Origin of the sequence: Lentzea sp. NPDC020367 (assembly GCF_044387305.1) — a bacterium.
Taxonomy (GTDB): Bacteria; Actinomycetota; Actinomycetes; order Mycobacteriales; family Pseudonocardiaceae; genus Lentzea.
This window is the reverse complement of sequence record NZ_JBIRVV010000021.1, coordinates 55,440-107,405: the sequence shown is the minus strand read 5'-3', so window position 1 is coordinate 107,405 and position 51,966 is coordinate 55,440. Positions and strand designations below refer to the sequence as shown.

Genomic DNA, 51,966 nt, shown 5'->3' with positions numbered 1-51,966 from the left:
GGGGGGGGGGCGGGCGGGGGGGGGGGGGGGGGCCCGGGGTGGGCCGCTCCACCCCCCCCGGCGGGTGGGGGGTGGGGGGGGGGGCCCCCGGCGGCCCCCCCACCGCATTACCGGAGATCCGGTCAGTTCTGGCTCGAGGTCCAGGAGCAGAGCGTGCAGAGGGAGTTGTCCTCCATCAGCAGCGCGTCGTCCTCGAAGCCCATGGTCAGCAGGTCGGTCGCGTCGACGATCTTCTCCATCGGAAAGCACCTCCGTGTAGTGGTTCTCGGTGTTTCAGGCCCCGTTGCGGCCTGGCCCAAAATCTGCCCTCCACCAGCGAAAACCTCATCCGTGGCGGCCACCACCATTCGGAAACCGCAGCTCGGCGGCACCGCGGGGAGGGTTGCGACCGACATGCGCTCAAGCGATTCGCGAGCGGCATGGGTGAGCATGCGTAATGGCCCATGCGCAGCGGCGGGCCAATGGTGGTGTTCTACACCCATGACCCGCCGGTAGTGCCCTGGCACGCTTCGTCTCATGGAGATCGCCTGCCGCGTCACACCCGCTCCCACGGACGTGTTCGCGCACGTCGTGGAGCCTTGGGTGGCCGCGGCGAGCGCCCGTCTGCACGCCGCACTCGCCGCACTGCCCGAGACCGCCGTCGACCCGTCCGCACTGGTCGCCTCGTGCGCTCAGCTCCTCACCAGCCGGCTCACCCGCCTCGCGGCGCCGGTTCTCGTGCACGAGCTGGGGCAGGCCGACGGCCTCAAGGGCGCGGACGAGCACGAGCGGTTCCAGGACTTCCTCACCCGTGCCCACGTCGAGCACTACCCGGTGCTCGTCCGGGAGCTGGACGGCGAACGCGACACCGCGGTCGAGGTCGTCACCGAGCTCGCCACGCGCTACGCGGCCGACCAGGACCGTCTGACCGGCACGCTGCTCGACACGAAGTCCGCGCTCGTCGCCGCCCGTCCCGGCGGAGATCGGCACCGGGGCGGACGGGCGACGACGGTCCTGGAACTCGCGGACGGGCAGCGGCTGGTCTACAAGCCGCGCGGCGTCGACGCCCACCTCGCGCTGGCGCACGTGGTCGAGCTGGTGAACGACCTGGTCGACCTCGGTCTCGCGACCGTCAGGGCGGTGCCGGGTGACGGTTACGGCTGGACCGAGCACGTCGAGCCGGCCCCGCTGCCCCGCGACGACGCCACGACGTACTTCCTGCGGCTCGGCGGCCTGCTCGCGGTGCTGCACCTGCTGCGCGCCACGGACATGCACCACCAGAACGTGATCACCCGCGCCGACCAGCCGTTGCTGATCGACGTGGAGACCCTCTTCCAGGCCCAGCTTCCCGGCGAACGGCCCGATCCCGCAGTCGTCGCGCTCGGCCGTTCGGTCGCGCGCACCGGTCTGCTGCCCGCCGTAGCCGGACGGCACGGGCTCGTCGACATCTCCGGCGTCGGCGGCGACGCCGGCCAGGAGACCTCCAGCGCCACAACGGAATGGCTCGACGCCGGCACCGACCGGATGCGCGCCGTGCTCAGGCCGGAGTTCGTGATCGGCGCCGCGAACCGCCCGACGTGGCAGGGCCGGCCCGTCGAGGCCGCCGACCACGCGGACGCCGTGCTGTCCGGGTTCCGGCAGACCTACGACGCGATCTCCTTGCACAGCGCGGAGTTCGCCGCCCTGCTCGCCGGGTGCGCCTCGGTGCCGGTGCGGATCGTGCCCCGGCCGACGGCCCAGTACGCCGGTCTCCTCGCCGCCGCCCGCGCACCGGAGTTCCTGCGCGACGCCGACGTCCGGCTCGCCGCGTTCACCACGGCCTGCGCCACGGACTTCCTGCCCGGCCTGGCCGAACTCGAGGCGGCCGAGCTCGACACGGGCGACGTCCCGCTGTTCACGACCCGCGCGGACGGCCACGACCTGGTGTCCGCCAAGGGAAAGCTTGCCGGCGTGCTCGCCACGTCCGGGCTGGAGGACGCGCTCGCGTGCCTGTCCGCGTTCGACGAGTTCGACCGCGACGACCAGGAATGGGTGATCGCCGCGTCACTGGCCACCCGCCGCGTCGCGGTCACCGGAGCAGGGCCGGGCAAGGTGCGGCAGCACGCCGTCGGCACGGACGAGGTGCTGTCGGCGGCCTGCACGATCGCCGACCGGATCGTCACGACCAGCTACGGCACCGAGCGGATCAACTGGATCGGTCTCGAACCCGTGGGCGACACGCGGTGGCTGGTGCTGCCGATGGGCGCCGGACTCGCGCACGGCTACACGGGAGTGGCGCTGTTCCTGGCCCAGCTCGGCCGGATCAGCGAGGTCTGCCGCTACACCGACGTCGCCCGCCGTGCACTCGCGACGGTGCCGGACCTGCTGGCCGGGCTCAGGGGCAACGACGACCTCATCGCCGCGGTCGGTTCCGGCGGCCTGACCGGGTTCGCCGGAATCGGTTACGGGCTCGCCAGAATCGCCACGCTGCTGGACGACGACGAGGTCGCTCGCTGGGCCCGCACGACCGTTCGGCTGGCAAGTGCCGCGGCGGAGTTCGAACCGGAACACGGCCTGGCGGCGGCGATGCGGGCGCTGGACGCGGAAATCGGCTGCTCCGACGCACGTGAGCTGGCCGAGCGGTACCCGGACGGACCGGCCGGACCCGACCGGTGGTGCCAGCACGATGCTTCCAAATGGACGGACGACGACTTGTCCTTGTGCCACGGGGAACTCGGCCATGCGGACGTGTCGGTCGGCGGCTGGTCCGCCGCGACCCGGCACCGCCGTACGGGCGAAGTGCTGGCGACGTTGCGCCGCGACGGTCCCCGCTGCGTCACCCCGGACCGCGTGCCCACCCCCGGACTCCTCACCGGACTCGCCGGACTCGGGATCGGCCTGCTGCGCCTGGGATTCCCGGAGCGGACGCCGTCGGTCCTGCGCTTCGAGCCGGGCAACTGATCTTCCCCGTTCACCGGGGTCGTGCAAGAAACCGTTACTCACCAACAGGAGAAGCAATGAGACTCTCGGAGACCCACGACCAGTCCGCCTCGGCTCGGGCCACCACCAGGAAGATCGGCCTGCGGATCGCCGCGCTGACGGGCGTCGTCCTCTCCGCAGGCGTCATCGCCGCAGGTCCGAGCGCCGCGGCGCCGACCAGCGCCGACGTCGTGCTCGACTCGGTCGTGTCCGTCAACGGCGGTGGGAACGGTTCCACGTGTTGCCGTCCGGAAAACTGACGCCCGATTTCTGACCGTATGTCACCGTTTCGTGGCAGGTCGTGATCTCATGTGCGAGTGGCATTACGTGCACCAGTCGTCGTCGGTCGAGACCATGAGCTGGGACTGATCAGGACGACGTTGGCGAAAGTCGCTGCGGGGAGGGGTCAGGTCGTATTCCTGACCGGTGAAGCCGGGATCGGCAAGTCCCGGCTCGCCACCGCCGCGACCGACCTCGCCTACCAGAGCGGAATGAGCATCATGCGCGGCCGGGGCAGCGCCATGAGCCGCACGATCCCGTTCCGCTGTCTGAGCGAGGCGTTGCTGTCGCTGCAGCGCCTGGGCACCACCGTCGACATCGACGAGCTGGGCCCCTACCGTCCGGCACTCGCCCGGCTCAACCCCGACTGGGGTTCTGCGTCTGACGACGCGTCGAGCAGCTCGCTGATCGTGCTCGCCGAGGGCGTGCTGCGGCTGACCGAACTCGTGGGCCGTGAGGGCGGATGTGCCGTCGTCATCGACGATCTGCAGTACGCCGACCCCGATACGTTGGCAGTGCTCGAATACGTCATCGACAACATCTCGCACCAGCCGACGTTGCTGCTCGCGACCATGCGCGACGACGACAGCGCGGCGCTGGAGTTCGCCCGCGCCACCAGCAAACGCGACTCCGCCACGCTCATCGAGCTCCGGCGTTTCAAGCACGAGCAGGTTTCCGTGCTCGCGGGCGCGTGCCTGGAGGGTGCTTTGCCCGCGCCCGCACTGGATCTGCTGTGGGCGGGCAGCGGCGGGCTGCCGCTGTTCGTGGAGGAACTGCTCGACGAGATCGTCTCGGACGGACACCTCGTGCGGACCGGGGACGTCTGGAGCATGGGCGAGGCCGGTGTGCCGCCGTCCGCGTTGGTGCACAGCGTGGCGGGCCGGTTCGGCCGGCTGAACGACCAGGCGCGCGAGTTCGTGTCGGTCGCGGCCGTGATCGGGCTCAGGTTCCCGCTCACCGTCGTCCGCGAGGTCACCGGTCTCGACTACCGGACGTTGCTGCGCCACCTGCAGAGCGAACCCGTGGCGCACCTCATCGGCCCCGACGACCACACCCCCGACTGGTACCTCTTCACGCACGCGCTGGTCGCCGACGCGGTGCTGACCCTGATCCCCGAGGACGTCCAGGCGTCCCTGGCCCGGCGTGCGGCCGACGCCGTCGAGAAGCGCTACCCCGGCGTGCCCGGCGACTGGTGCCACCTCTGCGCGACTCTCCGTGAGGCGGCCGGCCAGACCGCCGCCGCCGGTGCGCTCTACGCGGAGGCCGGACGGCGAGCACTGGCCCAGGGCGCCGCGCAGTCGGCCGTCACGTTGCTGGAACGCTCGCTCGAGCTCGTCGAGGACCCCGTCCAGCGCTTCGAGGCGCTCGAAGCCCAACTCCTGGCACTCACCGAGGCCGGCCAGGTCGACCGCGCGCTGGCCATGAGCTTCGACAGCTCGGGCCTCGACCGCCCGCACCGCGCCCGCCTGCACACGCAGCTCGCGTGGGCGGCGAACCTGGCCGGCCGCACGTCCGACGGCCTGGCCCAGGTGGAGATCGCGAGGGCGTTGCTGGGCGACGCCCCACCTGAGGAGTGCGCGCCCGTGGACGTCGTGGCCGCGCACCTGGAACTGGACCGCTCCGAGCCGGGCAGCCTCGAACGCGCAGAGGAGACCGCGCTGCGTGCCGCGACCGTGGCCGAACGCGTCCCGCTCCCCGTCGTCGCCTGCCAGGCGTGGCAACTCCTCGGGGCCCTGACCCGCCGCCGCGACCCGGCCCGCGCCACGGCGTACCTGGAACGCAGCCGCGCCTTCGCCATCGCGCACGACCTGCCCATCTGGGAGATCCACGCTCTGGTGAGGCTGGGCCTGGACGACGCCCTGCGCTCTGGCGACCTCGGCCGCCTCGAACAGGCCCGCGACCTGGCGTCCCGGATCGGCGCGGTGATCGCCCGCTACCAGTCCGAGGTCAACATCGGCCTGCAACTGGTCCTACGCGCCGACTTCGCGGCGGCCTCCCTTGTCGTCGACGACGTCTCTTCCGCCGCGAAACGCCTGGGCCTGCAGGAGATCAGCCAGTTCATGGCGGTCCTGCGAGCCGTCCTGGCCGGCCACCGCGGCGACCGGACGACGTTGACCGAGGCCTGGTCGGTGCTGTCCGAACCGGGCGGCGAACAACACACCGCCCGACTGCACGGCCTGGCGGCAACGTTCTGCTCGCTCCTCGAAGAGGACAGACCGAGGGCGCGAGCCGACCTCGCTCTGGCTCTGGCCGCCGAACGCACCACCCCGACCACCTACCACCTGACCGGCCGCCTGGGCCTCTCCCTGTTGCTCAGGGCCGTGGACGGCGACCTGACCCGCGCCGAGTACGACTCCGTCGTAGCCGATCCCGCCGCCGGCCTCCGCTGGGACCACCACTTCGCACTGCTGGCCTCCGCCGTCCTGGCAGGAGCCGAAGGTGACAAGGACGCTGCACTGGCCCAGGTCCAGGAGAGCGGCGACGTAGGCCACCCCTACCCGATGGCCCGCCACCTGGGCCTGCGCCTGGTGGCCGAGGCCGCGGTCCGCGACGGCTGGGGCGACCCGGAGACCTGGCTGCGCAGCGCAGAACACCACTTCCACGACGCCGGCATCGCCGCCGTGGCCGGAGCCTGCCGCGCCCAGCTGCGCCTGATGGGCGTGCGGGTGACGCAGCGCCGGTCCGGGGTCGACGAGGTGCCGGACGAGCTGCGGCTGGCCGGGGTGACCGTGCGCGAGTACGAGGTGCTGCGGCTGCTCGGGGTGCGGCTGGCCAACAACGAGATCGCGGCGCAGTTGCACCTGTCGCGGCGGACCGTGGAGAAGCACGTGTCGAGCCTGCTGACCAAGACGGGGCTGACCAACAGGCACGCGCTGGGGAAGCTCGCCACCGAGCAGCCGGACTAGCGCGCGGCGAGGTCCATCCGGAGGTACTCCTTGATGCGCAGTGCCTTGGGTGGCCGTTTCACCTCATCGGCGAGTGCCGCGAACGCCTCCGCCTCACCGACCACCCGTGGCGCGGTCAGTTCGAGCTCCTCGCCGTCGACCGTCAGCCGCGCACGGCCGGCCGCCATGACGTTGCGGACCCAGTCCGAGTTCGATCCGTAGACCAGGACGACCAGGTAGCCGCCGTCGACCGGGTGCGCCTCCATCGGGGTGCGGTAGGGCATTCCCGAGCTGCGGCCCACATGCGTGAGCACCGCCCACTTGCCGCTCTTGATCGCGCGCGGGTTGAACACGCGTTTGTTGATGTGGCCCCACCATCTGGGCATCGGCATGTCGGACTCCTCTCCTCGTCCCAAGACGCCGTTCGCGGGCGATCTGTTGAAGTAGCGTGCGCGCGTGGAGATCACTGACGACCGGGACTTCCCCGCCGCACTGGCCGCGCTGAGCGGCATCGACTTCCCCTGGGAGTACGACGAGAAGGCCGACGAGCCCTCGCCCGGCAACATGGACTACGAGCCCTACCAGGAGTTCGACTCCGCCGAGGAGACGACCGACTGGATCAGGTCGTGGACCGGCAACAAGGAACTGGACGGCGACGCGTTCCGGCCGTTCGGGCAGGACGGCACCGGCGGGCTGGCCGTGCTGTGGCTGGTGCGGGAGGGGCCGCTGACCGCTCAGCCGGTGATGTTCTTCGGGTCGGAGGGCGAGGTCGGGCCCGTGGCGACGAGCCTGGGCGAGTTCCTGTGGTTGCTCGCGGGCGGCGTGGGACCGCACGAAGCCGTCGAGTTCGGGTCGGACACCGGTGTGCCGCACGCCGAACTGCGTGCCGTCGCGGAGAAGTACTCCGGGATCGAGCCGCGCACGCCCGCCGAGGTGCTGGCCGCGGCGCGGGCCGAGTTCCCCGACTTCGCGGAGACCGTGCAGTCCTGGTGCCGTTAGGGACGGGCAGGGGAACCGGTCCTCGTTCCGGTTCCCCGATGGTCTATACCACTTTGTGAACGCAGGTTACGCTCGGCGAACCCTGTTGTGCCGCAAGGTAAACAGGACCTCGTCCCCCGGAGGTCTGCCCTGTGAGAAAGCTCCTCGCGGCCGCACTACTGATCAGTGCCGCCGTCATCCCCACCGGTACGGCCGCCGCGGCCGACCCGATCTACAAGGACCCGACGCAGCCGATTCCGGCGCGGGTCGCCGACCTGCTCGGCCGCATGTCGCTCGACGAGAAGGTCGGGCAGATGACGCAGGCCGAGCGCAACGCGGTCAGCAACGCCGACCTGACGAACTTCCGGATCGGGTCGCTGCTGTCCGGTGGCGGTTCCGCGCCGTCGCCGAACAACGCCACGTCGTGGGCCAACATGTACGACAACTTCCAGCGCGCGGCGATCGCCACGCCGCTGGGCATTCCCATGATCTACGGCGTGGACGCCGTGCACGGCCACAACAACGTCGTCGGCGCCACGATCTTCCCGCACAACATCGGCCTGGGCGCGACGCGCGACCCGGCGCTGGCGCAGCGGATCGGGCGCGCCACGGCCGAGGAGGTGTCGGGCACCGGCATCGACTGGGACTTCGCGCCGTGCCTGTGCGTCGCGCGCAACGACCGCTGGGGCCGCACCTACGAGTCGTTCGGTGAGACGCCCCAGGACGCCACGTCGATGACGACGATGATCACCGGCCTGCAGGGCTCGAAGCTGTCGGACTCCGGCTCGGTGCTCGCCACGGCCAAGCACTACATCGGCGACGGCGGCACCACCAACGGCACCGACCAGGGCAACACGCAGGTCAGCGAGGCCGAGCTGCGCGCGACGCACCTGCCGCCGTTCCGCGAGGCCATCGCCAAGGGCGTCGGTTCGGTGATGATCACCTACAGCAGCTGGAACGGCGTGAAGCTGCACGGCCACAAGTACCTGATCACCGACGTGCTGAAGAACGAGCTCGGCTTCAGCGGCCTCGTCGTGTCGGACTGGAACGCGATCGACCAGATCGACGGCCAGGCTGGCTTCACCGCCGCGGAGGTGCGCGACTCGATCAACGCGGGCCTCGACATGATCATGGTGCCGACCGCGTGGCGTCAGTTCATCACCTACCTCAAGCAGGAGGTGCAGGCGGGCCGCGTGCCGATGTCGCGCATCGACGACGCCAACCGCCGCATCCTCACCAAGAAGTTCGAGCTCGGCCTGTTCGAGAAGCCGCTGACCGACCGCACCTACACGCCGACCGTCGGCAACGCCGCGCACCGCGCACTGGCTCGTGAGGCCGTGCGCAAGTCGCAGGTGCTGCTGAAGAACCAGAACGGCGTGCTGCCGCTGCCCAAGACCGCGTCGAAGATCTTCGTGGCGGGCAAGAGCGCGGACAACATCGGCTACCAGAGCGGTGGCTGGACGATCTCCTGGCAGGGCGGCAGCGGCGCGGTGACGCCGGGAACCACTGTGCTGCAAGGCATCCGCTCGGCCGTGTCTACCTCGACCACGGTGACGTACAACCGCAACGGCACCGGCATCGACGGCACCTACCAGGCCGCGATCGCCGTCGTCGGCGAGACCCCGTACACCGAGGGCGCAGGCGACCGGCCCGGAAGCCTGGGTCTTGACGCCGAGGACATCGCGACGCTGAACACGTTGCGCGCCACCGGTGTCCCGGTCGTGGTGGTGCTCGTCTCCGGCCGCCCGCTGGACATCGCGGCCCAGCTGCCGCAGTGGCACTCGCTGGTCGCCGCCTGGCTGCCGGGCACCGAGGGCAACGGCGTCGCGGACGTCCTGTTCGGCGACTACAAGCCGACCGGCACGCTGCCGTTCACGTGGATGCAGAGCGCCTCGCAGCAGCCGATCAACGTCGGCGACGGCAAGGCACCGCTGTTCCCGTACGGCTTCGGCGCCCAGTTCCCGGCCACGCAGAACGCCTACGCGTTGATCGGGGCCTCGTACTACGACGAGCAGAGCGGCACGCAGGTCGAGCGGTGCACCGACTCGGGCTGCGGGCAGAACGTCGGCTACCTGACGCCGGGCGACTACGTGGCCTACGCGGACGTCGACTTCGGCGCCACTCCCCCGACCTCGGTGACCACGCGGCTCGCGTCCGGCTCCACGGCGAACGGCACCCTGCAGTACCGCCTGGACAGCCCGACCGGCCCGCTGGTCGCGACCGTCTCGGCGGCGGGCACGGGTGGCTGGCAGACGTGGGCGAGCCGCACGGCCACAGCGTCCGGCGCGACCGGGGTGCACCGGTTGTACCTGGTGGCGACCGGCGGCACGGGTGGTGACCTGGCGAACGTGAACTGGTTCCAGTTCGCCCGCTAGGCGATGTGGCTGAGCGGCCCGTCCAGACCGGACGGGCCGCTCAGCTCTACCGCTGCTCCTTGTACAGCCATTCGCACCCCTCCTGCACCCCCGCGGTCGGCGATTCGCTCCAGGTCACCCGATACCCGCCCCACCACAGGTTCGCGCCGACCTCGAACTCGTTCGGCGGCGGAACCGAGGCGGCGCCGTAGGCCACGAGGAACGCGTGCACGCTTTGGTACTGGGCCCACTGGTCGGAGTGAATCCTCTCGTGCTCCTCGAACCGCGGGAACCCGGACTCCAGGTGCTGGGCCGGCATCGGCCACGCGGTCTTGCGGATGTCCGCACGCTTGATCGCCTCGCACCTGAGCTGGGTCTCGAGGACACCGCGGCTGCGGTTGTAGAGCAGGTAGTCCCCGACCGTCATCGGGTTGTCGGGGCTGAAGAATCCGCGCGCGTCGTAGCAGACCCGCTGGTACCTGGTGTAGCCGCAGTCCTTGCCCGCGGTGAGCTCCCTGGCCCTCGCGTTGGACCCGTTGGCCTCGTTCGCCGGGCGCCAGGTCGCCGTCCCGGCCGTCTGCGCGATGGCCCACGGCACCGAGGTGCGGCCGCTCGTGCCGGCCGCGTTCGTGGCCCGCACCTGGAACTCGTAGACCTCCTGCCACGCCAGCCCGGTCACGGTGATCGACGTCTGCGGCAACGGGTACGGCAGTGTCGTCCACTCCTCGTACCAGGGCTGCTGCGGTGTCGTGGGCGGGCCCGCCTGCCGGTAGGAGACCCAGTACCAGGCGTTCGGGGTCGAACTCGGGCTCCACGAGAGGTTGATCTGGCCCGCGGCGGAACCCTTGCTCGCGCTCACACCCCACGGCGCGGCGGGGAACGGCGGCATCGGGGTCGCCTCGACGGTGTTGGTCGAGGCGCTGGTACCGCTCATGTTCGTGGCGCGCACGCGGAACTGGTAGCCGACCGCGTTCGTCAGCCACATGCTCTGGTGGGAACAGCAGTTCGCGGGCAACTGCCGCCACGACGACGCGCTCGTCTCCTTGGTCTCCACCACATAACCGACCCACGGGGTGGGGCTGGCCTGCCAGGCGATGTTCACCGTGCCGTCACCGACGGACTGGACGACCAGGCCGCTGGGCGCGGACGGGAACGGCGGCATCGGCCTCGCCCGCTGGGCGGCCGTGGGAGGACCGTCACCGGCGATGTTCGTGGCGCGCACCCGGTACTCGTAGGTGTGGCCGTTGGTCAGGTACGTGTGCACCCACGACGTGGCGGGGCTGAGCGTCTGCGCGGAACGGAACTGCTGGCCCGCCGTGACATCGCGGTACTCGACGACGTACCAGGCCCCTGACACCGCCGCCCAGTTCAGCGTCACCTTCCCGTCGCCCGCGGCCGCCGTCAGCCACGCGGGCGCGGCGGGAGCGGGTGGCAGCGGGCGCACCTGAACCGAGTTGGACCAGGGGCCTTCGCCGTGTTCGTTGGACGCGGACACGACGTACTCGTAGGTGTCTCCGTTGATCAGGAACGCATCCGCGAACGAGGTCTCCTGGATCGGGAGGGGGAACTTGGTGAAGCCCTCCCCCGCGCTGACGTTCCTGCGGTGCACGAAGTAGTAGGCGCCCGCCTGCACGGAGTTCCACGTCAGCGTCGCCCTGCCGTCACCGGGCGCGACCGAGAGCGACGGGGCGGCCGGGGTGCCGCCGTGCGCGGTGATCTGGATCGGCGCGGACTGCGGACCCTCACCTCCAGCGTTCGCGGCGGCGACCCTGAACTCGTAGACGTGGCCGTTGATCAGCGGATCGGCCACCGCCTGGGTCGCGCTCAACGGCAGACCCCAGCGGAAGAAGGCCTGGCCGGCGGTGACGTCGCGCTGGTAGACGAAGTAGCCGATGTTCTGGCCGACGCTGTTCCAGTGCAGGAACGCACTGCCGTTCGGGCGGGCTAGAGCGCTCAGACCCGTGGGTGCGACGGAGGGTGCTTGGACCCGCGACGTCGCACGGGCCGGGGCGGAGAACGCGGACTCCTTGCCCGCGAAGGCGGAGGTCACCTTGAACTCGTAGACGCTCAGGTGGTCGAGCCAGGCCGCGGTCGCCGTCGTACCGGACGTCACCGGGTAGGGCCACTTCGTGAACTCGTTCTGCCCCTTGGTGACGTCGCGCTGGTACACGAAGTACCAGAGCTGGTCGCGCGGCGCCGTCCACTTGAGACCGATCGTGCCGTCGGCGGCCGCGGTCGCGATCAGATCGGCCGGCGGCGGCGGGGCGGCCACGTCGGCGACCACCTGCACGGCGTTGGAGAAGGCCGCGCTGTCACCGGCCTGGTTCGTCGCGGCCACCTTGAACTCGTAGGTGTGACCGGGCACGAGGTAGCCGGCGGTCGCGGTGTCGCTGTCTGCGACCGGCAGGTCCCAGCGGTAGAACTCGGTGTCGCCCTCGGTCACGTCGCGCTGGAGGATCCACGTCCAGGTGTTCGGCGGCCTGGTCCAGCTGAGCTTCACCGTGCCGTCGCCGTTGCTGACCGCGGTCAGGCCGGTGGGCGCGGGTGGCGCGGCCATCCGCGAGGTGGCCTGGACCGGCGCCGACTGCGCACCCTCGCCGCCGCGGTTGGTGGCGGCGACCTTGAACTCGTAGGTGTGCGTGTGCGTCAGGTAGTCCGCGTCGATCGTGGTGTCGCCTGCGATCGGCAACGGCCACTTCGTGAACGCGTTCGCGGGATTGTCGGAGATGTCGCGCTGGTAGACCCAGTACCAGACGCCGGGCGCGGGCGCGTCCCAGCTCAGGCTGATCTTGCCGTCGGACCGGGGCGTGGCGCGGAGGTTGGCCGGCACACCGGGTTTGGCGTAGCGGGCGGTCGCGCGCACGGCCGTGCTCGGCGCGCTGGCCTGACCGGAACGGTTCGTCACCACCACGTACTCGTAGACGTGGTCGTGTTCGAGGTCGACGTCCGTGACTGCGGGCGTGCCGGAGTCCGGGAAGTACACCGGCGCGCCGGTGCCGGGACCGTTCGTCACGTCCGTGCGGAACACCTGGTACCACAGCAGACCCGGGCTGGTGCTGCGATCCCACGTCAGCGCGACACCGCCCGAGTCGTTCGCCGCGGCACGCAGGTTCGCCGGAGGCTCGGGCGCTTTGACCCTCACCGTGAGGCTGAGAGTGGCCGACGTCGGGCCTTCGCCGTTCGCGTTCTGAGCGGTGACACGGAACTCGTAGGTGTGACCGTCACGCAGGAACGGCACCGCGGCGGTCGTCCCGGTGTACGCCTTGGGGTGGCGGGAGAAGAACTCCTGGCCGTTCGTGACGTCCCGCTGGTACACCCGGTAGCTCGCACCGGACACCGGCTGCCAGGACAGCGTGGCTCCCCCGTCGTTGTCGTCCCGCACCCCGAGCCCTCCCGGCGCACCGGGCAGTCCGGACGGGTCCGGCGCCGGCGGTGGCCACGTCACGTCGACGAACCGGGGCCGGTAGATCCGGACGTCCGCCTTGGTGTCGGCGGCGTCCAGGCTGTTGACGTTGTAGGAGACGACCAGTGTGCCGTTCTGACCGAGCTGTGGATGAACGGTCGCGTCGTAGACGATGACCGGCCTGCCGTCGGCGCCCGCCTCCGGTGCCTCGTACAGCGGGCGGGGGTTGCCGAACGGGCCGGTCGGCGCGGAAGCCGTGTACGCCACCAGGGTCGGGTTGAACGTCAGGTTGCCGTCGATCGTCATCAGCACGTACTCGGCGCCCACCTTCGTGACCGAGAACGCCGTGCCGGTGCCCGTCAACAGCCGCGCGGAGTCCGCCTCGCGGGCCGACCACGCCGAGCCGGTCCAGAACTCCCAGGTGCCGTCGAGGCCGTTGGTGCGGGCCAGGTGCAGACGCTTGGGTTCGTCGCCGTTGGACTCCGAACCGTAGACGTAGGTGCGGCCGCCCTCGGTGAAGACGTCCTGGCCCCATGCGATCTTGTCACCCAGTGGGAGGGTGCGTACGCCCGTGAGGCTCAGGGACGGCAGGCTGAAGGTGGCCAGTGCGGTGCCCTTCAGCTTCAGGTCCAGCACACCGCCGCCGGTCGACTCGATCTGCATGTAGAGCACCTTGAGGGTGTTGCCCTCGACGATGCCGTCCGCGACCCAGTGCGACAGCGACGAGCCCGCGATCTCGACCAGTGAGGACGGTGCCGCGGGCGTGCCGCCGTGCAGTGTCGGGCCGAGCTGTCCGTTCTGCTCGACGACGATCGTGTTGTGGACCATCGGCGAGTTCGCCGGGCGGCTGCCGTCGGCGTTCACCGTGCCGAGGAAGGTGTCCGAGAACAGCCACGCGGTGCGCCCGTCGGGCAGTGGCACGGACGCGGTGCGGTCGCCGCCGGTCCAATGGCCGCCCTGGTTGCCGTACGTGTTCCACTTGGCGTTCAGCGCCGCGTTCGGCACCGTCGTCGGTGGTGGCGCCGCGGTCGCGACGGACACCACCGCCGGAACCAGCCCGGCCATCAACACCATCACGAACACAGCACGATGAACTCGCAGCATCTCACGCCCCCAGTTGGCAGATCCGCGCAGTGAGTGGGGATGCTACGGCTCCCGGAGTCGGCGCACACGGAGCCGTTCGGCCCATCATCCCCAGGTGGGAGCCCCGTTCAGCTCACGCCCCCACGCACACGAACCCGTTGGGCCGGTCCAGTTCCTCCTGCGCCTCGGCGAGCGCCTGGGCCGGCGAACGGCCCTCGCGCAACCGGCGGTGCACCCCGAGCATCAGGTCCTTGGTCTCGGCGTCCGGCACCGGCACGACCGGGGCGATCAGCTGCGCGGTCCCGCGTTCGAGGAACGTGGCGGCGAGGCCGAGGAGTTCGTTGCCGGACACGACGACCGAGCGGCCGGCGTCGCACGCGGCCATGATCACGGTGTCCGGTACCTGTTCCAGGCGCTGGACGTCGTAGACCACGAGTGGGCCGTCGTGCAGGGACAGCGCGGAGAACAACGGGTTGTCCGGGTTCAGGCGGCCGTGCGCGGCCAGGTGCACGGTGCTGGCCGTGGCCAGCGCTTTCAGGACGTCGTCGACCGTCGCGTTCGACGGGCTCGCGACGGCGTGGAGGTCCGCGACGGCCTGCGCTTCCTCCTCGGCGCCGGGGAGTCCTGGGCCACTGGCCACGGCGAACGTGCGCGGCCGAACGGGCCGGGCCGCCGCGCTGCGCCACGACGTCGCCGAAGGTGCGACGACGACCGGTTTTCCACGGCACGACGGCAAAGTCGACCACGGGACGTTGTGCAGCAGACCCGTCGGCACGACCACCAGCGGCCTGTCGCAGCGCGGCAGCAGCAGTGAGTCCAATGTGGACGTCGTGGTGCGCAGCAGCCGCAGGATCCCCGGGCTCGGGCGGCGGGCCAGGTGCCGCAACGCGAACGGCACGCGTTCGAGCAGATCGGCGACCTCGCGCAGCGGGCCCACGACACGCAGGTCCAGGCGCCGGTCGGTGAGGGTCAACGCGAGCAGGTCGCCGTCGGCCTCGACGTACTGGACGAGCACCCGGCCGCCGAGATCCAGGTCGGCGGGGCGCACCGGTTCGGACGGGCCGGGGCCGGTCGCGCGGAGCAGGCGGCTGCGGTTCTTGATCCGGCGTTCCAGTTCCACCTGGCGGTGGGCGAACTTCGTGGCGCGCAACGACTGCAGCAGCGCCGCGAGTTCGGGATCGTCCGGCGGACGGACCGGTCGGTGCAGGAAGCGGCTCGCGCGGCCGCGTTCCGCCCACTCGAAGACGTCGGCGAGGTCGCCGGACCTCAGTGCCACGCGCAGGCCCAGTTCGGCCAGATCCGCGCGGTGAGTGGCCGAGTGGGCGCGGAGATCGCCGGCACCGAGGGCCGCGTGGTTCTCGTCGAGGACGCGCAGGCCTCGTCTGGCGGCGGCCACCGCGCGTTGCGGGCTGGTGCGTTCGTGCAGCAGGGCTTCGGCGTACCAGCCACGCGCCCGCAACGTCGCCGGGCCCCGTGCCCGCGCCTGGCTCGCGGTGGTCAGGTGCGCGACCACGCGAGCCGGTTGTCTTCGGCGCCCGGCGACCACGGCGAGGTCGATGTGCGCCTGCACGGCGAGCCTGCCGTGCAGGGCGGTCACCATCGCGTCGGGATCGCTGATCCGGCACGGCTTTCCGGCGCTCAGCGTGGCGCGCAGCACCGTCGCCCGCGCGAAGGCGGCGTGCTGGTCGCGGCCCTGGCGGACGAACTGCGCGAGCGCCGCGCGACCGTGCCGGCCGGCAGCGTCCCAATCTCGGCCGAGCAACGCCGCGTCGGCCAGCAGCAACAACGTCTCGGGGACCATCAGCCGCCGTCCCTCGGCACGGAACGCCGCGACCGCTTGCGAAGCGTGCTCCCGCGCTTCGCCGGCCAGCCCGACCGACAGCAGCAACTCGGCGCGGTCGAACAGGACGGGCGCGAGCCGGCCGCCGTGCCGGGTGATGATCTCCTCGGCCCGGTCGAAGTGCGCGAGCGCGGCCGGGACGTCACCACGGCGGCTCTCCACGAAGCCCAGGTTCTCGGCGATGATCCCGACCACGAGGTCACGGCCGAGGTCGCGCGCCAGCCGTTCGGCCTCCAGCAGGTCCTTCACGGCGTGAGCGAAGTTCAGGCGCTCGGCCTGCACGATGCCGCGGTTGACGAGGTTCCGTTGCACGGCAAGCTTCTCGCCGCCCCGGCGCAGTGCGCGGTCGGCCGCCTGGTAGTCGGCGAAGGCGTCGTCGAGCCTGCCGAGGTGGTAGAGGATCACGGCGCGCTGGCTCCGAGCGCGCGCACCCAGCAGAGGAACGGCCAAGTCCACCTCACGCAGCGCGGCCGTGGGTCTTCCCTGTTGCACGAGCGCGAACGCGAGCTTCATCCGGCTCTCGGCCGCCGCCCTGCCCGTCCCCAGCCGCACCGCGCGGCGCAGGTGCGTGACCGCCTCACCGACCTGGCCGGTCTGACCCAGCGCGTGGCCCCACGCCTGCTCGGCCAGCGCGAGGGCGGGTACTTCGGCGCGGGCATTCCCCACGACCTGTGCTGCCAGCGGGATCGCCCTGATCGGGTCCACGTCGGCGAGCCGCATCGCTTCGCGCGCCGCGCGCAACACCGATCCCGCCAGCATGATGACCAATGTGCACGGCGACGACGTACTCCGCCAGGTATCACGGCGAGGCGTTCCGGCATCGGTTCACCGGAGACCCCTATCGGAGGCTGAGATGAACCCCGAACAGGACAACACGACCGCCGTCCTCGACGAGCTCGTCGTCGACACCCACCACCTCGGCGCCGTGCGGCGCGTGCTCGGCGAACTGCGCATCGAGGACGCCGTCAAAGACGCCATACCCGAGTTCGACCTGACACTGCTCACCCTGAAACACGGGGACACGCAGGACCCGGTCACCGATCTCGACCCGGTGCTCACCGAGGTGCGCGCACGGATCGCGGGACGCAGCGGCGGCTGGACACCGGTGATCGGCAAGAACCGGAAGATGGGCAGCGTCTTCGGTGCCTACCCGCAGACCAAGAGCCAGGCGTTCTGGAACCCGATGGCCGCCGACCACGTCGGTCCGTGGCTCGAGGGCGACGCGGGCCGGGGCGTGCGCGTCGGCATGGTGGACACCAAGATCTACAAGCACGCCCAGCTCACGGACTCCGTCCTCGCCGCAGAGGACGACTGGTTCACCAAAGATCGGCTGGGAACCAGCTACTTCGAGGAGGGCCACGGTGCCTTCGTCGCCGGGCTGATCCTCAAGAAGGCACCCGGCGCCACGGTCGTCGCGCGCGCCGCGCTGCGTCCCGACGGCAAGGCCGAGGCGTGGGAGGTGGTCAAGAAGCTCGCGACGTTCCTCGCGGACAAGCCGGAGGACCGCGTCCACCTGATCGTGATGGCCAACGGCTGCCGCACGCACGACGGTCAGCCACCGCTGATCCTCGAACGGGCCGTCGAACGGCTCAGCCCGCACATCACCATCGTCGCGGCGGCCGGCAACCACGGGGGCTTTCTGGGCATGACCTCGTCCACGCTGATCACCCGCAACTCCGCGACGTGGCCCGCCGCGCTGCCCGGTGTCATCGCCGCCGGCGTGCCCGTCTCGTCCGACCCGGACCCGACCACGCACTACAGCCCTGATCTGCCGTGGGTGACGCACATCGTTCAGCCGGAAGAGGGCGACACGTTCACGAGCACCTATCTCGACTCCGCGACGGTGACGATGCTCAAGGGGGACCCCGCCAAAGACCTCACCACGGGGTACGCGACGTGGCGAGGCACGTCCTGCGCCGCCGCGTACCTCGGCGGCCTCATCGCCGCGCGGATGCCCGAGTCCGGCATGGACACCGCTCAGGCGCTGGCCTGCGTGGCCGCCGGCCCCCTGGTCGACGACTTCGTCTGGCCGCGCGACACCGAGACCGCACACCAGTAGAGGAACCCGAGACCCAGCCAGACGTAGGTGTTGCCGACGAGGTGCTGCCACCACGTCCACTCCAGTTCACGGTCGCCCGCGGTCGGCAGCAGCCAGTGCGGGCCGACCGCGAACACCGCCACGACCGCGATCCTCACCCAGCCGTGCAGCAACAGCAGTGCGGGCGCGATCCACACCCAGTGGTGTGACCAGGACACCGGCGAGATGAGCAGACCCGCTGCCGCGACGGCGACGAGGGCCGTGAGGTCGTCGCGCAGTCGCGGCAGCAACCAGACGGTCAGGGCGAGCACCGCCAGGATCGCGGCGAACCACGTCGGCTCGGGCGCGCCGAGCCGGAACAGCAGGCCGCGCAACGACTGGTTCGCGCTGTAGGAGAGGCCGCCGACGCGTTCCGGGTCGAGCATCGCGTGGAACCAGAACTGCTTCGACTGGCCCGGCGAGAGCACCCAGGCGAGCAGACCGCACGCCGCGAACGTCGCCACGGCGGTCAGCGCGGGCCGCCATCGCCTGCGGGCCAGGAAGAACAGCACGAAGATCGCCGGCGTCAGCTTGATCGCGGCGGCGAGCCCGACGAGCAGACCGCGCGGCCACGGCGTGCGCGGCAGCAGGCAGTCGGCGGCGACCAGGCCGATCAGGATCATGTTGACCTGGCCGAGGTCCAGGCCGCCGCGCAACGGTTCGAGCAGCAGCCCCAGCGCGGCCAGGCCCAAGCCCGTCCGCAGACTCGGCGCCGCCACGACACACGCGGCGGTGAAGAGCGCGATGCCCGCCGCGGTGAACAGCACGGCGTTGAGCGGCAACGGAAAGATGGTGAGGCCGCTGAACAGCAGCGCCGCGAACGGCGGGTAGGTGAACGGCAGATCTCTGGGGGCCTGGAATTCCGCGCTGTAGAGATCCGTGCCCGCCTGCCACGCCTCGCCGCCCGCGAGGTACACCCGCAGGTCCAGCAGACCGGAACCAAAACTCCGCACGAGCACCCACGCGAGCAGCCCGGCGACCACGACGGCCCAGATCCGCCGGCCACGAGCCCACCGCACCTGATCCAGCACAGTTCAGAACCCTTCGTCCGCAACGAAATCCGTTGTGGACGAGCCTGCTGGCGGAGCGGGTGCCTCAGGATCGGCCGCGAAGCCGCAAGATCATGGCCGTCGGGACAGCCACTGACCGAAGACTGGCCATCCGGCCATGGTCAGCTGGCCACCACGTGCGCGCGGAACGCCCACGCGACGATCTCGACGCGGTTGCGCGCACCGACCTTCGTCTGCACGGACGCCAGATACGCCTTGACCGACGACACGGAGACCTTCATCGCGGCGGCGATCTCGTTGTTGCTCAGGCCCTGGGCGACGCGCCGCACGACGTCGAGCTCGCGTTCGTTCAGCACGCCCGCGTCGGCGCTCGCGACCGGCGGCACCGACCGTCGCAACACCCGCAGCACGACCTGGGGCGACACGAGCACGTCGCCGCGCGCCGCCGACCTGACCGCCTCTGCCAGCAGTCCAGGGCTCGCGTCCTTGGTGAGGAACCCGCACGCGCCGAGGTCCAGCGCCTTGTTCAGCACCTCGTCGCTGTCGAACGTCGTCACGACCACGACACGGGTGTGCAGCGCGAGCTGCCGCGTCACCTCCAGCCCGTCGAGGCCGGGCATCCGCACGTCCACCAGGCACACCCGCGGCTCCAGCTCACGAGCGCGCTGGACGGCGCTGATCCCGTCCGCCACGTCCGCGACCACGGTGATGTCGGGCTGCGCCTCCAGGATCAGCCGGAACCCGGCCCGCACCATGTCCTGGTCCTCGGCGATGAGCACGGAGATCACGCGCGCACCTCGCGCGGCAGCTCGGCGGTGACCAGCCAGCCCTCCCCGGTGGAACCCGCGAAGAACCGCCCGCCGAGCTCCTGCACCCGTTCCCGCATGCCCACCAGCCCGAACCCGCCCGACTGCGCCGGTCTCACCGTTCCGTTGTCCACAACGGACAGCAGCACGGCCTCCTCGGTGAGCCGCACCTCCACCTCCACGCTCGTGGCGTCGAAGGCGTGCTTGCGGACGTTGGTCAACGCCTCCTGCACCAGCCGCAGCACCGACCGCCCCAGCTCCGGCCGCACGTCCTCGGCCAGCTCGATGGTCGTGCGCACCGGCAGTCCCGACCGCTCCGCGAGCCGGTGCAGGTCGGCGGTGAGATCGCTGGTCGCGGTCGCGGCTCCGTTGTCCCGCAACGTCCTGACCATCGCGCTCATCGCCCCCAACGCCTCCGTGCCGCCCTCGACGATGCCGGGCAGCATCGCGCAGGCCTTGTCCTTGTCCTGCACGGCCACCACGAGCGCGGCCTGCGCCTGCACCAGCATGCCCGTGACGTGGTGCGCCACCACGTCGTGCAACTCCCGTGCCATGTCCAGGCGTTCGTCGCGCCGCGCCTGGTCCTCGGCCGCCGCCGTCAGCGCCGCCCGCGATCGTTCCCGCATCCGCAACAGGAGCCCGGCGGCGACGGTGACGATCATCAGCATCAGCATCAGCTGAACGGCGTCCGCGCGGGAGAACGAGATGTGGGGACGGTAGAAAGCGGCGTGTTCGAGGACGAGCACGAGCGCCACGATCGACGGTATGGCCACGAGCAGACGTGTCCGCCACGCGTGCACGAACACGAGGACGAGCACGACCGCCGTCTCGACGATCGTGTACGACGGGTCGTCGAACCGCGTCTGGCCGACGCCGGGGCCGCTGATCAGGTGCAGTGCCCGGTCGAAACCGATGATCCGGCCGGTGGCTCCGAACACGGCGGCGCACACGACGACGGTGGCGATGATCATCGGCCGGCTGCGTTGTTCCCCCACGCCCGCGATCGTACGAGCAGGGCCTGTCACCTGCCTCGACCTTCCAGCCGAGGCAGGTGGCCAAGTGGTCAGGCCGAGCCGATGGCCTCGTCCAGGATGCCCAGGCCCATCGCCAGCTCCTCCTCCGACGCCGTGAGCGCGGGCGCGATCCGGAAAACCCCGCCCATCCCCGGGATCTGCACGATGTTCATGTGCAACCCCAGTTCCAGGCACTTCTGCGTGATCGGTGCCGACAGCGACTCGTCCGCGATCTCCAGCCCGACCAGCAGCCCGCGCCCGCGCACGTCCGACACGAGCGAGTGGCGCGAGGCGATGTCGTCGAGCCCGTTGCGCAGGAACGCCCCGAGCTTCGCGGCCCGCTCGTCCAGCCGTTCCTCGATCAGCACGTCCAGCACGGTGTTGCCCACGGCGGCGACCAGCGGGTCGGAGACGTGGGTGGTGAAGAACAGGTAGTCGCGGGCGTGCGCCTCCGCCTCGATCTCCGCCGAGGTGATCACGGCGGCCAGCGGCAGCCCGGCGCCGAGGGTTTTCGACAACGTCAGGATGTCCGGCACCACGCCGTCGCGCTCGAACGCGTACCAGTTGCCCGTGCGGCACAGCCCGGTCTGCGCCTCGTCCATGATCAGCAGCATCCCGCGCTCACGGCACTTCGCGGACAACGCGGCGAAGTAGCCCGGTGGCGGTTCGAGGATCCCGCCCGAGCTCAGGATCGGCTCGACGATGCACGCCGCCAGCGAGCCCACGGACTGCGCGTCGATCAGGTCGAACGCCAGGTCGAGCTGCGCCTGCCAGTCGCCGGACGGCGCCGGGATCGCGAAGTTGCCGGGCGTGGCGGGGCCGTAGCCCTTGCGGCCCGCGCTGTAGGTCGCGGCGGCCGCGGCGGCGGTCATGCCGTGCCACGAGCGGGCGAACGCCACCACCTCGTGCTTGCCGGTGACGAGCTTGGCCATGCGCAGCGCGGCCTCGTTCGACTCGGCGCCGGTGGTGAGCAGCTGCACCTTGGACAACGACTCCGGCAGCGTGTCGGAGAGTCTGCGGGCCAGGTCGACCACCGGGCGGCTGAGCATGCCGCTGAACAGGTGGTCGAGGTTCGCGATCTGCCGCTGCACGGTCTCGACGATGCGCGGGTGTGAGTGGCCGAGGATCGCGCTCATCTGCCCGGACGTGAAGTCCAGGATCCGGCGGCCGTCCTCGGTGAACAGGAAACTCCCCGACGCGCTGTCGATGATCTCGCGCGTGAACGTGCCGCCGTAGCGGACGAGGTGGCGGTCGACGTCGTCCCAGAAGGTGTCCATGGGAGAAAACGCTACGAGCGGGTGAGCATCAGGTCCATCTCACAATTCCACGCTCGCTGTTCGGAAATACTGCACAGCATGACGCTGAACCCGTGGCGCCTGCGCCTGCTCAGCCAGCTCGACGCGCTGGGCACCGTGCGGGCCGTGGCGCAGGCCGCGAACCTGAGTGCCTCGAGCGTGTCGCAGCAGCTCGCGGTGCTCGAGAGCGAGACGCGCACCCAGCTGATCGAACGGACCGGGCGGCGCGTCCGGCTCACGTCGGCCGGGCACATCCTGGCGAGGCGGGCGCGGTCGATCCTCGACCAGATGGACGCCGTCGAGGCCGAGCTCAGAGGCCTGAGCCAGGAGCCGTCGGGTCTCATCCGGCTGGGCGCGTTCCAGAGCTCGATCCACACCCTGGCCGTGCCCGCGATCCAACGGCTCGACCACCCTCACCTCGACGTCGAGATCGTCGAGCTGGAACCGCACGCCAGCATGCCCGCGCTGCTCGCCGGCGAGGTCGACGTGATCATCACGACCACCGACTTCGTGGAGTTGCCCGTGCCGAGGGACATCGACGTGGTGCCACTCGGCGAGGACCCGATCGTGCTGGTCACACCACCGAACCATCCCGCGGCGGACATCTCGGCGTGCAAGGACGAACCGTGGACGTTCGACATCCCGGGCTCGTACATGGCGAAGCTCGCGACGCGGCTGTGCCGGCAGGCGGGGTTCGAGCCGAGGGTGGTCGGGCGGTTCAGCAACTACATGCTCACGCTCAAGCACGTCGAGGCCGGGCTGGCGGTCGCGGTGCTGCCCGCACTGGCCGTCGACCGGCGGTTCGACGTGGTCACCAGGGAGCTGCCGGTGACGAGAAGGATCACCGCCGCCGTGCGCCGCGACTCGCGCGCCGCGATCACCGTGGTGCTCGACGCCCTGCATACTCGGTCGCAGTCGGACGAGAGGTGATCATGAGCAAGCGCGTCACGATCAACGACGTCGCGCGGGTCGCCGGGGTCTCGCGCCAGACGGTGTCGCGGGCGCTCAACGACAAGGGCGAGATCGACGCCGGCACCAAGCAGCGCGTTCTCGACGCGGCGCGGGAGCTGGGCTATCGGCCGAGCCGGTTCGCCCGCGGCCTGGTGCGGCAGGACAGCACCACGATCGGCCTGGTCATCCCCGACCTGCTCAACCCGTTCTTCACCGAGGTCGCGGCCGGGGCGCTGGAGGCGGCGCGGGCCCGCGGCTGGCACGTGATCGTCTACGACACGGCCGACAGCATCACCGAGGAGCGCGGCACGCTCGAAGTCGTCGTGGCGCAGGTGGACGCCGTGGTCGGCTACTTCAGCCTGGACGAGGCCGAACTCGACCGGCACCTCGGCGGCATGCCCGCGGTCCTGATAGGCCGTGACCACCGCTCGCCGCGCTTCAGTTCGATCCGCATCGACGGCGAGAAGGGCGTGCACGAGGCCGTCGACCACCTCGTCGCCGCAGGTCACCGCAGGATCGGCATGCTCGACCACGCCGGACGCGCCGAACCGAGCTTGCGCCGTGACTGGTTCACCGACGCGATGGACGAGCACGGGCTGCACGCTCCCGTCGTCGGCAACGCCGTGCAGTCGGCCGACGGTGGCGCGGAGGCGTTGAACGAACTGCTCGAGCAGCATCCCGACCTCACCGCGGTGTTCACCTACAACGACATCATCGCCATGGGCGCGCTCAAGGCCGCCCGCAGGCTCGGCAAGGCGGTGCCCGGCGACCTCGCGGTGATCGGCTTCGACGGGCTGCAGCTCGGCACGGTCGTCGATCCGGCGCTCACGAGCGTCGCGCTCGACACCCGCCGGATCGGCGCGCTCGCGATAGCGCAGGCCGGGCGGCTGGTCGCGGGCGAACCGTCGTTGCCCGACGAAGAACTGCTGGTCAGCGCCGTTCTGTTAGTGCGCGAATCTGCCTGACCCTTGACAGGGTCACCCGTTCAGCTCATCATTCGCGGCAATCCGTGAACGCTCACGGGAGCGTTCACGGGCTCTCCGGAGGGTCCCCGATGACGTTGACTCGACGCAGGTTCCTGACCGGCGCGGCCGCACTCGGCGCCACCGCACTGGGCGCGACCGCCTGCACCAGCCCGACCACGGCCAACCCAGGCAAGATCACGCTCTGGTACTCCACGAACGGCCTGTCGGAGAAGGTGCTCGGCGAGGCCGTGCGGCGATTCCCCGCCCAGAACCTCACGCCGTCCAAGGTGAGCGGCGAACTGAACCGGCGGCTGCTCGCCGCGCTGTCCGGCGAGGCCTACCTGCCGGACATCACGATGCTCGGCGACGGCATCTCCACCTACTTCTCCGCCACGGACAGGTTCGCCGACCTCAACGCGCTCGGCGCGAAGCAGGACGAGGCGCACTACCTGCCGTGGAAGTGGCAGGCGGGCCGCAGCCCCGACGGGTTCCAGCTCGGTTTCCCGATCGACACCGGCCCGGCCGCGCTCTACTACCGGCACGACCTGTTCGCCGAGGCCGGCCTGCCGAGCGAACCGGACGCGGTGGCCGCCGCACTGTCCACTTGGGACGACTACTTCGAGTTCGCGAAGCGGGTCAAGGAGAAGCTGCCCGGCCGGTACCTGATCACCGACACGAAGATGGTGTTCACGTACTCACTCGCGCAGGAGAAGCAGAAGTACCTCGACCGGCAGAACCGCTACCTCGAGGACCAGTCGCAGGTGCGGCGGGCCTGGGACCGCGCGGTCAAGGCGTTCCAGCAGGGACTGACCGCGGGCTACGCGGGTTCGGCCACCGGTGAGGGCGTCGACCGGCGCGCGGCCTGGACCAACGGCAAGGAGGTCGCGTTCGTCAACGCCTCCTGGATCACCGGCAACCTCAAGCAGTCCGCGCCGGGCACGTCCGGCCAGTGGCACGTCTGCCAGGCGCCCGGCGGTCCCGGCAACCAGGGCGGGTCGTTCCTCGCGATCACGAGGTACTGCCCCGATCCGCAGGGCGCCTACGAGGTCGTGAAGTGGCTGATGTCGCCGGAGAACCAGGCGACGACCTACCTGGAACTCGGCCTCTTCCCGTCCAGCCCGGCCGTCTACTCCGACCCGAAGGTGCTGGCGGCCGAGGAGTTCTTCGGCGGACAGGCCACGATCCAGGTGTTCGGCGAGATCGCGGAGAAGGTCCAGCCCGTCTACTTCTCGCCGTGGGACATCACGATCTCCGACACCTACACCGACGAGCTGACCAACGTCGAGAGCGCCGGCAAGGACCCGGAACAGGCCTGGCAGGACGCCAGGACGGCGGTCGAACGGCTGCTGCGCCGGCAGGGGGTGCTCGCGTGAACCGCAGGTGGAAGTACCTCCCGCAGTACCTGGCCATCGCGCCGTTCTTCGTGCTGTTCGCGATCTTCGGCGTCTACCCCGTCGGGTACTCGCTGTGGCTGTCGTTGCAGCGCTGGAACGGCGTCAGCGAGATGAAGTTCGTCGGGCTGGAGAACTTCGCGTTCCTGCTCACCGACACCGCGTTCTGGGACGCGATCGGCAACACCCTGATCATCTGGGTGATGTCGACGATCCCGATGCTGGTGCTGTCGATGCTCGTCGCTTTGGGGCTCAACTCCTCGGTGCGCCACAAGGGTTTCCTGCGAGTGGCCTACTTCCTGCCCAACGTCACGTCGATCGTGGCGATGTCGCTGGTGTTCGGCTCGTTCTTCTCCAGCGAGTTCGGTGTCCTGAACTGGTTCCTGGGCCTGATCGGCGTGGACCCGGTGCAGTGGCTCACCGATCCCTGGGCGATCCGGACCGCCATCTCGGTGATGATCATCTGGCGCTGGACGGGCTACAACGCGATCATCCTGCTGGCCGGCCTGCAGGCACTCCCCCAGGACGTCTACGAGGCCGCGAAGCTCGACGGCGCCGGCCCGGTGCAGACGTTCTTCCGCGTCACGCTTCCGTTGCTGCGCCCGGTGATCCTGTTCTCCGTCGTGATGTCGGCGATCGGCGGCCTGCAGATCTTCACCGAGTCGCAGATCCTGCTCGGCGACCGCGGCGGACCCGAGGGCGCGGGCATGACGATGGTCCTCTACTTCTACAACACCGCGTTCGCGGACAACGACTTCGGCTACGGCGCCGCCATCGCGTGGGGCATCTTCGTGGTCGTGGTGCTGTTCTCGATCCTCAACTGGCGGCTCGTGCAGCGCCCGGCCCGCGTGAACGGAGGCGACAAGTGAACCGGACGAAACCCGGCACCCTCCTCACCTACGGCGCGTTGGTGGTCGGTGCGCTGATCACGCTGTTCCCCTACTACCAGCTCGCGGTGATGGCCTCGAACACCACCGCGGACATCTACTCGTCGCCGCCGAAGTTCTGGTTCGGCGGGCATCTCGCCGAGAACATCGGCGAGGTGTTCGCGAAGGTCGACTTCTTCGGGTCGGTGCTCAACACGCTGGTCGTGGCGATCGCGATCACGGTGCTGGTGCTGTTCTTCGACTCGCTGGCGGCCTTCACGTTCGCCAAGTACGACTTCCCCGGTAGCAACGTCCTCTTCGGAATCCTGCTGGCGACGTTCGTGGTGCCGACGCAGCTCTCGGCGATCCCGCAGTTCGACCTGATGGCGAAGTTCGGGCTCGTCGGCAGCCTGAACGCGCTGATCATCCCGGCGGCGGCCAACGCGTTCGGCATCTTCTGGATGCGCCAGTACGCCCGCGGCGCCATCGCGGACGAGTTGCTGGAGGCCGCTCGGGTCGACGGCGCGGGCTTCTTCCGCACCTACCTGTCGGTCGGCCTCCCGGTGCTGCGGCCCGCGCTGGCGTTCCTCGGCATCTTCACGTTCGTCAACGCGTGGAACGACTACCTGTGGCCGCTGGTCGTGCTGATCGACTCGAACCACGTGACGCTCCAGGTGGCGCTGGCGCAGCTCAACGGCCTGTACCTGCAGGACTACGCCGTCGTGATGGCCGGGACGCTGGTGGCGATCGTGCCGCTGGTGATCGTGTTCCTGATCGGCGCGCGCCACTTCATCCGCAACATCGCCGCCGGCGCAGTGAAGGGCTGAAACACTTGTCCTACCTCGAGGAAATGGGTCCCGGCACCGGTTCTCTGCCGCCGCGTGCGTTCTTCACCTCGGACGCGGCCTCGTTGTCGCTGGACGGGACCTGGAGCTTCCGTCTCGACGAAGGCGACTGGGGCACCATCACCGTGCCAGGGCACTGGCAACTGCAGGGGCACGGGTCGCCCGCGTACACGAACGTGCGCTACCCGTTCCCGGTCGAGCCGCCGTTCGTGCCCTCCGACAACCCCACCGGCGACTACCGGCTGACTTTCGACCTGCCGACGGACTGGCCGGACGAACCGGCGGCGCTGCGCTTCGACGGCATCGACTCGTGCGGACTGGTCTGCCTCAACGACGTCGAACTGGGGGTCACCCGCGGCAGCAGGTTGCCCTCGGAGTTCGAAGTGGGGCACCTGCTCCGCCCTTCCGGGAACGTGCTGACCGTGCGCGTGCACCAGTGGTCGGCCGGCAGCTACCTCGAAGACCAGGACATGTGGTGGATGTCCGGGATCTTCCGTTCGGTCGCGCTGCTGTCGCGGCCACGCGGTGGTGTCGCCGACTACGAGATCCACGCCGCGTACGACCACGTCACCGGGTCAGGGACACTGTCGGTCGAGGGCGGCCTGCTCTCCGTGCCGGAGCTGGAGGTGACCGATCTCCTGCCGGGGCAGTCGTTCTCGCTGCCCGTCGAACCGTGGAGCGCGGAGAGCCCCCGGCTGTACGACGGGGTCGTGCACACCGAGGTCGAACGCGTGCCGGTGCGGATCGGGTTCCGGACGGTCGCGATCGAGGACGGTGTGCTGAAGGTCAACGGCACCCGGATCGTGTTCCGGGGCGTCAACCGGCACGAGCACCACCCCCGGTCCGGCCGCGCCATGCCACGGGAGGTCGCGTTGCAGGACGTGCTGCTCATGAAGCGGCACAACGTCAACGCCGTGCGCACCAGCCACTACCCGCCGGACCCGTACTTCCTGTCGCTGTGCGACGAGTACGGGCTGTGGGTGATCGACGAGTGCGACCTGGAGACGCACGGGTTCGGCGAACTGGGCTGGGCCGGCAATCCCAGCGACGACCCGCGCTGGGCCGAGTCCTATGTGGACCGGATGCGCCGGATGGTCGAGCGGGACAAGAACCACCCGTCGATCGTGCTGTGGTCGCTGGGCAACGAGTCGCACACCGGCCGCAACCTGGCGGCGATGGCGTCGTGGACCCGTGACCGTGACCCGTCGCGGCCGGTGCACTACGAGGGCGACCATGCCTGCGAGTACGTCGACGTCTACAGCCGCATGTACGCCTCGCACCAGGAGGTTGACCAGATCGGACGCGAGCACACGCACGGGCTGCCGTTCGTGCTGTGCGAGTTCGCGCACGCCATGGGCAACGGGCCGGGCGGGATGCTCGAGTACCGCGAGCTCTTCGAGCGCTACCAGCACGTTCAGGGCGGGTTCATCTGGGAGTGGATCGACCACGGCCTGGAGAGCGACGGGCACTTCGCGTACGGCGGCGACTTCGGCGAACCGCTGCACGACGGCAACTTCGTGATCGACGGGCTGGTGTTCCCGGACCGGACGCCGTCGCCGGGCCTGCTGGAGTTCGCCAAGGTCTTCGAGCCGGTGCGGATCACGGGCAGCGAGGCCGGGATCCGGATCGAGAGCCTCTACGACCACATCGGGCTGGACCACCTGCGGTTCGACTGGGTGTACGAGGACGACGGGGTGGAGGTCGCCTCAGGCACGCTGGAGGTGGCCGAGGGGAACTCGACGGACCCCGCGCAGGCCGACGCCTCGCTCACCCGCGCCACTGCCCCTGCCCACGCTCCCGCCACTGCTCCCGCAGACACGGCCCCCGGCCACCACCTCGACCTGCCACTCCCGCCACTCCCCCTGGTGTCGGGCGAGGGCTGGCTGACCGTCCGCGCCTCCCTGGCCGCCCCCACCACCTGGGCCGACGCGGGCCACGTCATCGCCTGGGGCCAAGTCCCCGTCTCCCCGGCCGCCCCCTCCTCCCCGGCCACCGGCACCGAACCCCTCCACCTCGGCGGCACCCTCACACTCGGCCCCGGCGAGTTCGACCCGGTCACCGGCCGGCTGACCACACTCGGCGACCTCACCCTCGACGGCCCCCGCCTGGACCTCTGGCGTGCCCCCACCGACAACGACCGCGGTTCCGACCACCCCGACGAACGGGCGTGGCGCGCGGCGGGCCTGCACCGGCTTCAGCACCGGGTCGTGGAGATCGTCCACGGGCCCGGGTTGCTCGTGCGCACCCGTGTCGCGCCTCCGGCCTGGGGCTTCGGCATGCTCGCCGACTACCACTGGACCGCGGACGGCGACCGTCTGCGGCTCCAGGTCAACGTCACCCCCGACGGCGAGTGGCCGTGCACGCTTCCTCGTCTCGGCCTGCGCCTGGCACTGCCGGGCGCGGACGCCGTCGAGTGGTTCGGCACGGGCCCCGGCGAGGCGTACACGGACAGCCGCCAGGCCGCCCGCGTCGGCCGGTTCTCCTCCACCGTGGACGCGCTCCAGACGCCGTACGTGTTCCCGCAGGAGAACGGCAACCGCGCCGACGCCCGCTGGCTGCGGATCGGCGGCGTGCAGATCCAGGGCGAGCCGGTGTTCGACTTCACCGCCCGCCGCTGGACCAGCGAGGACCTCGACGCCGCACGGCACACGTCCGACCTGAAGCCCAGCGATCGCGTGCACCTGAACCTCGACCTCGCCCAGCACGGCCTGGGCACGGCGTCGTGCGGGCCGGGCGTGCTGCCGCAGTACCGGCTGCACGCGCGGAAGGCGTCGTTCGCGGTCACGTTCGTTCCAGAATCTGGACGTAGTTGAGACGTCACCTAAACTGGGAGGGAGACCTGGATCGAGGAGGGTTCCGTGCCGCGGAAGTCAGAGCCGTTGCGAAAGCTGGGTTTTCTCACCATCGGCCTGTTCGACGAGAACGACCCGGGAGCGGGCCACCGGTCCACGCTCGACGTCATCGTGCTCGGCGAGGAGCTCGGGTTCGACAGCGCGTGGGTGCGGCACCGGCACCTGCAGTTCGGCATCTCGTCGCCGGTCGCGGTCCTGGCCGCCGCCACCCAGCGGACCAGCCGGATCCAGCTCGGCACCGCGGTCATCCCACTGGGCTGGGAGAACCCGCTGCGGCTCGCCGAGGACCTGGCCACGGTCGACGTGCTGTCCGGCGGCAGGCTGAATCCCGGCATCAGCGTCGGGCCTCCGATGCACTACGACGACGTCAAGCACGCGCTCTACCCGGAGACCGCGGACGTCGAGAACTTCAGCTACGACCGCGTGCAACGGCTGCTGGACTTCGTCGGCGGCGAGAAGGTCGCGTCGTTCAGCGGCGTCGAGGGCATCGAGGTCTGGTCGGACCGCGTCCAGCCGCACGCCCAGGGCCTGCGCGACCGGATCTGGTACGGCGGCGGCAGCCTGCGCTCGGCGAAGTGGGCGGGCGAGCACGGCCTGAACCTGCTGACCAGCAACGTGGCCCAGTCCGAACTGTCCGAGGACTTCGCCGAGACCCAGCTGTCGCACATCAAGACATTCCGCGAGCACGGCGGCAACCGCGTGTCCCAGGGCCTCGTGGTGATCCCGACCGACTCGGCCACCGCCGAGCAGCGCGCGAAGTACGAGGCCTACGTCGAGGGACGCGCGGCGCGCGCCGGCAAGACGTTCGGCCCGCGCAAGTACATGTTCGCCCCCGACATCATCGGCACGTCCGCCGAGATCGCCGAGCAGCTTCACGCGCACCTCGGGTTCCAGGAGGTCGACGAGGTCGCGTTCGCGCTGCCGTTCAGCTTCGCCCACGAGGACTACGTGCAGATCCTCACCGACATCGCCACGAAGCTGGGCCCGGAACTGGGCTGGTCACCCGCCTAGGGCCTGTGTCGAAGTCCGGTTCGATGAGAGTCGAGCTTGAGGTGGTTCCTGGTGGTGCGGCCGGACGGCCCGCGTACCGGTGTTGTACGTGGGCCGTCCGGCCGTGCCGCCAGGGGCCGCCTCGGGCCCGGCTATCGCGGATCAGACTTCGACACAGGCCCTAGCGCCCACCAGGTGTCCATCCGCGGCACCGACGTCAGGTCGCCCTGTTCCACGCGGCCCGCGTGGAACAGGAATCCGGCGATGCCCGCCGCGCCCTGCATCCAGCCGATGCCGGGCGGCAGCAACGGGTCGTCGTTGCGGTGTTCGGTGAACCGCCAGCACACGCCCGCGCCATCCGGGATCGCCCGCTCCACGATCACGTCCGCCAGGTGGAGCGCGAAGTCCGTGTGCTGTCCCGAGTCGAGCAGCACGTCGCCGACGCCCGCCGTGCCGCAGCACAGGCCGTCGTTGTCCCAGAATCCCGGGTACCTCCGTTCGGGCAGGCCGGAGACGCGAACGCTGTGCAGGCACCGGCGACGCCACTCGCCGACGTCCACGCCGGCCACCTCGGACACACCCGCGTGCCGCAACGCCGGCCACAGCAGCGAGGTGCCGGTCGGGCCGTGGCACCAGCCGTAGGAGAACCGTTCCAGTTCCTCGAGCTGTGGAAGGCGCATCGGGACGCGGAAACCCCCGTCGGAGGTGTCCGCCAGCGTCACCAGGTGCGCGGCGCCGGCGGTGGCGGCCTCGACGAGGTCCGGGCGCTCGAACTCCGCACCGGCCAGGGCCAACGCCGCCGCGATGCCCGACAGGCCGTGCGAGAAGTTCGGCATCTCCCTTTGCACGACGCAGAACCGCACCGGCACCGCACGCCAGTTCAGCCCGCCGGGTGCCTCCTCCCGTTCGGCCAGCAGGATCTCGGCCGCGACGCCGGCGAGCTTCTCCGCACCCTCCGCCCGGTGGCGCCGCGCCCACACCGCGCCGAGCAGCACCCCGGCCGTTCCCAGCGTCAGGTCGTGAGGGCGCGCGCCCTCCTGGTACCGCGGCGGGCTGTAGTACTCGTGCGCCCAGCCGTCCGGTGTGGACAGTTCGAGCAGCTTGGTGACGGCCGCGCAGGAGCCGGGAGCGTCCAGCGCGGTCAGCACCCCGATCGCGCTGACCAGTCCGCCGAAGAACGACCAGTCCGTCGCCGTGTCGATGCCCGCACGCACCTGCTCCGCGACGGCGTCGGCCAGCCGTCGTTCCTCGGCGGTCCACTCGCGGACCTGACGGATCTCCGCCAGCGTGTGCGCCAGCCCGCCGACACCGGCGTACATGCCGTCGCGGTCCTCCGGATCCAGTTCCTCGCCCACGGCCGCCGGAATCGACACGACGTCGTCGTAGCGCACCTGATCCAGCACCCATCGCCAAGCAGCCTCGGCGGTCCCCCGGTACGTCCCCATGCTCGATCATTACATTGGCGGAGGTGATCGTGCAGCGAATCCTCGAGGCCGCCGGGCTCACCGGCGCGACGACCAGACCGTTGGGCGGCGGCACCTACAACTCGGTGTTCCGCGTCTCGGCGCGCGAGGGCGACTTCGTGCTGAAGGTGTCGCCGGGCGACCAGCCGGGACTGACCTACGAGCGGCACCTGATGCGGACCGAGGCGATGTTCTGCACGCTCGGTTCCAAGGTCGCGCCGGTGCCGGAGGTCGTCTACGCGGACGACACGGCGCTGCTGGCCACCTGCCTGCCGGGCGAGCCGGTGTTCGGCCGGTCCGACGTCGACCGCCCGCTGCTCCGCCGTCAGCTGGGACGAACCGTGAGAGCGCTGCACGAGGTGACGGGCCCCGGCTTCGGCTATCCACAACTGGGCCTGCACGCGACGTGGACCGAGGCGTTCTTCGGGATGTTCGACGCGGTGCGAGCCGACGCCCAGCGCTACGGCGTGCCGCTCCCGGCCGCTGATCTGCACCGGCACGCCAAGGCTTTCGACGAGGTGGAACGGCCCGCGCTGGTGCACTTCGACCTGTGGGACGGCAACGTCCTCGCCGACACCGGGCTCACCGGACTCGTCGACGGCGAGCGCGCTTTCTGGGGCGACCCGGTCGCGGAGTTCGTGTCGCTCGCGCTGTTCGGGTCCATCGAGGACGACGAGGACCTCCTGCGGGGCTACGGCTTCGAGTTCACCGGCTCCGCACGCCTGCGGCTGGCCGCCTACCAGGCCTATCTCTACTCGATCATGCTCGTCGAACGGGTGCCGCGCGGCAGCACCGACGAGGGGTTGGAGAGCATGATCACCGGCGCGCTGAGGCGCGCACTCGGCGTTCTCGCCTGATCGCCGCACATGATCTGGGAAGCTTGACCTGTGCGTGTGGCATTGCTGGGGCCGACGAGCGTCGAGGCCGACGACGGCACACCGGTCGACATCGGTGGTGCCCGCGTTCGCATGCTCGTGGCCCGCCTCGCGCTCGACCCCGGCCGGGCCGTGCCGACGACCACGCTGATCGACGACCTGTGGGGCGAGCAGCCGCCCGCCGACGCCGTGAACGCCCTGCAGTCGCTCGTGTCGAGGCTGCGCAAGGTCTGTCCCGTCGCGCTGGAGCCGGGCGGGTACCGGCTGGGCGTCGCGACCGAGGACGTCGACGTGTTCCGGTTCGAACGGCTGCGCGCCGCCGGGCGGCTGGACGAGGCGCTCGGGCTGTGGCGTGGTGACGCACTGGCCGACGTGCGGGACGCTCCGTTCGCCGCGCCCACCGCCGCCCGTCTCGAAGAGGCACGCCTCTCCGCGGAGGAAGACCGGTTCAAGACCGGCGAGCTGGACGTCGCCGCGCTGACGGCGATGCACGAGAAGCACCCGTTGCGGGAACGGCTGGCCGGGCTGTTGATGCGGGCGTTGTGCGCGCAGGGCAGGCAGTCCGACGCCTTGCACGTCTACGCGGAGGTTCGCGGCCGGCTCGCCGACGAACTGGGCGTGGACCCGTCGCAGGAGTTGCAGGACGTCCATCTCGCGGCCCTGCGCGGCGAACTCGGGCCGCGGGCGGTCGTCGACCGGTTGCCGGTGCGGCTCACCAGCTTCGTCGGGCGCGACGACGAACTCGCGGAGATCTCCGGGCTGCTCGGTCAGGTCCGGCTGGTCACGCTGGTCGGGCCGGGCGGCGCGGGCAAGACGCGGCTCGCCACTGAGATCGCGGCGCGGCATCCGTTGCACGGCAAGGGACGCGTGTGGTTCGCGGCGCTCGCCGGCATCCGGGAGGCGGAGGACCTGCCGGGCGTGGTGCTCAAGGCGTTCGAGCTGCGGATGGGCGGCGACCCGATGCGCCGGCCCAACGAGGGCATGGACCGCATCGCCGAGGTGCTCGGCGCCGGCGAGTCGTTGCTGGTGCTGGACAACTGCGAGCACCTGATCGGGGCGGCCGCGGAGTTCACCACCCAGCTGCTGCGCCGGGTGCCGAACCTCAAGGTCGTCGCGACCAGCCGGGAACCGCTCGCGATCGACGGCGAGTCGCTGTGCCCGATCGGCCCGCTGTCGGTGCCGAACGGGCAGGCGGACGTGGCAGGGTTCGGCTCGGTGCGGCTGTTCCTCGACCGGGCGGAGGCGGTCAAGCCGGGCTTCCGGCTTGACGAGTCCACTGTGGACGACGTGCGGATGGTCTGCCGCAGGCTCGACGGCATGCCGCTGGCACTGGAACTGGCGGCCGCCCGGTTGCGGTCCATGACGATCCGGCAGATCACCCAGCGCCTGGACGACCGGTTCCGGCTGCTCACCTCGGGCAGCCGCACCGCGCTGCCCCGCCAGCGCACGTTGCGCGCGGTCGTGGAGTGGAGCTGGGACCTGCTGACCGAGGACGAACTCGTGCTCGCCCGCAGACTTGCGGTGTTCCCGGCGGGCGCCGACCTCGCGGCGATCGAGGCGGTCTGCGGCGAGGACGCGCTGTACGTGCTGACGTCGCTGGTCGAGAAGTCCATTGTGGACGTGATCGAGCTCGACGGCGAGGCGCGGTACCGGATGCTGGAGACGATCCGGGTGTACGCGGACGAGCAGCTCGACGCGTCCGGGGAGAAGCTGGAGTTCGTCGGCAGGTTCCGGCGCTACTACCGGGACCTGACCGTGCGCTGGGAGCCGTTCGTGCGCACCGGGCGGCAGATCGAGGCGATCAAGGTCTACCAGGCCGAGCAGGACAACGTCGTGGCCGCGCTGCGCGGGGCGATCGACGACCGCGAGGCCGGCCTGGCGGCGGACCTGCTCGGCGGGGTGTTCTGGTACTGGCTGATCAAGGGCGACAACGAGCGTTCGGAACGGTCGGTGCGCGAGGTGCTGGCGCTGGCCGACGACCTGCCGGCCGACGTCGTCGCCACCTTCCGGGCGATGCGGATGATCATGTCCGCGATCCCCGGCCTGCCGGAACCGATGGAGGCCTCGCAGGTCATCGAGGACTGCGTGAACACCGGCGCCACCCAGAAGTACCCGTCACTCGCGATCGCACTGCCGATGCTCGCGTTCCTGAGCCAGAACAAGGAACTGGCCCGCCGCGAGGTGCACCGCGCCGCGGCGAGCGAGGACGCGTGGGCGCGGGCGGGTGCCGACTGGGCGATGAGCTTCATCCTCACCGAGGACGGCGATCTCGCGGGTGCAGAACAGGCCCGCGACCGCGCGTACGACCAGTTCACGGCCGTGGGCGACCGGTGGGGTTCGGCGATGACGCTCGGCATGAAGGCCGCGTTCATCTCGCACACCGGCGACAACCTGGCCGCGATCGCGCTGTACCAGCAGGGGCTGGAGGTGGCGCGGGAGCTGGGATCGGCGGAGGACGCCGTGCAGCAACGGTGGCGGCTCGCCGTGGAGTACGCCCGCTTCGGCGACAACGAAGCGGCCGCGCGCGAGGTGGCCGAGGCCGAGGAGTACGTCCACGACGCCGGCAACGACCAGCTGAACCTGATGATCGGCTACGCGAAGGCCGAGGTCATGCTGCGCTCGGACCGGACGGCGGAGGCGCGCGAGCTGAGCGCGCGGTTCCAGGAGGCCACCACGGTCGCGACCTCGCTCACCCCGTTCGTGACGGAGTGGTCGGCGATCCTGGATGCGCGCATCCTGCTCGCCGAGAACCGGCCGGACGAGGCGGAGGCGTTCGTGGCGGTCGCGGTCGGCACCACGTCGGAACGCGGTGACATGCCGGATCTCGCCGCGGTGACCGAACTGCTGGCCAGGGTCCGGCAGGCGCAGGGCAGGACCGCCGCGGCGACCGGGTTGCTCGCCCTGGCCCAGCTGATCCGCGGCCGGCTCGACATGGGCGACCCGGACGTGCGGCGGATGGTCGCGGAACTGGGCGAGCCGGAGCCGCTGACGATCACCAAGGCCGAGGCGCTGCGGCAGGTGCGCGAAGAGGTGGGCCTCAGCACCGGCTGAAGCCCACCCCGGTTCTCCGGACGGTCACACGCGCTTGCGGTAGGCCCACATCGCCAGCGGGAAGAACACGGCGACCGCGCCGGCCATCCAGATCAGCGAACCGGTGAGCGGCCCGGCGATCGCGCCGCCGTTGAGCAGCCCGCGCAGCGCGTCCGAGAGCAGACTGACGGGGCTGATGTCCGCCCACGCCTTGAGCCAGCCCGGCATCGTCGAGGTGCCGACGAACACGTTGCTGCCGAACGTCAACGGCATGATCAGCACGAACATGATGCCCTGCACGGCCTGCGGGGTCTTGAGCAGCATGCCCACGAACACCGACGCCCAGCAGAAGCACAGTCCGAAGAGGATCGTCAGCGCCGCCGCGATCAGCAGTTCCGCCGGGCCGGTCTGCACCCGGAAGCCCATGACCGTCGCGACCACCAGCAGCACGACGATGCACACGACGTACCGGACGATGTCCGCGAGCACCGCGCCGACCAACGGCGCCGAACGCGCGATCGGCATCGAGCGGAACCGGTCGAACACGCCCTTGGAGACGTCCGTGTTCATCTGCACGCCCGCGGTCATGCTGGCCTGCAGGATGTTCATCACCATGATGCCCGGCACGAGCATCTGCAGGTAGGCGTCCGTGTTGCCGGCGAGCGCGCCACCGAACAGGTACGTGAACATCACCAGGAAGATGATCGGTGCGAGCGTGACGTCCGCCAGCTGCTCCGGGTTCTTGCGGATCTTGAGGATTCCCCGCCAGGCCAGCGAGAAGCCGTGGCGCACTCCCCTGTCCAACGCGATCGTGCTCATACCAGGCTCCCCTCGTTCTGCTTGCCGGTGAGTGCGAGGAAGACCTCGTCGAGCGACGGCAGCCGCAACGCCAGTTCGTCGGCGGTGATGCCGGCGTCGTCGAGCTTGCGGACCAAAGTGGACAGCAGCACCGGGTCGTTCACCGGCGCCGTCAGCAGTCCCGTGTCGTCGTCGCGGGTCGGCCGCGTCCCGGTGAGGTCACCGAGAATCCGGTACACCACGTCGAGATCGCGCAACGACGTCGGCCGCACCTGCAGCGTCTGCCCGCCCACGCGCCGCTTCAGCTCGTCCGGCCTGCCCTCGGCCACGACCTTGCCGTGGTCGAACACGGTGATCGAGTCCGCGAGCTGGTCGGCCTCCTCCAGGTACTGCGTGGTGAGCAGGACCGTCACGCCGTTCGCGACGAGCTTGCGCACCACAGCCCACACCTCGTTGCGGGCGTGCGGGTCCAGCCCGGTGGTCGGCTCGTCCAGGTACAGCACGGACGGGTTGCCGACCAGGCTGGCCGCGAGGTCGAGCCGCCGGCGCATACCTCCCGAGTACGTCTTGGCCGCGCGCCCTGCGGCGTCGGTGAGCTCGAACTGCTCCAGCAGCTCCGCGGCCTTCGCCCGTGCCCCCGCACGGGAGAAGTCGAGGAGCCGGGCCAGCAGCACGAGGTTCTCCGTGCCGGACAGGTCCTCGTCCACCGACGCGTACTGCCCCGTCAGCCCGATCAGCGACCGGACCGCCCTCGGGTCCTTGAGCACGTCGTGCCCGTGGACCGTGGCGTGCCCCGCGTCCGGGCGCAGCAACGTCGCCAGCACCCGCACCGCCGTGGTCTTGCCCGCGCCGTTCGGCCCGAGCACCCCCACGACCTTCCCCTCAGGCACCTCGAGGTCGACGCCGTCCAGCGCTTTCGTCTCCCCGTAGTGCTTGACCAGGCCTTCTGCCCTGATCGCCAGCGCCATCGTTGGTCCCTCCCTGTGTCGGGAGGAACTGTGCGCCACCGCGCTGGCAGACCGCTGTCAGACCGCTGTCAGCTTCTGACGGCGGCCGCCATCCGCGTGACCGCCTCGGTGATGATCTCGGGCGAGGTGCCGATGTTGAGCCTGACGTGGCCCTCCCCACCGCTGCCGAACCCGGCGCCGGACATGAGGGCGACCCGTCCCCGTTCGACGAAGAAGGCGGCCGGGTCGTCGCTGATGGCCCGGCAGTCGAGCCACGCCAGGAAGGTCGCCTCGGAGGGCTCGTAGCCGATCTCGGGCAGGTGCTCGGTGAGCAGGTTCTTCAGGAGCTTCCGGTTCTCGTCCAGGCCTGCCAGCAGCGCGTCGAGCCACTCACCGCCGTGACGTAACGCGGCCGTGTGCGCGATCGTGCCGAAGTGGCTGGGCCCGTGGCTGACCTCTTCCGGCAGCTTCGTCAGCTCGTCGGTGTTCGCGACCGCGACCGCCGCGCGCATCGCCGCCAGGTTCCAGCCCTTCGACGCGGACATGAGCGACATCCCCTGGTCGTCGACGCTCAGGTACGGCACGAACTTCGTGCTCTGGGACACGAGCGGCGCGTGGATCTCGTCGGCGATCACGCGGACGCCGTACTTGCCGGCCAGTCCCGCGAGCGCGGTCAGTTCGTCGCGGGTGTGGACGGTGCCGGTCGGGTTCTGCGGATTGCACAGCAGGTACACCGGGTGGTCGGCTTTGACGTGCCGGAACGTCCGCTCCAGCACGGCCGGGTCGAGGCGTCCGTTCGTGAGCGGCGCCTCGATGACGGCCCGGCCCGTGCTCCGGACGAACAGGTAGAACGGCGGGTACACCGGCGGGCTGACGATCACGGGGTCGCCGGGCCCGGACACCAGCTTGATCAGCTCGACGATGCCGAGCATCACGTCGGACACGAGCGCGGTGCGTTCCACGGCGATCCCGTCCCAGCCCCAGCGCTCGCTCGCGAACGCCGCGAGCGCCTCGGGGTAGTCCGTGCCGGCCGGGTAGCCGGTGTCGCCGAGCTCGAGAGCGTCGATGATGGCCCGCTTGATCGGCTCAGCCGGGTCGACGTCCATCTCGGCCACCCACAGCGGCAGCACGTCGTCCGGGTACTCCCGCCACTTGACGCTCTTGCGCCGCCGCAACCGTTCCAAGGACACCTGGCTCAGCGGGTTCGGCATGTGCCCCAACGTAGGTCACCCGGGATGTGCCGTCACGTTGTGCGCGGTGATCTCCTCACCGCAGCACCGGCACGCGAGGAACGCGTCGGCGGGCTTGCCGCACGAGCTGTGTTCCAGCACGATCGGCGGGCCGTCCGGGTCCGGCACGTGCCGGTCGCCCCACTTCATGAGGATCACGATGGCGGGGAACAACTCCAGCCCCGCGTCGGTGAGCCGGTACTCCTCGCGGTCCTCCGCGTACGGCACGCGGTGCAGCAACCCGGCCTCGACCAGCGTCTTCAGCCGAGCGGACAACGTGGGCCGCGGCACGTTGAGGTTGCGGACGAACTGCCCGTACCTGCGGACGCCGAAGAACGCCTCGCGCAGGATCAGCAGCGTCCACTTCTCCCCCACGAGATCGAGCGCCCGCCCGACCGATTCGCCGCGGAACCGGCGGTCGAGTGCGTCGGAGTCGATCATCGGCGTCCCTTCGCCAGCAGTGGGGAGAGCGTGGTCAGCAGCCCGCGGCCCGCCGGATCCTCTGCCGTCGCCGGCACCAGGCCCACGTGCTCGGCGCCCGCGTCGAAGTACTCGTCCACGCGGCGGGCGATGTCCCTGGCCGAGCCGATCGCGCCCACCGCCTCGATGAGGTCCGTCGGGATGGCCTGGGCCAGTTCGGCACGCGGCCTGCCTGCTCTGGCCTGCTCGACCAGGGTGCCGTGGCCGAGTGCGGTGAACATCTCGCCGTAGCCGGGCGGGGACAGGTAGACGGAGAGCTGGGCGCGGAGCTGGTGGAGGGTGGCGGGGCCGGGGTCGAGGGCGGCGGGAATCCAGACGGCCAGCGGAGGCGGCACGCTCACCAACGCACTGACCTGCTTCTTCACCTCGGCGACGTGGCCTGCGCTCACCAGGTTGAGCACCACCTCGTCCCCCACCTCGGCCGCCACCCGAGTCATGGCCGGCCCGAACGCCGCCACCGAGATCGGCGTCCCGGGAACCGGTTGCTGCAACCGGAAACCGGCGACCCGGTTCCCGTCCAGGATCGCCCGCGTGTCCCGGACCGTCTCCCGCGTCCGCCGCACCGGCTCCCAGTCCCGGCCGTGCCACTCGGTCACGATCCGCGGACTCGAGGCCCCCAGAGCCAGCCCGGCCCGCCGCCCGGTCATCGCGACCACGGTGGACAGTCCCAGCGCCAGCGCGACCGGACTCCGCACCCCGACCGCGAGCGGCCCGATCTTCAACGAGATCGCCGACGTGCGCAGCCCGGCGGCCGTGGCCAGGGCGAACGCGTCGAACGTCGCCATCTCCCCGATCCACAACGTCCCGAACCCGGTCTCATCGGCGACGACGGCGATGTCCAGGGCCTCCGCGGGCGGCCGGTCGAGCCAGAACGGCGTGACCACCCCGACCGACGTCACAGCTGCTCCGTCCGCGCGGGCACCCCGAGCAGCACCTTGCCCGGCAGCTCGAAGGACGCGGTGTTGACCTGGAAGTGCGCGGAAGCCGTGTGCGCGTCCCGGAACCGCCGCTGAATCGCCGCCCCGTCGTAGATCGCGCCCCCACCGGCCAGGTCGTACAGCGTGGAGACGACCTCGCGAGCCGTCCGAGTCGCGTGCGTGGCGGCCAGCCGCACCCCGGCCCGTGCCTCGACCGGCACCGGCTCACCGCTCTGCGCCGCCTCCCAGGCCTCCGACACCGCCTCGTAGAAGTACGCGCGAGCAGCCTTCAGCGACGCCGAAGCCGACGCCACGGCGGACTGGGTCGAGCCACGTTCGGCCAGGGTGCGGCTCGACCCGAGCGGCTTGCGGCCGGCCAGCGCGACGAAGTCGTCCAAGGCGCCGAAAGCGTTGCCGAGTGCCGCGACCGCGACCGACGCGGCGAAGAAACCGAACACCGGGAAGCGGTACAGCGCGCCGTCCCGCAGCGGTCCGTCCAGAACGGACAGGATCCGCGAGTGCGGCACGAACACCTCCCGCGCCACGCAGTCGTGGCTGCCGGTGCCGCGCAACCCGGTGGTGTGCCAGGTGTCGAGCACCTCCAGCGACGACTTGGGCAGCGCGGCGACCCTCAGCGCGCCGTCGAGCACGAACCCGGCGAACAACCAGTCGGCGTGCCCGATCCCGGAGCAGAACGACCACTGCCCGGACACCACGACACCGCCGTCGGCCGCGACGCCACGCCCCTTCGGCGCCCACACCCCTGCCGGAACCGACCGAGGATCGCCGAACACCTCCTCGGCGCCCGATTCCGGCAGGTAGGCGGCCAGCAGGCCCGAGGTCGCCGCGATCGACACGCACCACCCGGCGGAGGCGTCACCCCGGGCGATGGTCTCGGCGAGGGCCAGCGTCTCGGCCGGTGCGAGTTCGGCCCCGCCCAGCGAACGCGGGACGCCCAGCCGGAACAGGCCCTGCTCGCGGATCGCCTCCACCAGTTCGGGAGCCAGCGTGCGGCCCGCCTCCGTCTTCGGCGCGACCTCTCGCGCCAGTTCGGTGACGGTCCGCACGTCGGCCACGACGCCTCCCAGTTCAGATTTCTTACCGGTTCAGTTTCCTTACCGTAGTCAGATCAGAACGGGAGGCGCAAGGATCTCTCAGGCGAACGGCGACTTGTCGATGCCGCACGTCTTCTGAACAGGCAGCACACCGGTGAACAGGTACTCCCGCTTCACCTTCTCCGCGCACGCGCTGCGCACGTACATGGAGGTGTGCCCGTACCCCTCGACGGTCAGGAACCCGGTGCGGGCCATCTCCGCCGCACCGTCACGAGCACCGTGCAGCGGCGTCGACGGGTCGTACCTGCTGTTGATGAACAGGATCGGCGCCGAGGTCCTGCGGTTCCACGGACCGGTGTAGCGGTCGTCGTCACGGCCCTGCCAGAACGCGCAGGCCATCATGTCGAACACCACCGCACGACCCCAGTACGGCACCCGTGCGTCCTCGCTCTTGCCGTACTTCGTGTACGCGGCCGGGTCGCGCGGGAAGTCGCTGTCCGAGCACTGGACGGCGTTGAAGCCCTCGAACCGGTTCGTGACGTAGTCCGCCGACGCCGTCAGCGAAGCAGGCGCCTCCCAGACCCCCTGCAGCACGCGAGCCGTGTCCTGCCAGGTTTCCGGCTGCGCCAGCGCGTCCCACACGAGACTGATCAGCGACACGCGGTCGAACCGCCCGTCCGGTGTGGTCACCGGAGACGCCGTCACCTTCGCGACGAGGTCCGCCCACTTCTGCTTCAGGTCTCCGCCCGCGAACGCGCACTGCGCACCGGGAGCGGCACACAGCTTCAGGAACTGGTCGAACGTCTCGGCCACACCGCGCGGCACGTCCTGGCGGGTGTCCAGCGGCACGGTCGTGCCCTGGTCACCGTGCCCGGTGGCGTTGCCGATGAAGTCGAGCGAGCCGTCGAACGCGAGCGCACGAACCTTGTCCGGGAACATGTTCGCGTAGATCGCGCCGAGGTGCGTGCCGTACGAGATGCCGTGATACGTCAGCTTCTGGTCGCCCACCGCCTTGCGCAGCAGGTCGAGATCGCGAGCCGTGTTCGCCGACGAGACGTGGTCCAGCAGGTCGCCGGACTTCTCCTCGCAGCGCCGGACGAACTCGCGATAGCTGTCGTAGAAGGCGGGTTCCTCCGCCGCGGTGTCCGGATACACCGGGATGGAGTTGAGGAACGACTGCTGCTCCTCGACGCTGTCGAAGCAGCGCACGGTCGCCGAACGGCCGATGCCGCGCGGATCCCACGACACCACGTCGAACCGCGCCCGCAGCTCAGGCGAGAACAGCCACTCCCACTTGCCACGACCCCGCAGTCTGTCCACACCGGACGCCCCGGGCCCGCCGAAGTTCACGAACAGCGAGCCGATCCGCTTCGACGGATCGGTCGCGGGCAGCCTGATCAGCGCCAGATCGATCTTCGAACCGTACGGCTGGTCGTAGTCCAGCGGGACCTTCGCGGTCGAGCACTGGAACCCGTCCTGGCAGTCCTGCCAGGACAACACGGGCGTCTGCGCCTCTTCCGCGGCGAGCGCGACCGGCGCCAGCCCGATGAGCAGCGCGGCCGTCAACAGTATTGATCTCAAATGTGCTCCCCAGGTTCGATCTCTCGGTCATGAAGACGCCAGGGAGATCAACCGGGTTGCCTGCCCGCGGAAGTCAGCCGCTCAGCGCGTGCGTCGCCGTCGCCCCTCCGTCCACCACGAACTCCCCGCCCGTGCAGTAAGCGCTTTCATCGCTGGCCAGGAACAACACCACGTTCGCGACGTCCTCCGGCTGCCCGATCCGCCGCAACGCGAGTTTCTTGCCGATCGGCGAGACGTCGATCTGCCGGCCCAGCGCCTCGCTGACCATCGGGGTGTCGATCGCGCCGGGATGCACCGAGTTCACCCGGATCCCGTGCTGCCCCAACTCCATCGCGGCGACCTTGGTCATGCCGCGGATCGCGAACTTGGACGCCGTGTACGCCACCAGATACGGCATACCGCCCAGACCTTCGACCGACGACACGTTCACGATCGAGCCACCGCCGGCGGCCCGCATCGACGAGACGACGGTGCGCATGCCGAGGAACGTGCCTACCTGGTTGATGCCGATCACCCGCTGGTAGTCGGCGAGCTTCGTCTCGGCCAACGCGGAGAAGTGCAGGATTCCGGCGTTGTTCACGAGAACCGTGATGTCGCCGAACGTCTGCACGGTGAACGCGACGGCCTCGGCCCACCCGTCCTCCGACGACACGTCCAGGTGGCAGTACTCGGCGCCGAGTTCGGCCGCGAGTTCCTTGCCCTGGTCGTCGAGGACGTCGGTGATCATCACCCGTGCGCCCTCGGCGACGAACCTGCGGGCCGCGGCCGCGCCCTGACCCCGGGCCGCGCCGGTGATCAGGGCTACCTTTCCGTCCAGCCGCATCTACATCATCTCGTCGGTCAGCGGCATCATCACGGTCTTGAGCTCGGTGTACGCCTCGTAGGCGCTCTGCCCGCCCTCCCGGCCGAGACCCGACTGCTTGTAGCCGCCGAACGGGATGTGCGGCTCGAGCTGGAACCCGTTGATGCCGACCATTCCAACGCGCAGCGCCTTCGAGACGCGGAACGCGCGGCGCACGTCGTTGGTGTAGACGCCGGCGCCCAGGCCGTACTCGGTGTCGTTCGCGATGCGGACGGCTTCCGCTTCGTCGTCGAACGGAACGACGGTCAGCACCGGGCCGAAGATCTCGTCCCGGGCGATCGCCATGTCGTTGGTGGCGTCGGCGAAAATCGTTGGTGCCACGAAGTTCCCGGACGCGTAGTCGCCGTCCAGACGGGTACCGCCGGTGACGAGCCTGGCGCCGTCCTCCTGGCCGCGTTCGATGTACCCGAGCACGCGTTCGAGCTGCTTGGCGTTGATCAGCGGGCTGGCCAGCACGGCGGGGTCGAACGGGTCGCCGAACGTCACCGCGCCCGCGAGCATCTGTGCCATCGCGATGAACTCGTCCTGCGCGTCCCGCTGCACCAACGCACGGGTGTGCGCGACGCAGGCCTGCCCGGACAGGCCCATGGTGACCATGCCCATGCAGGTCATCGCGGCCAGGCCGACGTTCGGCGCGTCCGCGAACACGATCGCCGGCGACTTCCCGCCCAGTTCCAGGGACACGCGCTTCATCGTTCCGGCGGAGGCCTCGACGATCCGGCGGCCGACCGTGCGGCTGCCGGTGAAGCTGATCTTGTCGACCCCGGGGTGGGTGATCAGCGCCTCGCCGGTCGGGTTGCCCGGCCCGGTGACGAGGTTGACCACGCCTTCCGGCAGGCCTGCCTCGATCAGCAGCTCGACCATGCGGATCACGCAGAACGACGCGAACTCCGACGGCTTCACCACGACCGTGCAGCCGGCGGCCAGCGCGGGTGCGAGCTTCTGGGCGAAGAGGACGAACGGCGCGTTCCACGGCAGGATCGCCGCGACGACGCCGACCGGTTCGCGGAACGTCATCGCGAGGTGGTCGCCGCCCTGGTACGGCGGCAGGGTCTGGCCGCCGACCTTGTCGATCCAACCCGCGTGGTGGTCGAAGATGTCCGCCGCGATGCCGACCGAGGTGGCGTAGATCTGGCCGAACGACAGCGGTACGCCGTTGTCCAGCGCCTGCAGCCCGCGCAGTTCGTCCGCGTGCTCGCGGATGAGATCGCCGTACCTGCGCAGGATCTTGATGCGCTCGCCGGCCCGGCTGCGGGGCCAGGGTCCCTCGTCGAACGCCTTGCGGGCGGCGAGCACGGCCGCGTCCACGTCCTTGGCCGACGCGACCGCGAAGCTGCCGATCTCCTCGCCGGTGGCGGGGTGGTGGTGGGTCCAGGTCTCGTCGGCCTCGCGGAACTCGCCTCCGATGAGGAGCCGGCCGTCCTTGAGGCCCAGCGTCTCGCGATGCGGTTGGACGGTGAGCGGCACAGCTCCTCCTACAGATCCATCGTTTCCGTGCAGGCGAAAGTCCTTTGTGGATCGCGATCGGCGAAGTGGCCGTCGAGATCGGTGAACGCGCCGAACTTCTGCTCGACCGTCGGCGGCGCCATCAGCGCGACCATGCCGCCGTGCACGACGAAGACCTGTCCGTTGATCTTGTCGCCGGACGGTCCCGCCAGGTGCGCCACGAACTTCGCGACGTGCTCGGGCGCCAGTGAGTCGTCTCCCTCTGGCGCGTCGCCGAACACGTGCGCTGTCATCTGGGTGCGGGCGCGCGGGCAGATCGCGTTGGCGCGCACGCCGTAGCGGCTGGTGCCACGGGCGGTCGCCACGGTCAGCGCCGCGATGCCGGCCTTCGCCGCCGCGTAGTTGGCCTGGCCTTCCGAGCCGAGCAGGAACGCCTCCGAGGAGGTGTTCACGATCCGCGCGTAGACCGGTGCGCCCGCCGCCTTCGACTGCTGCTTCCACAGCGAGACGGCGTTGCGCGACAACAGAAAGTGGCCGCGCAGGTGCACCCGCACGACCAGGTCCCACTCCTCGTCGGACATGTTGAACAGCATCCGGTCGCGCAGCACACCCGCGTTGTTCACGACGACGTGCAGCCCGCCGAACTGCTCCATCGCGGCGGCGACGAGGGCGTCGGCGGTACTCCGCTCACCCGCGTCACCTTCGACGACGACGCACTTCGCGCCCAGCTCCTCGATCTCGGCCGCAGCGGCGTCGGCCGATCCCGGCAGGTCGTTGAGCACGATCGACGCACCGGCTCTCGCGAGCTCCAGTGCTTCCGCGCGGCCGAGCCCGGCACCGGCGCCGGTGACCACGGCGACCTTCCCCGCAAGGTCCACAGAAGACTCCCAGAAAGAGGTGTGTCAGTCGAAGAGGATCACTTGGCGGATCAGGGATCCGCCGCCCTTGAGCGCCTGCAGGCCTTCGTTCACGTCCTCCAGCCGGATCCTCTTGCTGATCATGCCTTCGAGGTCCAGCCGGCCCTGCCGCCACAGCGCGATCATGCGCGGGATGTCCCGGCGGAAGTTCGCCGTCCCGTAGAACGAGCCGTGCAGGGTCTTGTCGTGCAGGAAGAGTTCCTGGGCGCTGAACGACACCATCGCGTCCGCCCGACCGGCGCCGACGACGACCGTGTGGCCACCACGGCGGGTCAAGTCCCACGCCTGCCGGATGGTCGCGGGCAGGCCGACGACGTCGAACACGTAGTCGAAGCCCATGCCGAAGTTGAGCTGGTTGTTCAGGTCCGCGACGCCGTCGGGCGTCGTCGCGTGCGTGGCACCGAACTTCTGCGCCACCTCGTGCTTCTCCAGCACCGGGTCGACCGCGACGATCCGTGCGGCGGCAGCGAGCCGGGCACCCTGGATCACCGCGACACCGACACCACCGCAGCCGATCACGGCGACGCTGGCACCTGCCTCGACCTTCGCGGTGTTGAGCACGGCTCCGACGCCGGTCAGGATGCCGCACGACAACAGCGCGGCCACGTCCCACGGCACGTCGTCGTCGATCTTCACCGCGGCGTCGGCGGGCACGACCATCTCCTCGGCGAACGCGCCGAGCCCCGCGTACCCGAAGGCCGGGTTGCCACCGACGACGAACCTCGGTGACGTGAACGCCGAAATGGTGTGCACGAGGCACAAATGCGATTGGCCCGTGACGCATTGGGCGCACTTCCCGCACGGCGGCACGAACGTGATCGCCACGTGGTCGCCGACCGCGAGCGACGTCACGGCGCTCCCGATCTCGGCGATCTCACCGGCGCCCTCGTGACCCACGACGCCCGGCGCGAGGGCCGGCAACGTTCCGTCCATTGCGGACAGATCGCTGTGGCACACCCCGCAGGCCTTGATCTTGATGCGGATCTCCTGCGGCCCCACCGGGGTGGTGGTCACGTCGTCGCGGAGCTCCAGCTTGTCGTCGCCTACCTGGTTGAGCACGGCAGCCTTCACCGGTATCACTCCTCGCTGAGCTCACACGGTCGAACTACCCGTCGCACACTAGAATCTGTTCTCTTTCATGACAAGGCCCATCAGCGTGAGAGCCTCAGTGCGCCCTTGGGGCACGACGCCACGGCGCGTTCAGCGGGAGCCTCCTCACCCGAGGCCAGCTCACCGTCCCGGATCTGCAGAACCTCGTCGTCGTCAAGGTCAAACACCTCGGGCAGGATTGACATGCACTCCCCGTGCGCCTCGCACAGCGAAGGGTCGACGTCGACCTTCATCGCGGCCTCCTGACATCAAGTAGAACTTGTTCTAGAGTAGCGGTCATGCGCATCGGTTTCACGCCCGAACAGGAGCAGTTGCGCCAGGAGCTGCGGGCGTACTTCGCCGCGCTCATGACGCCTGAACGCAGGGCCGGCCTCGCCGGTGGCGGCGACTACGGGGACGGCGAGGCCTACAAGGACACCGTCCGCCAGATGGGGCTCGACGGCTGGCTGACCATCGGCTGGCCGCGGGAGTACGGCGGCCGCGACCGTCCGATGATCGAGCAGCTGATCTTCCTGGACGAGGCGTCGGCGGCCGGCGCGCCCGTGCCGTTCCTGACGCTGAACTCCATCGGACCGACGATCATGTCCATGGGAACGCCCGAGCAGAAGGCGTTCTACCTGCCGAAGATCGCGTCCGGCGAGCTGCACTTCGCGATCGGCTACTCCGAACCGGAGGCGGGCACCGACCTCGCCGGCCTGCGCACGCGCGCCGTCCGCGAGGGCGACGAGTACGTGATCAACGGCCAGAAGATGTGGACGAGCCTCATCCAGTACGCGGACTACGTGTGGCTGGCCTGCCGCACGGACCAGGAGTCGCAGCGGCACAGGGGCCTGAGCATCATCATGGTGCCGACCACCGCGCCCGGCTTCTCCTGGACGCCGGTGCCGACGATGTCCGGCCCGACGACGAGCGCCACGTTCTACGACAACGTGCGCGTGCCGGCGGCGAACCTCATCGGCGAGGAGCACAAGGGCTGGAAGCTCATCACCAACCAGCTCAACCACGAACGCGTCGCCCTGTGCTCGGCCGCGCCCCTGCAGACCGCGCTGCGCGAAGTTCGTCAATGGGCGGACCAAACCGGTGCCGCGCAGCAGGAGTGGGTGCGCCTGCACCTCGCCCGCGTGCACGCCAAGACCGAGTTCCTCAAGCTCATCAACTGGCGGATCGCGTCCGGTGGTGACGAGGCCCCGTCGCCCGCGGAGGCGTCCGCCACCAAGGTGTTCGGCACCGAGTTCGCCACCGAGGGCTACCGGCTGCTGATGGAGGTGCTGGGCGCCAACGGAATCGTGCGCACCGGCTCACCGGGAGCGCTGCTGCACGGCCGGGTGGAGCGCATGCACCGGTCGTCGCTGATCCTGACGTTCGGCGGCGGCACCAACGAGATCCAGCGGGACATCATCGCGCGCGTGGGCCTCGGCTTGCCCGCTGTGCCCCGATAAATCGCTTCGGTAGGGAGACGACGTGGACTTCACCTTGACCGAGGCACAGCGCGAACTCGCCGCGCTGACCCGCAAGATCCTCGACTCGTCGGACTCGCCGTGGCTCGACCTGGTGAAGTCCGGGGTCGTGCCGGAGCAGCCCGACGAGTTCGGCGTGCTGGAGCAGTGCTCGGTGCTGATCGAACTGGGCCGCGCCGTCTCCCCAGTGCCCTACCTGCCGGCGACGATCGCGGCGTCGGCACTCGCGGAGTTCGGCACGGCCGAGCAACGCGAACGCTGGCTGACACCTGGAACCGTGCTGTCCGTGGCACTCTCCGAGGCCGACGGCGTGAAGACGACCGTCCCGTTCGCGACCACCGCGGCCGCTTTCCTGGTGACACAAGACGAACAGGTGTTGCTCGTCGAGGCGGACCAGTTGGAGATCACCGCGCAGGAACTGGTCGACGGTTCGGACGCGGGATCGTTCGCGCATTCCGGCGGGGAGCTGGTGCCCGGCCTCTCCCCTGACTGGCTGATCACGAGGTACACGCTGGGGTTGTGCGCTCTCCAGCTCGGCGTGACCGAACGCGCGCTGGAGCTGACGGCCGAATACGCGCGGACCCGCGTGCAGTTCGACCGGCCGATCGGCAGCTTCCAGGCCGTCGCGCAACGGCTCGCTGATGCGTACATCGACGTCGCGGCCATCCGTTTGACGCTCTGGCAAGCAGCCTGGCGCCTCTCCGAAGGCCTGGACACCTCCGAAGAGGTGGCCACCGCGAAGTTCTGGGCCGCCGACGCCGGGCACCGCGTCGCGCACACCGCCGTGCACGTGCATGGCGGAACGGGCATCGACATGAGCCACGAGGTCCACAGGTACTTCACCGCGGCCAAGCGCAACGAGTTCGAGCTGGGCGGGGCGACCGCCCAGCTCCTCAAACTCAGCGCGACGTGGTGATCAGCCGCACCGGAACCAGCGCGCGGGGTGCGAGCTCCCTCCGGGGCCGTGATAGGTACCGATCAGCACACCCTCGTCGGTGACGTCGCTGTGATAGGCCTGGGCCATCACGGGCTGCTTCTCCGAGCCGAGCGCGAACCGGATTCCTTCCTGCCACAGGCTCGCGACGCCGCCCGCGAAACCGAACACCAGGTGGCCGCTGGCGGACCTGCCGGACGGCCACGTACCGCCCTCCCAGGTCATGACCTGCTCGCCGGCGAGGTTCCACTCCCCCAAGCCGGACGACGTGGGGTACAGCACCCGATCGTTGTCGAAGACCACCGGTTGACTCATGTCCGGCAGTTCCACCTGCTGCCCGCTCGCGACGTCGGTCACGAAGACCGACGTGCCCGCGACCTGCACGAGCCTGCCGTCGTCGCTGATGCCGACGGCCGGCCCGGACAGGAACCCCTTCGCGGGTCCGTCGTGCGGCCACACCACGACCTGGCGGTCGTTCGGCGTGTCGCTCCGCCAGATCTCGCCGGCCACGTCACCGAGGTTGTTGACGGCCTTCGCCTGAGAACTGTGACCGGCAGGGGTCTCCAGGAGCTCGTAGGCACCGTCGCGGTAGCGGAAGGCCAGCGAACGCTGCTCGAGCAGGAGGTTCTGGCGGCCGACGACGAGCCCACTGTCGTTCACGTCCCTGGGACGGACGGCGATCAGGTCCGAGCCCGCTGAAGGCAGCCGGGTCACCGCGCCGTCGTCCCACAGCAGCCCGCTCTCACCGAAGTCCTCACCGACCTTCGCCTCGCCGACGATGAACCGGTTGCTGTCACTGCTCCCACTGGTCCTCGCGAACTCCGAGCCTTCCGGCACCGGCAGGTCGCGCGCGACCCACCGGCACGGCTCGGCCGACGCGTGCGGCGCCCCGATCGCGGACGCGAGCACCACCCCGCTGAAGAGCACGCCAAAAGCAAGTCTCCGCATCATGTTCCCCCTGGCCCAGCCCCCAGGCATGGGAGAAACCATACGGCTCAGCGGGACAGCTTCGTCAGCCTCTCGACCGTCTCCCCGTACTCGCGGAGCAGATCCGCCATCACGTCCGCGACCGGGCGCACGTCGTTCATCCGCCCGACGATCTGCCCGACCGGCATCGACACCACGGACGGGTCGTCGGACCGGGCGATCCGCAGGTGCGCCTCGCTCACCAGGATGTTCTGCAACGGCATCGGCAACGGGTCCGGGGCGCCCGGCTCCGCCCACGCCTCGGTCCACCGCGTCTTCAGCAGCCGCGCGGGTTTGCCGGTGTAGACGCGGGTGCGGACGGTGTCGCTGGAACCGGCGGCGAGCAACGCCTCCTTCGTGCTGGTGTTCCCCAGCGTGTACTCGGTCGTGGTGAGCCAGTACGAGCCCATCCACACCCCGGAGGCGCCCAACGCCATCGCCGCCGCGGCCTGGCGTCCCGAGCCGATCCCACCGGCGGCGAGCACCGGGACGTCCACCGCGTCCACGATCTCCGGCACGAGCACCATCGACGCGACCTCACCCGTGTGGCCGCCGGCCTCGTAACCCTGCGCCACCACGATGTCGACGCCGTTGGCCACGTGTCGGCGGGCGTGCTCCGCCTTGCCCGCCAGCGCGGCGACCGGAACTCCGGCCGCGTGCACCCGTTCGATGACGTCGGTGGGTGGTGAGCCCAGCGCGTTCGCGATGAGCCGGATCGGGTGTTCCAGCGCCACGTCGACGTGCGATCGCGCGACCGAGTGCAGCCAGCCGAGCACGCCCTCGCCGCCTTCGCCGTCGGGCAGCGGGGGCACGCCGAGCTTGAGCAGCGTCTGTTGCACGAACTCCTTGTGGCTCTGCGGAATGAGCCCGGCCAGGTCGATCTGCGTGCCTTCCTTCGGCACGGTGGCGGGCATGACGATGTCGACGCCGTACGGCTTGCCGTCGGTGTTCTCGTCCATCCACGTCAACGCGCGGTCGAGGTCCTCCGCGTCGTTGAACCGCACGCATCCGAGGACTCCGAGCCCGCCCGCCCTGCTGATCGCCGCCGCCACGTGCTCGGACGGCGTGAAGCCGAAGAC

39 protein-coding genes and 1 pseudogene (1 of these 40 cut by a window edge) are annotated in these 51,966 nt (G+C 70.3%); 18 read left to right on the top strand and 22 right to left on the bottom strand.

Annotation, left to right across the window (positions count from 1 at the left end):
• Positions 1–516: 516 nt before the first annotated feature.
• Genes ACH413_RS43815 through ACH413_RS43805 form a run of 3 tightly spaced genes read left to right on the top strand, consistent with a single transcriptional unit; the run spans position 517 to position 6,122 of the window.
• On the top strand, positions 517–2,919 hold the full coding sequence (locus ACH413_RS43815; RefSeq protein WP_360039073.1) for a type 2 lanthipeptide synthetase LanM family protein: 2,403 nt from the start codon (positions 517–519) through the stop codon (positions 2,917–2,919).
• Between the two features lie 56 nt (positions 2,920–2,975).
• Complete coding sequence (locus ACH413_RS43810; RefSeq protein ID WP_360039076.1) at positions 2,976–3,197, top strand: hypothetical protein; 222 nt, start codon at positions 2,976–2,978, stop codon at positions 3,195–3,197.
• Between the two features lie 51 nt (positions 3,198–3,248).
• A complete protein-coding gene (locus ACH413_RS43805) occupies positions 3,249–6,122 on the top strand; it encodes an ATP-binding protein (RefSeq protein ID WP_396425953.1) in 2,874 nt (957 codons plus the stop codon).
• Here the strand turns inward: ACH413_RS43805 and ACH413_RS43800 are convergent.
• The gene (locus ACH413_RS43800) at positions 6,119–6,493 is read right to left on the bottom strand and encodes a nitroreductase family deazaflavin-dependent oxidoreductase (protein WP_360039082.1); all 375 of its coding nucleotides are present in this window, start codon (positions 6,491–6,493) and stop codon (positions 6,119–6,121) included. The genes ACH413_RS43805 and ACH413_RS43800 overlap by 4 nt on opposite strands.
• A 64-nt stretch (positions 6,494–6,557) precedes the next feature.
• Here ACH413_RS43800 and ACH413_RS43795 point away from each other — a divergent pair, with 64 nt between their 5' ends.
• The 3 genes and pseudogenes from ACH413_RS43795 (at position 6,558) to ACH413_RS43785 (ending at position 9,454) form a co-directional block, all read left to right on the top strand.
• Positions 6,558–7,100, top strand: coding sequence for an SMI1/KNR4 family protein (locus ACH413_RS43795; RefSeq protein WP_360039084.1), 543 nt, complete (start codon positions 6,558–6,560; stop codon positions 7,098–7,100).
• 131 nt (positions 7,101–7,231) lie between these two features.
• Positions 7,232–9,040, top strand: a pseudogene (locus ACH413_RS43790) (glycoside hydrolase family 3 protein); the annotation flags it as partial.
• Between the two features lie 24 nt (positions 9,041–9,064).
• A complete protein-coding gene (locus ACH413_RS43785; protein ID WP_360039552.1) occupies positions 9,065–9,454 on the top strand; it encodes a carbohydrate-binding protein in 390 nt (129 codons plus the stop codon).
• Between the two features lie 46 nt (positions 9,455–9,500).
• Here ACH413_RS43785 and ACH413_RS43780 read toward each other — a convergent pair whose 3' ends face one another.
• Positions 9,501–13,940 carry a fibronectin type III domain-containing protein gene (locus ACH413_RS43780; RefSeq protein WP_360039087.1) on the bottom strand — a complete coding sequence of 1,480 codons (4,440 nt, stop codon included), beginning with the start codon at positions 13,938–13,940 and terminating at the stop codon, positions 9,501–9,503.
• A 112-nt stretch (positions 13,941–14,052) separates the two neighbouring features.
• Positions 14,053–16,518, bottom strand: a complete 2,466-nt coding sequence (locus ACH413_RS43775; RefSeq protein WP_360039090.1) for a CHAT domain-containing tetratricopeptide repeat protein — start codon at positions 16,516–16,518, stop codon at positions 14,053–14,055.
• A gap of 94 nt (positions 16,519–16,612) precedes the next feature.
• Between ACH413_RS43775 and ACH413_RS43770 the strand changes: the two genes are divergently transcribed.
• A complete protein-coding gene (locus ACH413_RS43770) occupies positions 16,613–17,818 on the top strand; it encodes a S8/S53 family peptidase (RefSeq protein WP_360039092.1) in 1,206 nt (401 codons plus the stop codon).
• On the opposite strand, the gene ACH413_RS43765 is transcribed toward ACH413_RS43770, so the two are convergent.
• The 4 genes from ACH413_RS43765 to ACH413_RS43750 all read right to left on the bottom strand — a co-directional run bounded on the left by ACH413_RS43765 (position 17,737) and on the right by ACH413_RS43750 (position 21,942).
• Positions 17,737–18,867 (bottom strand): glycosyltransferase 87 family protein, encoded by a 1,131-nt coding sequence (locus ACH413_RS43765; protein ID WP_360039094.1) that lies wholly within the window; start codon positions 18,865–18,867, stop codon positions 17,737–17,739. The genes ACH413_RS43770 and ACH413_RS43765 overlap by 82 nt on opposite strands.
• 140 nt (positions 18,868–19,007) lie before the next feature.
• The gene (locus ACH413_RS43760) at positions 19,008–19,634 is read right to left on the bottom strand and encodes a response regulator transcription factor (RefSeq protein WP_360039096.1); all 627 of its coding nucleotides are present in this window, start codon (positions 19,632–19,634) and stop codon (positions 19,008–19,010) included.
• Entirely contained in the window at positions 19,631–20,647 is a 1,017-nt protein-coding gene (locus ACH413_RS43755; RefSeq protein ID WP_360039098.1) for a histidine kinase, read from the bottom strand. The genes ACH413_RS43760 and ACH413_RS43755 overlap by 4 nt, the downstream gene beginning before the upstream one ends.
• Positions 20,648–20,715: 68 nt before the next feature.
• Positions 20,716–21,942, bottom strand: coding sequence for an aspartate aminotransferase family protein (locus ACH413_RS43750; protein ID WP_360039100.1), 1,227 nt, complete (start codon positions 21,940–21,942; stop codon positions 20,716–20,718).
• Positions 21,943–22,020: 78 nt separating this feature from the next.
• Here ACH413_RS43750 and ACH413_RS43745 point away from each other — a divergent pair, with 78 nt between their 5' ends.
• From ACH413_RS43745 to ACH413_RS43715, 7 genes are all read left to right on the top strand, one after another.
• The gene (locus ACH413_RS43745) at positions 22,021–22,890 is read left to right on the top strand and encodes a LysR family transcriptional regulator (protein ID WP_360039102.1); all 870 of its coding nucleotides are present in this window, start codon (positions 22,021–22,023) and stop codon (positions 22,888–22,890) included.
• 2 nt (positions 22,891–22,892) lie between these two features.
• The gene (locus ACH413_RS43740; RefSeq protein ID WP_360039105.1) at positions 22,893–23,876 is read left to right on the top strand and encodes a LacI family DNA-binding transcriptional regulator; all 984 of its coding nucleotides are present in this window, start codon (positions 22,893–22,895) and stop codon (positions 23,874–23,876) included.
• A gap of 89 nt (positions 23,877–23,965) precedes the next feature.
• Positions 23,966–25,249: an extracellular solute-binding protein gene (locus ACH413_RS43735; protein WP_360039108.1), complete on the top strand. Its 1,284-nt coding sequence runs from the start codon at positions 23,966–23,968 to the stop codon at positions 25,247–25,249.
• Complete coding sequence (locus tag ACH413_RS43730) at positions 25,246–26,136, top strand: sugar ABC transporter permease (protein ID WP_360039111.1); 891 nt, start codon at positions 25,246–25,248, stop codon at positions 26,134–26,136. Before ACH413_RS43735 ends, ACH413_RS43730 begins: the two co-directional genes overlap by 4 nt.
• Positions 26,133–26,960 carry a carbohydrate ABC transporter permease gene (locus ACH413_RS43725; RefSeq protein ID WP_360039114.1) on the top strand — a complete coding sequence of 276 codons (828 nt, stop codon included), beginning with the start codon at positions 26,133–26,135 and terminating at the stop codon, positions 26,958–26,960. Before ACH413_RS43730 ends, ACH413_RS43725 begins: the two co-directional genes overlap by 4 nt.
• Positions 26,961–26,965: 5 nt before the next feature.
• A complete protein-coding gene (locus ACH413_RS43720) occupies positions 26,966–29,791 on the top strand; it encodes a glycoside hydrolase family 2 TIM barrel-domain containing protein (protein WP_360039117.1) in 2,826 nt (941 codons plus the stop codon).
• Between the two features lie 45 nt (positions 29,792–29,836).
• Positions 29,837–30,841, top strand: a complete 1,005-nt coding sequence (locus tag ACH413_RS43715) for an LLM class flavin-dependent oxidoreductase (RefSeq protein WP_360039120.1) — start codon at positions 29,837–29,839, stop codon at positions 30,839–30,841.
• A 131-nt stretch (positions 30,842–30,972) separates the two neighbouring features.
• On the opposite strand, the gene ACH413_RS43710 is transcribed toward ACH413_RS43715, so the two are convergent.
• Positions 30,973–32,265, bottom strand: a complete 1,293-nt coding sequence (locus tag ACH413_RS43710; protein ID WP_360039123.1) for a lanthionine synthetase LanC family protein — start codon at positions 32,263–32,265, stop codon at positions 30,973–30,975.
• 23 nt (positions 32,266–32,288) lie between these two features.
• On the opposite strand from ACH413_RS43710, the gene ACH413_RS43705 reads away from it, so the two are divergent.
• Positions 32,289–33,140 (top strand): aminoglycoside phosphotransferase family protein, encoded by an 852-nt coding sequence (locus ACH413_RS43705; protein WP_360039126.1) that lies wholly within the window; start codon positions 32,289–32,291, stop codon positions 33,138–33,140.
• A gap of 30 nt (positions 33,141–33,170) precedes the next feature.
• Positions 33,171–36,209, top strand: coding sequence for a BTAD domain-containing putative transcriptional regulator (locus tag ACH413_RS43700; RefSeq protein WP_360039129.1), 3,039 nt, complete (start codon positions 33,171–33,173; stop codon positions 36,207–36,209).
• A gap of 24 nt (positions 36,210–36,233) precedes the next feature.
• On the opposite strand, the gene ACH413_RS43695 is transcribed toward ACH413_RS43700, so the two are convergent.
• The 12 genes from ACH413_RS43695 to ACH413_RS43640 all read right to left on the bottom strand — a co-directional run bounded on the left by ACH413_RS43695 (position 36,234) and on the right by ACH413_RS43640 (position 47,763).
• On the bottom strand, positions 36,234–37,007 hold the full coding sequence (locus tag ACH413_RS43695) for an ABC transporter permease (RefSeq protein WP_360039132.1): 774 nt from the start codon (positions 37,005–37,007) through the stop codon (positions 36,234–36,236).
• Positions 37,004–37,954: an ATP-binding cassette domain-containing protein gene (locus tag ACH413_RS43690; RefSeq protein WP_360039135.1), complete on the bottom strand. Its 951-nt coding sequence runs from the start codon at positions 37,952–37,954 to the stop codon at positions 37,004–37,006. Before ACH413_RS43690 ends, ACH413_RS43695 begins: the two co-directional genes overlap by 4 nt.
• Before the next feature lie 68 nt (positions 37,955–38,022).
• Positions 38,023–39,144 carry an aminotransferase class I/II-fold pyridoxal phosphate-dependent enzyme gene (locus ACH413_RS43685; protein ID WP_360039138.1) on the bottom strand — a complete coding sequence of 374 codons (1,122 nt, stop codon included), beginning with the start codon at positions 39,142–39,144 and terminating at the stop codon, positions 38,023–38,025.
• Between the two features lie 15 nt (positions 39,145–39,159).
• The gene (locus ACH413_RS43680; RefSeq protein WP_360039140.1) at positions 39,160–39,603 is read right to left on the bottom strand and encodes a helix-turn-helix domain-containing protein; all 444 of its coding nucleotides are present in this window, start codon (positions 39,601–39,603) and stop codon (positions 39,160–39,162) included.
• Positions 39,600–40,541: an LLM class F420-dependent oxidoreductase gene (locus ACH413_RS43675; RefSeq protein WP_360039143.1), complete on the bottom strand. Its 942-nt coding sequence runs from the start codon at positions 40,539–40,541 to the stop codon at positions 39,600–39,602. The genes ACH413_RS43680 and ACH413_RS43675 overlap by 4 nt, the downstream gene beginning before the upstream one ends.
• Positions 40,538–41,635, bottom strand: a complete 1,098-nt coding sequence (locus tag ACH413_RS43670; RefSeq protein WP_360039146.1) for an acyl-CoA dehydrogenase family protein — start codon at positions 41,633–41,635, stop codon at positions 40,538–40,540. Before ACH413_RS43670 ends, ACH413_RS43675 begins: the two co-directional genes overlap by 4 nt.
• Before the next feature lie 78 nt (positions 41,636–41,713).
• Complete coding sequence (locus ACH413_RS43665; RefSeq protein ID WP_360039149.1) at positions 41,714–43,195, bottom strand: alpha/beta hydrolase; 1,482 nt, start codon at positions 43,193–43,195, stop codon at positions 41,714–41,716.
• A 73-nt stretch (positions 43,196–43,268) separates the two neighbouring features.
• Positions 43,269–44,018, bottom strand: coding sequence for a glucose 1-dehydrogenase (locus ACH413_RS43660; RefSeq protein WP_360039152.1), 750 nt, complete (start codon positions 44,016–44,018; stop codon positions 43,269–43,271).
• Entirely contained in the window at positions 44,019–45,524 is a 1,506-nt protein-coding gene (locus ACH413_RS43655; RefSeq protein WP_360039155.1) for an aldehyde dehydrogenase family protein, read from the bottom strand.
• Positions 45,525–45,532: 8 nt separating this feature from the next.
• Positions 45,533–46,381: an SDR family NAD(P)-dependent oxidoreductase gene (locus ACH413_RS43650; RefSeq protein ID WP_360039158.1), complete on the bottom strand. Its 849-nt coding sequence runs from the start codon at positions 46,379–46,381 to the stop codon at positions 45,533–45,535.
• A 24-nt stretch (positions 46,382–46,405) separates the two neighbouring features.
• Positions 46,406–47,491 (bottom strand): Zn-dependent alcohol dehydrogenase, encoded by a 1,086-nt coding sequence (locus ACH413_RS43645; protein ID WP_360039161.1) that lies wholly within the window; start codon positions 47,489–47,491, stop codon positions 46,406–46,408.
• A gap of 80 nt (positions 47,492–47,571) precedes the next feature.
• On the bottom strand, positions 47,572–47,763 hold the full coding sequence (locus ACH413_RS43640) for a ferredoxin (RefSeq protein ID WP_360039164.1): 192 nt from the start codon (positions 47,761–47,763) through the stop codon (positions 47,572–47,574).
• A gap of 45 nt (positions 47,764–47,808) precedes the next feature.
• On the opposite strand from ACH413_RS43640, the gene ACH413_RS43635 reads away from it, so the two are divergent.
• Both ACH413_RS43635 and ACH413_RS43630 read left to right on the top strand, forming a co-directional pair.
• A complete protein-coding gene (locus ACH413_RS43635) occupies positions 47,809–48,969 on the top strand; it encodes an acyl-CoA dehydrogenase family protein (protein ID WP_360039167.1) in 1,161 nt (386 codons plus the stop codon).
• 22 nt (positions 48,970–48,991) lie between these two features.
• Complete coding sequence (locus ACH413_RS43630) at positions 48,992–49,903, top strand: acyl-CoA dehydrogenase family protein (protein WP_360039170.1); 912 nt, start codon at positions 48,992–48,994, stop codon at positions 49,901–49,903.
• On the opposite strand, the gene ACH413_RS43625 is transcribed toward ACH413_RS43630, so the two are convergent.
• Together ACH413_RS43625 and ACH413_RS43620 are read right to left on the bottom strand one after the other, a co-directional pair.
• Complete coding sequence (locus ACH413_RS43625) at positions 49,904–50,899, bottom strand: hypothetical protein (RefSeq protein WP_360039173.1); 996 nt, start codon at positions 50,897–50,899, stop codon at positions 49,904–49,906.
• 17 nt (positions 50,900–50,916) lie between these two features.
• A protein-coding gene (locus ACH413_RS43620) for a nitronate monooxygenase family protein (protein ID WP_360039176.1) crosses the window boundary here: on the bottom strand, positions 50,917–51,966 show its 3' portion. Its footprint extends 42 nt past the window's final position; only the last 1,050 of its 1,092 coding nucleotides appear in the window; the start codon falls outside the window, past its right edge — the gene reads right to left on this strand; the stop codon is at positions 50,917–50,919.

Excerpts from the sequence above, each read along its gene's own strand:
- ACH413_RS43815 (WP_360039073.1), top strand. The coding sequence starts at position 517 with ATGGAGATCGCCTGCCGCGTCACACCCGCTCCCACGGACGTGTTCGCG.
- ACH413_RS43685 (WP_360039138.1), bottom strand. The coding sequence starts at position 39,144 with ATGCCGAACCCGCTGAGCCAGGTGTCCTTGGAACGGTTGCGGCGGCGC.
- ACH413_RS43745 (WP_360039102.1), top strand. The coding sequence starts at position 22,021 with ATGACGCTGAACCCGTGGCGCCTGCGCCTGCTCAGCCAGCTCGACGCG.
- ACH413_RS43810 (WP_360039076.1), top strand. The coding sequence starts at position 2,976 with ATGAGACTCTCGGAGACCCACGACCAGTCCGCCTCGGCTCGGGCCACC.
- ACH413_RS43775 (WP_360039090.1), bottom strand. The coding sequence starts at position 16,518 with ATGCTGGCGGGATCGGTGTTGCGCGCGGCGCGCGAAGCGATGCGGCTC.
- ACH413_RS43800 (WP_360039082.1), bottom strand. The coding sequence starts at position 6,493 with ATGCCGATGCCCAGATGGTGGGGCCACATCAACAAACGCGTGTTCAAC.
- ACH413_RS43780 (WP_360039087.1), bottom strand. The coding sequence starts at position 13,940 with ATGCTGCGAGTTCATCGTGCTGTGTTCGTGATGGTGTTGATGGCCGGG.
- ACH413_RS43680 (WP_360039140.1), bottom strand. The coding sequence starts at position 39,603 with ATGATCGACTCCGACGCACTCGACCGCCGGTTCCGCGGCGAATCGGTC.
- ACH413_RS43635 (WP_360039167.1), top strand. The coding sequence starts at position 47,809 with ATGCGCATCGGTTTCACGCCCGAACAGGAGCAGTTGCGCCAGGAGCTG.
- ACH413_RS43695 (WP_360039132.1), bottom strand. The coding sequence starts at position 37,007 with ATGAGCACGATCGCGTTGGACAGGGGAGTGCGCCACGGCTTCTCGCTG.
- ACH413_RS43735 (WP_360039108.1), top strand. The coding sequence starts at position 23,966 with ATGACGTTGACTCGACGCAGGTTCCTGACCGGCGCGGCCGCACTCGGC.
- ACH413_RS43625 (WP_360039173.1), bottom strand. The coding sequence starts at position 50,899 with ATGCCTGGGGGCTGGGCCAGGGGGAACATGATGCGGAGACTTGCTTTT.
- ACH413_RS43750 (WP_360039100.1), bottom strand. The coding sequence starts at position 21,942 with ATGGACACCTTCTGGGACGACGTCGACCGCCACCTCGTCCGCTACGGC.
- ACH413_RS43740 (WP_360039105.1), top strand. The coding sequence starts at position 22,893 with ATGAGCAAGCGCGTCACGATCAACGACGTCGCGCGGGTCGCCGGGGTC.
- ACH413_RS43770 (WP_360039092.1), top strand. The coding sequence starts at position 16,613 with ATGAACCCCGAACAGGACAACACGACCGCCGTCCTCGACGAGCTCGTC.
- ACH413_RS43710 (WP_360039123.1), bottom strand. The coding sequence starts at position 32,265 with ATGGGGACGTACCGGGGGACCGCCGAGGCTGCTTGGCGATGGGTGCTG.
- ACH413_RS43660 (WP_360039152.1), bottom strand. The coding sequence starts at position 44,018 with ATGCGGCTGGACGGAAAGGTAGCCCTGATCACCGGCGCGGCCCGGGGT.
- ACH413_RS43690 (WP_360039135.1), bottom strand. The coding sequence starts at position 37,954 with ATGGCGCTGGCGATCAGGGCAGAAGGCCTGGTCAAGCACTACGGGGAG.
- ACH413_RS43640 (WP_360039164.1), bottom strand. The coding sequence starts at position 47,763 with ATGAAGGTCGACGTCGACCCTTCGCTGTGCGAGGCGCACGGGGAGTGC.